Origin of the sequence: Arenibacter troitsensis, from assembly GCF_900177645.1 — a bacterium.
GTDB classification, from domain to species: Bacteria; Bacteroidota; Bacteroidia; order Flavobacteriales; family Flavobacteriaceae; genus Arenibacter; species Arenibacter troitsensis.
This window is the reverse complement of record NZ_FXAO01000001.1, coordinates 1,046,083-1,103,753: the sequence shown is the minus strand read 5'-3', so window position 1 is coordinate 1,103,753 and position 57,671 is coordinate 1,046,083. Positions and strand designations below refer to the sequence as shown.

The 57,671-nt window shown below is 40.1% G+C and carries 40 protein-coding genes (2 of these 40 only partly in view); 17 read left to right on the top strand and 23 right to left on the bottom strand.

What is annotated here, in order from left to right; genetic code table 11:
* On the top strand, positions 1–2,293 hold the 3' portion of the coding sequence (locus B9Y87_RS04420) for a VCBS repeat-containing protein (RefSeq protein ID WP_085496499.1). It extends 1,013 nt beyond the left edge of the window; only the last 2,293 of its 3,306 coding nucleotides appear in the window; its start codon lies off the left edge, out of view; its stop codon occupies positions 2,291–2,293.
* Between the two features lie 264 nt (positions 2,294–2,557).
* On the opposite strand, the gene B9Y87_RS04415 is transcribed toward B9Y87_RS04420, so the two are convergent.
* From B9Y87_RS04415 to B9Y87_RS04395, 6 genes are all read right to left on the bottom strand, one after another.
* The gene (locus tag B9Y87_RS04415; protein WP_085496497.1) at positions 2,558–3,580 is read right to left on the bottom strand and encodes a glycoside hydrolase family 43 protein; all 1,023 of its coding nucleotides are present in this window, start codon (positions 3,578–3,580) and stop codon (positions 2,558–2,560) included.
* Positions 3,581–3,592: 12 nt separating this feature from the next.
* Positions 3,593–5,053: an MFS transporter gene (locus B9Y87_RS04410; protein ID WP_085496495.1), complete on the bottom strand. Its 1,461-nt coding sequence runs from the start codon at positions 5,051–5,053 to the stop codon at positions 3,593–3,595.
* 31 nt (positions 5,054–5,084) lie between these two features.
* Entirely contained in the window at positions 5,085–6,218 is a 1,134-nt protein-coding gene (locus B9Y87_RS04405; RefSeq protein WP_085496493.1) for an endo-1,4-beta-xylanase, read from the bottom strand.
* A gap of 167 nt (positions 6,219–6,385) precedes the next feature.
* Complete coding sequence (locus tag B9Y87_RS04400) at positions 6,386–7,549, bottom strand: glycoside hydrolase family 88/105 protein (RefSeq protein ID WP_139827141.1); 1,164 nt, start codon at positions 7,547–7,549, stop codon at positions 6,386–6,388.
* Positions 7,550–7,652: 103 nt separating this feature from the next.
* Positions 7,653–7,784, bottom strand: coding sequence for a hypothetical protein (locus tag B9Y87_RS22290; RefSeq protein ID WP_262483171.1), 132 nt, complete (start codon positions 7,782–7,784; stop codon positions 7,653–7,655).
* A gap of 12 nt (positions 7,785–7,796) precedes the next feature.
* Positions 7,797–11,936, bottom strand: coding sequence for a two-component regulator propeller domain-containing protein (locus B9Y87_RS04395; protein ID WP_085496489.1), 4,140 nt, complete (start codon positions 11,934–11,936; stop codon positions 7,797–7,799).
* 448 nt (positions 11,937–12,384) lie between these two features.
* Here B9Y87_RS04395 and B9Y87_RS04390 point away from each other — a divergent pair, with 448 nt between their 5' ends.
* The 3 genes from B9Y87_RS04390 (at position 12,385) to B9Y87_RS04380 (ending at position 18,383) form a co-directional block, all read left to right on the top strand.
* Positions 12,385–14,559: an alpha-glucuronidase family glycosyl hydrolase gene (locus B9Y87_RS04390; RefSeq protein WP_085496487.1), complete on the top strand. Its 2,175-nt coding sequence runs from the start codon at positions 12,385–12,387 to the stop codon at positions 14,557–14,559.
* 48 nt (positions 14,560–14,607) lie between these two features.
* Complete coding sequence (locus B9Y87_RS04385; RefSeq protein ID WP_139827140.1) at positions 14,608–16,269, top strand: GH35 family beta-galactosidase; 1,662 nt, start codon at positions 14,608–14,610, stop codon at positions 16,267–16,269.
* 179 nt (positions 16,270–16,448) lie between these two features.
* Positions 16,449–18,383 (top strand): sialate O-acetylesterase, encoded by a 1,935-nt coding sequence (locus B9Y87_RS04380; protein WP_085496485.1) that lies wholly within the window; start codon positions 16,449–16,451, stop codon positions 18,381–18,383.
* Positions 18,384–18,478: 95 nt separating this feature from the next.
* Here the strand turns inward: B9Y87_RS04380 and B9Y87_RS04375 are convergent, their stop codons facing one another.
* Genes B9Y87_RS04375 through B9Y87_RS04365 form a run of 3 tightly spaced genes read right to left on the bottom strand, consistent with a single transcriptional unit; the run spans position 18,479 to position 22,453 of the window.
* On the bottom strand, positions 18,479–19,210 hold the full coding sequence (locus B9Y87_RS04375; protein ID WP_085496484.1) for an HAD family hydrolase: 732 nt from the start codon (positions 19,208–19,210) through the stop codon (positions 18,479–18,481).
* Positions 19,211–19,234: 24 nt separating this feature from the next.
* A complete protein-coding gene (locus tag B9Y87_RS04370) occupies positions 19,235–20,080 on the bottom strand; it encodes a DUF4249 domain-containing protein (protein WP_085496481.1) in 846 nt (281 codons plus the stop codon).
* A gap of 6 nt (positions 20,081–20,086) precedes the next feature.
* The gene (locus B9Y87_RS04365; RefSeq protein ID WP_085496479.1) at positions 20,087–22,453 is read right to left on the bottom strand and encodes a TonB-dependent receptor; all 2,367 of its coding nucleotides are present in this window, start codon (positions 22,451–22,453) and stop codon (positions 20,087–20,089) included.
* 870 nt (positions 22,454–23,323) lie between these two features.
* Between B9Y87_RS04365 and B9Y87_RS04360 the strand changes: the two genes are divergently transcribed.
* From B9Y87_RS04360 to B9Y87_RS04340, 5 genes are all read left to right on the top strand, one after another.
* Positions 23,324–23,863: an RNA polymerase sigma factor gene (locus B9Y87_RS04360; RefSeq protein ID WP_085496477.1), complete on the top strand. Its 540-nt coding sequence runs from the start codon at positions 23,324–23,326 to the stop codon at positions 23,861–23,863.
* Positions 23,863–24,408 carry a hypothetical protein gene (locus B9Y87_RS04355; RefSeq protein WP_085496475.1) on the top strand — a complete coding sequence of 182 codons (546 nt, stop codon included), beginning with the start codon at positions 23,863–23,865 and terminating at the stop codon, positions 24,406–24,408. Before B9Y87_RS04360 ends, B9Y87_RS04355 begins: the two co-directional genes overlap by 1 nt.
* Entirely contained in the window at positions 24,392–25,480 is a 1,089-nt protein-coding gene (locus tag B9Y87_RS04350) for a hypothetical protein (protein ID WP_139827139.1), read from the top strand. The genes B9Y87_RS04355 and B9Y87_RS04350 overlap by 17 nt, the downstream gene beginning before the upstream one ends.
* Before the next feature lie 75 nt (positions 25,481–25,555).
* A complete protein-coding gene (locus tag B9Y87_RS04345) occupies positions 25,556–26,224 on the top strand; it encodes a hypothetical protein (protein WP_085496472.1) in 669 nt (222 codons plus the stop codon).
* A gap of 1 nt (position 26,225) precedes the next feature.
* A complete protein-coding gene (locus tag B9Y87_RS04340; RefSeq protein WP_085496470.1) occupies positions 26,226–26,441 on the top strand; it encodes a hypothetical protein in 216 nt (71 codons plus the stop codon).
* Positions 26,442–26,489: 48 nt separating this feature from the next.
* Here B9Y87_RS04340 and B9Y87_RS04335 read toward each other — a convergent pair whose 3' ends face one another.
* A complete protein-coding gene (locus tag B9Y87_RS04335; RefSeq protein WP_085496468.1) occupies positions 26,490–27,386 on the bottom strand; it encodes a DUF808 domain-containing protein in 897 nt (298 codons plus the stop codon).
* Between the two features lie 324 nt (positions 27,387–27,710).
* Between B9Y87_RS04335 and B9Y87_RS04325 the strand changes: the two genes are divergently transcribed.
* From B9Y87_RS04325 to B9Y87_RS04315, 3 genes are all read left to right on the top strand, one after another.
* A complete protein-coding gene (locus B9Y87_RS04325; protein ID WP_176225587.1) occupies positions 27,711–32,699 on the top strand; it encodes a translocation/assembly module TamB domain-containing protein in 4,989 nt (1,662 codons plus the stop codon).
* The gene (gene tamL, locus B9Y87_RS04320; protein ID WP_085496462.1) at positions 32,692–35,019 is read left to right on the top strand and encodes a translocation and assembly module lipoprotein TamL; all 2,328 of its coding nucleotides are present in this window, start codon (positions 32,692–32,694) and stop codon (positions 35,017–35,019) included. Before B9Y87_RS04325 ends, tamL begins: the two co-directional genes overlap by 8 nt.
* Before the next feature lie 181 nt (positions 35,020–35,200).
* On the top strand, positions 35,201–35,386 hold the full coding sequence (locus B9Y87_RS04315; RefSeq protein WP_085496461.1) for a CsbD family protein: 186 nt from the start codon (positions 35,201–35,203) through the stop codon (positions 35,384–35,386).
* 123 nt (positions 35,387–35,509) lie between these two features.
* On the opposite strand, the gene B9Y87_RS04310 is transcribed toward B9Y87_RS04315, so the two are convergent.
* Together B9Y87_RS04310 and B9Y87_RS21780 are read right to left on the bottom strand one after the other, a co-directional pair.
* Complete coding sequence (locus B9Y87_RS04310) at positions 35,510–36,532, bottom strand: AI-2E family transporter (protein ID WP_085496459.1); 1,023 nt, start codon at positions 36,530–36,532, stop codon at positions 35,510–35,512.
* Between the two features lie 271 nt (positions 36,533–36,803).
* Positions 36,804–36,971, bottom strand: a complete 168-nt coding sequence (locus B9Y87_RS21780) for a lmo0937 family membrane protein (RefSeq protein WP_139827138.1) — start codon at positions 36,969–36,971, stop codon at positions 36,804–36,806.
* Between the two features lie 505 nt (positions 36,972–37,476).
* Here B9Y87_RS21780 and B9Y87_RS04305 point away from each other — a divergent pair.
* On the top strand, positions 37,477–38,388 hold the full coding sequence (locus B9Y87_RS04305) for a YihY/virulence factor BrkB family protein (protein ID WP_085496457.1): 912 nt from the start codon (positions 37,477–37,479) through the stop codon (positions 38,386–38,388).
* Between the two features lie 226 nt (positions 38,389–38,614).
* On the opposite strand, the gene B9Y87_RS04300 is transcribed toward B9Y87_RS04305, so the two are convergent.
* From B9Y87_RS04300 to B9Y87_RS04255, 11 genes are all read right to left on the bottom strand, one after another.
* On the bottom strand, positions 38,615–40,633 hold the full coding sequence (locus B9Y87_RS04300) for an aceric acid hydrolase (protein WP_085496454.1): 2,019 nt from the start codon (positions 40,631–40,633) through the stop codon (positions 38,615–38,617).
* Positions 40,634–40,867: 234 nt separating this feature from the next.
* Positions 40,868–42,367, bottom strand: a complete 1,500-nt coding sequence (locus B9Y87_RS04295) for an FGGY family carbohydrate kinase (RefSeq protein ID WP_085496453.1) — start codon at positions 42,365–42,367, stop codon at positions 40,868–40,870.
* Positions 42,368–42,409: 42 nt separating this feature from the next.
* Complete coding sequence (locus B9Y87_RS04290) at positions 42,410–43,378, bottom strand: ABC transporter permease (RefSeq protein ID WP_085496450.1); 969 nt, start codon at positions 43,376–43,378, stop codon at positions 42,410–42,412.
* A 6-nt stretch (positions 43,379–43,384) separates the two neighbouring features.
* Positions 43,385–44,902 (bottom strand): sugar ABC transporter ATP-binding protein, encoded by a 1,518-nt coding sequence (locus B9Y87_RS04285; protein WP_217807482.1) that lies wholly within the window; start codon positions 44,900–44,902, stop codon positions 43,385–43,387.
* 3 nt (positions 44,903–44,905) lie between these two features.
* Positions 44,906–45,526 carry a DUF2291 family protein gene (locus B9Y87_RS21775; protein ID WP_176225586.1) on the bottom strand — a complete coding sequence of 207 codons (621 nt, stop codon included), beginning with the start codon at positions 45,524–45,526 and terminating at the stop codon, positions 44,906–44,908.
* 1 nt (position 45,527) lies between these two features.
* Complete coding sequence (locus tag B9Y87_RS04280; RefSeq protein WP_085496448.1) at positions 45,528–46,487, bottom strand: D-ribose ABC transporter substrate-binding protein; 960 nt, start codon at positions 46,485–46,487, stop codon at positions 45,528–45,530.
* Entirely contained in the window at positions 46,480–47,469 is a 990-nt protein-coding gene (locus tag B9Y87_RS04275) for a transketolase family protein (RefSeq protein WP_085496445.1), read from the bottom strand. The genes B9Y87_RS04280 and B9Y87_RS04275 overlap by 8 nt, the downstream gene beginning before the upstream one ends.
* A 3-nt stretch (positions 47,470–47,472) precedes the next feature.
* A complete protein-coding gene (locus B9Y87_RS04270) occupies positions 47,473–48,357 on the bottom strand; it encodes a transketolase (protein ID WP_217807481.1) in 885 nt (294 codons plus the stop codon).
* A 14-nt stretch (positions 48,358–48,371) separates the two neighbouring features.
* Positions 48,372–49,793: an L-fucose/L-arabinose isomerase family protein gene (locus tag B9Y87_RS04265; RefSeq protein ID WP_085496440.1), complete on the bottom strand. Its 1,422-nt coding sequence runs from the start codon at positions 49,791–49,793 to the stop codon at positions 48,372–48,374.
* Between the two features lie 23 nt (positions 49,794–49,816).
* Positions 49,817–50,593 (bottom strand): DeoR/GlpR family DNA-binding transcription regulator, encoded by a 777-nt coding sequence (locus B9Y87_RS04260; RefSeq protein ID WP_085496437.1) that lies wholly within the window; start codon positions 50,591–50,593, stop codon positions 49,817–49,819.
* A 195-nt stretch (positions 50,594–50,788) separates the two neighbouring features.
* Entirely contained in the window at positions 50,789–52,204 is a 1,416-nt protein-coding gene (locus tag B9Y87_RS04255) for a nucleoside hydrolase-like domain-containing protein (RefSeq protein ID WP_085496673.1), read from the bottom strand.
* A gap of 323 nt (positions 52,205–52,527) precedes the next feature.
* Between B9Y87_RS04255 and B9Y87_RS04250 the strand changes: the two genes are divergently transcribed.
* The 4 genes from B9Y87_RS04250 to B9Y87_RS04230 all read left to right on the top strand — a co-directional run.
* Positions 52,528–53,826, top strand: a complete 1,299-nt coding sequence (locus tag B9Y87_RS04250; protein WP_245808636.1) for a nucleoside hydrolase-like domain-containing protein — start codon at positions 52,528–52,530, stop codon at positions 53,824–53,826.
* 5 nt (positions 53,827–53,831) lie between these two features.
* A complete protein-coding gene (locus tag B9Y87_RS04245; RefSeq protein ID WP_139827136.1) occupies positions 53,832–55,256 on the top strand; it encodes a DUF1593 domain-containing protein in 1,425 nt (474 codons plus the stop codon).
* A gap of 10 nt (positions 55,257–55,266) precedes the next feature.
* The gene (locus tag B9Y87_RS04240) at positions 55,267–56,721 is read left to right on the top strand and encodes a DUF1593 domain-containing protein (protein ID WP_085496435.1); all 1,455 of its coding nucleotides are present in this window, start codon (positions 55,267–55,269) and stop codon (positions 56,719–56,721) included.
* Positions 56,722–57,019: 298 nt separating this feature from the next.
* A protein-coding gene (locus B9Y87_RS04230; RefSeq protein WP_176225585.1) for a glycoside hydrolase family 140 protein crosses the window boundary here: on the top strand, positions 57,020–57,671 show its 5' portion. It continues 848 nt past the right edge of the window; only the first 652 of its 1,500 coding nucleotides appear in the window; it begins with the start codon at positions 57,020–57,022; the stop codon falls past the right edge of the window.

Below are 57,671 nucleotides of genomic sequence, written 5' to 3'. Positions count from 1 at the left end.
TTGGGATGTTGTCAGCTCAGGATTCGGATACCAATATATGCACAACTGCATGCAGTTGAATTCTGGAGTATTTGAAGACGGGGTACCACACTTTTCCAATGTTTCAAGACTTACCGGAACCTCTTCAACCGATTGGAGTTGGGGACCCTTGTTCGCCGATTTTGATAATGATGGCCTAAAGGATCTCTTTGTATCCAACGGCACAAGAAGGGAAATCAACAACAATGACTATTTTAATAAGTTAAAGGGCATAAAACTTAGTTCGGACAGCCTTTTGCAATTAAGTCAGGCCATCCCTTCCGAAAAAATAGACAACTTTATTTTTAAAAACAAAGGAAATCTGGAGTTCGAGAAAGCAAACGAAGATTGGGGAATTGAGTATAAAGGTTTTTCCAATGGTGTGGTCTACGCCGATCTTGACAATGACGGGGATCTTGAAATCATTACCAATAATATAGACGACCATGCTTCGGTTTTTGAGAATAAAAGTTCGGAATTCAATGGGTATCTAAAAATTAAATTTAACGGTCTACCAGGTAATAAATTTGGCTTAGGCAACAGGGTATATATAACTACTGAAGGACAAACACAGATGCAAGAACTTACCCTAACCAGAGGTTTTCAATCCTCTGTAGCACCAGAACTACACTTTGGGCTGGGCAAATCCAAAAAAATTGATCTTTTAAGAATAGTATGGACAGATGGAAAAATTGAAGAGCTAAACAACATAGACCCTAATCAGACCTTAATTATTGATTATTCCAACGCCCAAATCCATGAAATGCCTGCCACAGACAATACGTCCCTGTTTACAACGGATAACAGCGATATCTTTCCCAAACACTTTCATGAGGAAAATGACTTTGACGATTTTGCTGTACAAGTACTCTTGCCTCACAAAATGTCCGCCTTTGGGCCGGCCATCGCCGTTGGTGACATGAACAACGATGGGATGGATGATTATTATGTAGGGGGATCAGCTGGATTCCCGGGAAGTATTTTCATCCAAGAATCCAATGCCTTTATAAAGGTAACCTCCAGTTTTTTGGAAGAAGACAAAATTAGCGAGGACTCAGGAGCACTATTATTTGATGCCGACGGGGATGGAGACAATGATCTTTATGTTGTAAGCGGAGGATATGAATTTTCCCCAAATTCCGAAGCCTTACAAGACAGGTTATACTTAAATAATGGAACGGGGAAATTCTCGAAAGCCCATAAAAACTCCTTGCCATCAATAAAGCAAAGTGGTTCAAAAGTGTACCATGCCGATTTTAATAATGATGGCAAGGAGGATTTACTGGTCTTGGGCAGACAGGTCCCAGGCAACTATCCTTCACCTGCTACTAGTTTTATCCTACAAAATGTTAGTGATGATAACAATGTTAAATTTATCATTTCCCCAGAAATGCATGTTCCTGAGTTTGAAAACCTGGGAATGGCTACCAGTGCGGTGATTTCCGACATAGATAATGATAATAGGTTGGATATCATAGTAGTTGGTGAATGGATGCCCATAAGGGTTTTTAAAAATACGACGAGCGGATTCAAGGAAGTTTCCGAGGAAATGGGACTTACCAAGGACTCTACCGGATGGTGGTGGAGCATAGAAAAAGGAGATTTTGATGGTGATGGGGATATGGATTATATCGTTGGGAATAATGGTTTAAATTACAAATACAAAGCAACAAAGGAGGAGACTTTCGATATTTATGCCAATGACTTTGACAAGGATAACGCTGCGGATATTGTGCTGAGTTATTATAATGATGGAGAACAATACCCACTAAGGGGAAGGGAATGTTCCTCTCAACAAATACCGGGAATTAAACAAAAGTTTAAGGACTATGAGAGTTTTGCCCAGGCCACTTTGAAGGACGTTTATAGTGAAAAGGCGCTGGAATCTTCATTGCATTATCAAGTAAAATCGTTTGCCAGTATCTATTTGGAGAACAAAAATGGTCAATTGGTCCCACACCAGCTCCCAAGGGAAGCCCAAACCTCCAGCATCAACAAAATCCTAGTAAACGACTATGACAAAGATGGCCATTTGGATTGTATAATAGCGGGCAACCTATTTGTATCCGAAGTTGAAACTCCCCGTAATGACGCCGGCCATGGACTTTTCCTAAAAGGAAATGGAAAAGGAGGCTTTAGACCAGTACACCCCAACCAGAGTGGATTATTTGTACCTGGGGATGTTAAGGACATGTTACCCGTAAATACTAATAATAAATCCTTTATAATAGCGGCAAAAAACAATGACTATCTGCAGTTCATCCAAGTTAAATAAAAGGTAATCAACCTCAAGCCAAGCCCTGAACCCAATAATAGGAATCGACCCTAGGGTCGAGGTATTGAACTTAGATCCCGCCAAAAAAGGCGGGATTAGTTCTACTTGCAATTTTAAGTGCGTCTTACCGACTTCTCCATATTGAGTTTCACTAATAAAGACTATTGTAACTGGGCGGGCCTGTTTTAATGTAATGGCACGGATACCAATATGATGCCCGCATTCCGCCTCCTACTTGGTCATAAAAGGGAAGTTTTACGTTGGCTACAACTTGTTGTACGGATCAATAGTTTCTATGGTCCCATCCTGTCTGTGCACCAACTCCGTAAGCTTTACGGATCTTAAATGCGTGACTCCTTTGGACAGACTTGAATCATGATAAAAAAGATACCATTTCCCATTTACTTCACAGATGGAATGGTGAGATGTCCAACCTACTACAGGATTTAATATCCGCCCCCAATAAGTAAATGGGCCATAAGGACTCCTCCCTACCGCATAGCATATATAATGTGTATCCCCTGTAGAATATGAAAAATAGTATTTGCCACCATATTTATGAACCCATGAAGCTTCAAAAAAACGTCTATCGTTGTCCCCGGCCAGTAGCAATTCACCGTTTTCATCCAGTATTTCCACCTCCTTGGGATCCTCAGCAAATTGCAAAAGGTCGTCGGTCATTTTAGCTACCAAGGGCAAGAGGGCCGGTTCATGGTCCGCTGGCAATTCATGCGCCTCGTTGTAGATATTCTTCCTATACTTTTGAAGCTGCCCCCCCCAAATACCTCCAAAATACATATAGTAGCTTCCGTCATTATCTTCGTAAACCGCAGGGTCTATACTGTAACTTTTTAAAATAGGTTCGTTTTGGGCAATAAATGGTCCCTCTGGACGGCCCGCAATTGCCACCCCTATTTGAAAAATACCGTCTGCCCTTTTTGCAGGAAAAAAGAGATAATATTGCCCATTTTTATGAGCGGCATCAGGAGCCCATAGCTGTCTTTTTGCCCAAGGAACGTCCTTAACATGTAAGGCAACTCCGTGATCGACGGCCGGTCCTTGAATGGTATCCATAGAAATTACATGGTAGTCCTCCATAGCAAAATGATCACCGTTATCGTTAAATGGAATACCAGCATCAATATCATGGGAGGGATAAATATAAATCTTACCGTCAAACACATGTGCAGAGGGGTCCGCAGTATATAAGTGGCTTACAATAGGCTGTGAAATGGCCTTCAAATTCAATTCATCAAAATCTATATGGGATATGGGTTCTTCTGGCATGTTTAATAATTTTTATCCGTTATTTCTTCGTTCCTTGAGGTCTCGTTCGATTTCAACCTCCATTTTTTTATCAATATCATATAAAACAAGCAGCCCAATGGCTATCAAAAAGGGAATAGCAGGAAAAATACTTACCAACATTTTGGTACCTTGAACAGCAGTATCGGGTTGCACTATTACCTCCCCAGCTATGGCGGCTTCCTTGGTTATATACTTGTATAGGCCCAAAATCCAAGTTACCAATGCACTACCAATACTAAGGCCGCCCTTTAAGCCTACCATCATTGCCGAAAAGATTATGGCTGTGGCCCTACGGTTGTTTTTCCACTCGGAATAGTCGGCCACATCGGCGATCATAGCCCAAAGCAATGGAATTGTAAGTCCATAGAAAAAACCGTGAAGTATTTGCGAAAGGAAAATCAACTCTACCGACCCTGGCGAAAAAAAGTAAAATATAAAGATAAAGAATGTTGCCATAAACAGGGCTACACTAAAAACATCCCGTTTACCATACTTGTCCGCAAATCTTTTTGAAAGTGTAATGCCCAGAATCATGAATATAATTCCCCCAGCATTGAATAGGCCAAATCCGGCCGAGACGGGATTTTCACCAAAAAAGTTAATACCTATCCCAGCCAAAGTATCCAATATGGGCTGTATAAGTTGGGTCAGCTCTTCCTTGCCAACGTAATTCTCAAAATAATACACATAAGCACCTCCCTTAAGGGCAAGGGTAATAAAAACCAAGGTGGTAACCGAAAGAATTATGACCCATGGCCTATTTTTAAACAAGTCCTTAATGTCTTCTGCCAAACTTGAAGATTGTTCCGGTCTGGGAACAATACGTTCCTTGGTGGCAAAGAAAGTGATGAGTAGCATTATTGTCCCAATTATTGCCAACCAAGTCATCACTTTTTCAATTCCGATGGCCTTATCACCACCACCGGCAGTTTCTATTATGGGCAACATAAAGACCTGTACAAAAAACTGGGCAAACATGACGGCCACAAACCTATAGGACGATAAGCTATTCCTATCGGCCATGTTCCCTGTTATTACCCCGCTCAAGGCCGAATAAGGCAAATTATTGGCCGCATACAATAGGAGTAAAAGCGTATAGGTTACCACTGCGTAAATTACTTTGCCCTTGTACTCAAAATCCGGTGTACTAAAAGCCAATAGCGCCACAACCCCCAAGGGAACGGCGGTCCACAGAATCCAAGGTCTAAATTTCCCCCATTTGGATTTGGTCCTATCGGCCAATGCACCAATAATTGGATTAAAGCCAAAGGCCGCTACAAGCCCTACCGTTAACATAATTGCGGAGGCATGGTTGGCCTCAAGACCATAAATATCCGTATAAAAATAGGCCAAATAGGTCATTAAGGTCTGAAAAACCAAGTTGGCGGCCAAATCCCCCAGACTATATCCAATTTTTTCCTTTATGGATAGATTTTGTGAATTGTTAGTCATGTATACTTTAGATTAATTTGATGTAAGGCAATCATAATTTTAGGGCAACTATGCTATCATAGGCCATCTTGGGATTAAAATGTCTATCGAATAGTAAAGGATAGTTTACCCTTCCCTTAATAGGCCAGTTGTTAAGCCAGGAACCTTGGTCGCTAATACCCCAAAAAGTAACCCTATCTATCTTATCCCTATGCTTTAAAAAAAGCCTAAAAATATCTTGATAACGATTGGCCAATGCCATCTGGACCGAATCCGGTATACTTTTGGGATAGGGATTCATGTAGGAGTTTTCATCGAAATTCTGGCTAATATCTGCCCCAACCAGGTCCCAAGGATTGGGTAGTACGCTAATATCCAATTCGGAAAAATGTACTTTTAGCCCCAGTTCATTAAACGTGACAATACTTTGTTCTATATCGGCCAATGAAGGTTCGGATAAATTCCAGTGCCCCTGCAGCCCTACGGCATCTATTTTTATGCCATTATCCTGTAACTGCTTTACCAACCTAACAACACCCATCCTCTTTTCCGGTTTCCATAGATTATAGTCGTTGTAGATCAAATGAGCTCCTGGATCGGCCTTTTCCGCCAGTTCAAAAGCCATTTTTATATAATCCTCTCCCAAGTATTTTAAAAAAACACTTTGCCTTAAGGAACCATCTTCGTTTAAAGCCTCATTTACCACATCCCAAGCGGCAATCCTGCCCTTATACCTTGTTACCAATGTTGTGATATGATTTTCCAGATACCGGGCCAAGGCAGCACTATCGTTCACTTTATTTAGATAATCAGGGGCTTGGCTATGCCAAACAAGGGTGTGTCCCAAAGTGTAAAGGTTATTCTTCACACCTAAATCTATATAGCTATCGGCCTTTTCAAAATTGAATAAGGACGGCTCTGGGTGGATATACATCCACTTCATTACATTTTCCGGACTTATTGAATTGTATTCACTAGCTACCAGTTTTAAGGCCAATGAATCTTTTCCAGAAATCAACTGTTCATTAACGGCAGCTCCAACGAGAAAATCGTTAAAAAAGACATCCTTAAGACCAAATGTTTGTCTTTTTTGCAAGGTTTCCATTTCCATGATTTTATGACCACATCCAAATATGCCGATCAAAGTGGCAAGGAAAACAACAATAACTTTAATATTGGGAACCATAATTTAATTTTAATTTGGGATCGTAATTTCTAATGCATCGGTTAGTATATAAAAAGTAGGCGGTTCCGAAGTACTAAACTTTCGACTAAGCAAAAAGTTTGATACGAGCCAAAAGCCTTGAATTCATTACTGTTTCGCTTATTTTTTATATACATTGTTGTAGCATTTTATTTTGTTTTCATTACTGACGCCGCCATTAAAACTGCACAGTATCCATGTGGTTGTTGTTTCTCTTCTGTTGAAGGACTGCTAACTGGCCGGACGGCTAAATAGTCAATTGCACTTTTTTGAATGCCCATTCCTGGACAGAAAGAATTTACTATCATGCTTCCATCGGAAGAAAACTTAACAAAAGTCTTCAATGCCATCCATCCTTTATCAACTATTTCAATGTAGCCTTCATCTAAAAAACCCTTAGATATTCCTTTTTTTAAAGCATATATAATCATTCCGCTACCACTTGTTTCAGGATAATTATCAACCATGCTATTTCGCATCAATAGCTGGTACCACATGCCGTTACTATGTTGGTGTTCTTTAATCCCTTTTGATAAATGTTGATACAAATAAAGAATTTTTGCATAATCTTTATGAGAGCTAGGTAGATACTCTAATATATCGATCAATGCCATTGAAAACCATCCAATACTTCTGCTCCATATTTCAGTAGAAGTACCTGTTATGGGGTTTGCCCATTCTTTATTTTTATTAGAGTCCCAGCCATGATAAGGCAAATTAGTTTCAATATTAAAGGTCTTTGAGGCTATTAATAAGGTTTGATTAATAGCGGTTTCAATGCTTAAACTATCATGAAATAAAGTGCCATATTTTATAAGAAAAGGACTTAACATATATGCTCCATCTATCGTCATTACGCCGTTGTAATGGTCATTGTTTTTGTGCCAAAATCCACCTTCAGGTGTTGTCTTGAAAAGTGAAGAATTTAAAACGTAATTCTTTAATTGAGTTGCAGCATACTTGTACTTTAATTCCCCTGTTTCTTCATAGAGGAATAAGCATAATACTCCTGGTTGAATTCTATCCAATTCCGGCTTTAAATCGGTAATAACTCCATTTTCATCAACAAATTCGTCTACAAATTTTTTTATGTATTCAAGATATCTAGCGTCTTTGTCTTTTAAATATATCTTTTCAATACCATGAAGAATTATACTATTTGAATGGTCCCATCCTTTTCCTGTCATAGTATTAATGGTTGGCTGATAGCGTGTAATGATATCATCACTAAGTTCGGCACCAATGTTTATTGATTGGGCTTTTAATACATTATTAAAGGCTATCAATAAAAAGGCTAGTAGTATATTTTTCATTTTAATAATTTGCCACATCAAAAACCTACGTCAACCTGATTATGGTTTGATAGGTAAAAATCGCCAAAATCGCAGCCTTTGGATACTACATTTGATGCGGTTTTTAGAAATTTTGGGGCATATCGGAAATATCGGATTGAATAAAATCCAATTTGAAAATTTGCCATGACTTCACCAAATACCAGTTTAAGAATCCTATTCCTTCCCTAGCGTACTTAAATAGTACCTTACCCATAAACATTTGCCTTTATTTTATCTCCGTGGGCAATACCCCAAAATGGGCTTTAAAACATTTGGTGAAATAAGAAGGTGAGGAAAATCCAACCTTGAAGCATACCTCACTAATGGATTCATTACCGTTTACCAACATTTGCTTTGCCTTTTCCAATCTTATCTTGCGTAAAAACTCATTTGCAGAATAACCGGTCAGGGCTTTAATCTTTCTGTATAACTGACTTCTACTCAAGTTAAGTTCATCGGCCAAAAGTTCTACATTGAGGTTTTCATCAGACATATTTTCAGCAATATAGCCCAAAACTTTGGTGATAAATTTTTTGTCCAAATTGGTCGAATTACCTGGAATTTGAACGTTATTGGAATCATTGGAGTATTTCTTGAAAAGTACTTGTCTACTATGTATAATTTGTTTCAACTGTGCCTTTAAAACCTTCATCTCAAAAGGCTTGCTCAAATATACATCGGCACCCGAATCTATGCCCTTGACCCAATCATCGGTCATCGCTTTGGCAGTCAACATTAATAATGGGATGTGACTGGTCTTAAGATCTTCCCTGATAAGTTTACAAAACTCAAATCCGTCCATTTCCGGCATTACCACATCTGTCAGTATCATATCTGGAATTCTTCTAGTAGCCAATTCCAAACCCTGTACCCCGTTAACTGCTTCAATGATCATATAATCACTGCATAATTCGTTTTTAAGGTAATCCCTTAACTCTGTGTTATCCTCAACAATGAGCAAGGTCTTCTGTAAGTTGGTTCCTAGTATTTGATGTGTTATTTCCTCCTCAAATTCCTGCCTACCAAGGTGGTCAATATCATTCTTAGGAGGCAAAAACAATTCGTTGGGTTTAAAATGGGCATTTCCTAGAGGAAGAAATACCCTAAATTTGGTTCCCTTCTGTTCCTCACTTTCCACTTCTATTTTCCCTTTTAATAGATCTACAAAATTCTTGACTACCTCTAGGCCGATGCCAGTTCCTCCATAATACTGACTGTTCATATTTTCTACCTGATAGAAGCGTTCAAACACTTTGACGATTTCTTCTTTTTTAATACCGCTTCCAGTATCCTGCACATAAATTTCCAGGGCTTGAAAAGTCTCTTCACCATACAATAAAGGAAAGCTTACCTTATGGTTGCACCTAAATACCCCCACGGTAATCTCACCATTGTCCGGAGTAATCTTAAAGGCATTGGAAAGTATATTGAAAATTATTTTTTCCAGCATGGAGGGGTCGCTCCAAAGTGTTATTGGAAGGTCATCGGATTCTACCTGGAAAACAATATTCTTCAGTACAGCCTCCTCTTCAAAATGACCAGCAATTTCCTTGACAAAGGCAATGGCTTCCATTTCAGAAATCTTAATGGATAACTTATTGATTTCCAATTTTCTGAAATCCATCAACTCATCAATTAAACGCTTAAGTCTGGTTGTGTTCTTATGGATGATACGCAATTTTTCCTTCACCGTTCTACTTAATACAAGAGCAGGATCATCCATGATATCCTCCAAAGGATTGAGTATCAATGTGAGCGGCGTTCTAAACTCGTGGGAAATATTGGTAAAAAATTGTATTTTTCTGTCATTTAAGGTTTCCTCCTGTATTCTTCTGTCCCTTTCAAACTGTACAATTCGCTTTTCCCTTATTCTTTGTTTTGCCAAATTGGTCAGAAAATAAGTTATCAAACAAAAAAGAAGAACGTAGGATATCAAGGCATAATTTGTAGCCCACCACGGAGGCAGAATGCTTAATTTAAGTGTTTTTGGGGTTTCGTTCCAGATACCGTCATTGTTGGATGCCTTAACTTTAAAGATATAATCCCCTGGTGGCAGATTGGTATAGGTGGCGCTTCTATTCTCACCTACATAATTCCACTTATCCTCAAAGCCTTCCAAATAATAGGCATATTGATTCTTTTTTGGTCTAGTAAGGTTGATACCTGCGTATTCAATTGTAAAAACAGATTGGCGGTGATTTAAACTAAGACTTTCGGTCTGCCCAATTATTTTTTTCAAGGGAGAATCTCCCTGGTTTGGAACCACCGATTTATTAAAAATCTTAAAATCAGTGAAATACACCAACGGTTTATTGTTGTTGTATTTCATGTTCTTAGGATCTATATAATTGATACCGCCGTAGTTGCCAAAATACAAAATACCATTCTCATCTTTATATGAAGAATTGAAATTAAAGTCGTTTGAAAGCAGGCCATCATTTATATCGAAATTCTTGAAAGTACCATCAGCTATACTCATATGCGACAAACCATTGTTTCCCCCCATCCAAATATCTCCATTATCATCTTCCAAAATTGAGGCTATTGTTTCTTGACCAAGGCCATCATTATTACCGTACCAAGTAAAAGTGTCACCTTCTGGGTCGTACCTACATAGACCGGCACCATCGGTACCTATCCATAATTTCCCCTTACTGTCTTCATATAAGGACACTATAACATCCACTACAAGTTTGTTGGCTACCTCTTGATGCATACTTTCCCGCAGGGAAATGACCTTTTGGGGCTTGCTAAAATCAGAAGATAGTTTGTACAGCCCACTGGTAGTTCCCATCCAAATTGTATCATTTCTATCGGCCAAAACTATGCGCATAGCTCCTTGTCCGGGACTAGGGTCATCAAATATTGTATTGTTATGATGGCTAAATCTTTTGCTGCTTGGATCAAAGGAGTGCAACCCTTCTACATAGGATCCAATCCAAATAACTCCTTTGGAGTCCTCTGAAAAGCTCATTATACGATTCGATTTTAACCCTCCATTGGTATTGGACGTATTGTAATTTATAAAGGCCTTGGCATTATTGGGCAGGTAAAATATTCCAGAATTCCAGGTACCAACCCAAAGATTATCATTGCTATCCATAAAAAGGGCCACTATATCCCCCGCATTTAATTGGGAAATCAACCTATTGTTAGGGTCTTTTAGGTGAACAATATTCTTTTTAATGGGATCATATATGTCAATACCCCCTCCATCCATACCAATCCATATTTTGCCATTTTTATCATTTACAATACCCGTTACAGAGGGTAGCTGTAAGGAATTGTTTAAATTGGCAAGACTTTTTATATCCTTGAACTTGTCATAAAGTCTATCATAGACCCCTACCCCATTATTATAATAACCTATCCAAATGCGGTCTTGGGTATCTACATATAACGACCAAATGGAATTTGATTTTATGCTATTGGAGTTGAATTTGTTATACCTATAATTCTTTTGTACAACCCCATTTTTTTTCAACACGAAAAGACCGTCATTTTCCGTTCCGCACAAAATATTACCGTCCGGTGCCTGGACCAATGACAGAATCCGTTGATTACTAATATTATAATGATATACTTCATAGGAATTAAAAGGGCTTACTTCCACTTTTATAAGACCATTTGAAAAGGTACCTATCCATATAGACCCATCATCATCTTGAAGCATAGACTCTATATTGTACAAGAAATCCTTTTTATCGCCAGTAGCCTCAAAGGTGGATAAAATAGGATTGGCAATAGTGCCGTTATATTCAAAAAGACCTTTGTTGGATCCCATCAATACTTTTCCGGTACTACTCTGAATTAAGCTATTTATCTGTAATTCCGCCATGGGAACGGTAGTCTGGATGGGAATACTATACCCTTTGAGACTGTTTTGATCTACCTTGAAAAGCCCATTAAAGTGGGAACCTATTACCAGGCTTCCGTCTGCACTTTCTTGAATGGCCCTTACAGGAACGTTCTCTAGGGCTGTTGAATCTTTGTATAGAACTACATTTTTAAATTCATCAAAATCACGATCATATAAATTTAATCCTGCCTCCGAGCCAATCCACATTCTATTGGACCTGTCAACGTAAACCACATATATCAATGAACTATTTAAAGTGTTTTCATCATTGGATGCCTGTTTATAAGAACTGATCTCAATGCCATTATATTTTTTTAACCCAACACCATTGGTCCCCATCCAGATCAAACCCAAGCTATCCTGGACTATACTAGAGACAGCACGTAGTGAATTGTTTTGCTCTATATTAACAAAGGTATAATCCTCCCCATAACTCTGAGCCTTTATATTGCCTAGGGACAACAATATACTTACAATGCCTATTTTTAGAATTAGGGCAACTTTCATAATGTTCTTGAATAATATCAACAAAACCAACAAGGGTTCCTATAAAATATGGAAATATCCCAAATGGCAATAAAAGTAATCGGAAAAACCAAAGGTACTTCCCAGGCTTCGCGACAACTTCACCACTTAGGACGTATCAATATAATTAGAAAAAATAGCATCCTAATTCAAATGCGACAAAATTACTAGAATGGGCAACATACGTGCTATTCTATTCAAGAGGAATCCAACACCTTTGAAGGAATACATATGTATTGAATAGCTGATTTTGGCACACGTAATAGACGTATTTTTTTAACCCATTTGGTTATATTTTAACTTGCAATTTGTTCCGTGGTTGTTGTCCAGAAGTTATTCCGAATATTACTAACCAATTTAGTTGTTCCCATGTTTATTCCATTCGATTATTATTCTTGTGAACCTAAAATTAAAAATCAAAGTTTTTAAAATGTTCCATATAAAAACCACAATATTAGTTTTCCTGGTATTCACAGTCTATGCCTATCCACAAGCCCACTATGGATATGATCTTTGGTTGGGATATGAAAAGATTGGTAATCCAAACTTATTAAAGGAGTATAAAGATCTGACCAAGGCAATTTATTTTGAAGATGGGAGTGATGTACTTAATGCTGCCAAAAAGGAATTGATTACTGGAATGGAAAAAATGCTGGGAAGCACACTTAATTTTAAGGAAACCCCAAATACCAATTACACCTTATTGATAGCCAAGGCCGCTACCATAGATCCTGCGCTTACCAAAAAACTCTCTGCCAATTTTTATGAAGTAGGAAGTGAAGGGTTTGTGTTAAAATCCGTTATCCACCGGGGCAAAAAGCTAATTGTACTTGCAGCCAACGAAGATATTGGAATACTTTATGGGGTATTTCGACTTCTAAATTTAATGCAACAGCAAAAGGATTTAAGAAATATTACCCTGATTGAATATCCCAAGATAAACTTGCGAATGCTCAACCACTGGGACAATCTGGACAGAACGGTAGAAAGGGGCTATGCAGGTTATTCCTTATGGAATTGGCATAAGTTACCCGAATACATAGACCAACGCTATTTGGATTATGCCAGGGCTAATGCCTCCATTGGCATCAACGCGGTCTCCTTGACCAATGTCAATGCCAATTCGCACATCCTAACCCCCATGTATCTGGAAAAAGTTAGTGCTTTGGCCAATGTTTTTAGACCATATGGCATAAAGGTCTATCTTACAGCTAGGTTTTCCGCACCCATGGAAATTGGAGGTTTAAAAACCGCCGATCCTTTGGACGCCGATGTTCGTCAATGGTGGAATGATAAAGTCAACGAAATCTACGCCTTAATTCCTGATTTTGGCGGCTTCTTGGTGAAGGCTAATTCCGAAGGACAGCCTGGTCCACAAAATTATGGTAGAAACCACGTGGACGGGGCCAATATGTTGGCCCAGGCCCTACAACCACACAATGGTCTTGTAATTTGGAGGGCCTTTGTTTATTCCGAACACGATCCCGAAGATCGGGCCAAACAGGCCTATTCCGAATTTGTACCGTTCGATGGTCAGTTCAGTGACAATGTATTGATCCAAACAAAGAACGGGGCCATTGACTTTCAGCCGCGCGAACCCTTTCACCCCATGTTTGGCGCCATGCCCAACACGCAATTGATGATGGAGTTTCAGATAACACAGGAGTATCTAGGATTTAGTACCCATCTGGTCTTTTTGCCCCAATTGTACAAAGAAGTATTGGATTCCGACACCTACAGCAAAGGCAAGGGGTCTACTGTAGCCAAGGTTGTGGATGGTTCCTTGGATCGCAACAAGATATCTGGAATGGCCGGTGTTTCCAATATTGGAAATGATCTTAATTGGACCGGACATCCTTTTGCCCAAGCCAATTGGTATGGTTTTGGAAGGTTGGCCTGGGATCCTTATATCAGTGCAGAGACCATAGCGGACGAATGGCTTAAAGCTACCTATTCCAATGACCCCAATTTTGTTGATCCGGTAAAAAAAATGATGCTTATCTCAAGGGAGGCGGTGGTAAATTATATGAATCCACTTGGTTTGCACCATATTTTTGATACAGGCCACCATTACGGCCCAGGGCCTTGGGTACATGATTTAAGCAGGCCCGAATGGAATCCTACCTACTATCATAAGGCAGACGCAAAGGGCATCGGTTTTAATCGTAGCCATAGTGGTAGCAATGCTACCGGACAATATGCTACTGAAGTGGCAAAAACCTTTAACGACCCCAAAACATGTCCTGAGGAATATCTATTGTGGTTTCACCATTTACCATGGGATTATACCCTAAAAAATGGTCTTAATTTATGGGATGGAATGGCCTTAAAATATCAAGAAGGGGTTGATCAAGTAGAAGAAATGATTGAGACTTGGAACAAAGCGCGACCCTATATTACCCATGAAGAATACCAAGAAGTACAAATGCTTCTAAAAATCCAATTGAAAGAGGCCCAATGGTGGCGCAACGCCTGCTTGCTCTATTTTCAGACCTATTCACAAAAAGCTCTCCCTGCAGGGGTGGAGAAATCAACAAAGAGCTTGGAATACTACCAGTCATTGAAATTTCCATTCGCTCCCGGTATCCGACCCCAATGGGATTGAAAGACCAACGATTAAAACATATATGCATGCCAAATAAATATATAAGGAATGAATAATTTTAAAAAAATTCTATCCAGCCTATTACTGCTATCCGTCTTTTTTGTTTCATCCCAAAAAAACCAATCCAATAAGTTAGGGGATACTGTAAGCGACACCATCCCCTATTTAAAAAAACAAGGGACAGCCACCCAACTTATCGTAAAGAACAAACCATATTTAATTTTGGGGGGTGAATTGGGCAATTCTACCTTTACCAGCCTTGAGAACATGGTAACCGTTTGGCCCAAATTAAAGGCAATGAACCTTAATACTATTTTAGCGCCTGTTTTTTGGGAGCTTATAGAGTCCGAAGAGGGAAATTTCGACTTTCGGTTATTGGACGACCTACTGTTTGAGGCCAGGAATAACAATTTTAAAATAGTACTGTTATGGTTTGGTTCTTGGAAAAATAGTATGTCCAGCCATGCACCTGCCTGGGTAAAGATCAATCAAAAAAAATACCCGAGAGCCAGGGATAAAAATGGAACAAGCCAAGAAATTTTATCCCCATTCAGCGAAAATAACCTACAGGCAGATCGCCTAGCGTTCAAAACCTTAATGCAACACCTTAGAGATGTAGACGGAAAGGAACAGACCGTTATAATGGTACAGCCAGAAAATGAAATTGGTATGTTGCCCTCCGCTCGCGACTATAGTCTAATGGCCAACAAGAAGTACAATTCCAAAGTGCCTGTGGAATTCATAAATTATATAACCGAAAACAAAAAAATACTAGTACCCGAATTCTATGAGGTTTGGAGTAGAAATGGTTTTAGAACCAATGGTACTTGGGAAGAAATTTTTGGTGTAGGGGAACACACCTCCGAAATCTTTATGGCTTGGTATTTTGCCAAATACACCCAAGAGGTCATCGCTGCCGGAAAATCGGTCTATCCGCTTCCCATGTTTGTTAATGCTGCCTTGAATGCAAAGGGAAAACAACCGGGAGAATACCCCAGTGCAGGTCCGCTTCCCCATTTGATGGACGTATGGAAAGCGGCCGCACCTTCCATAGATTTTTTATCACCGGATTTTTACAACCCGGATTTCAAGTATTGGAATGACCTTTATGTACGTCAAGGAAATCCCCTTTTTATTCCAGAACATAAATTTGATAATACTGTGGCAGGAAAGGCTGCCTATGCCATTGGGCATTACCAGGCCATGGGCTTCTCCCCTTTTTCCATTGAATCTTCAGACGATCCGCTTAATGAGCCCTTGGGCAAAATATACAATCTTATCAACCAGCTTACCCCCCTTATTACAAAGTACCAAGGTTTGAACCGTATGGATGGAGTATTATTGGACAAGGAAAATGCAGGGAACATTGTAAGCTTGGGCAATTATGAATTTACCTTTAATCACAGCTATAAATTAGGTTGGGAGGCTGAAGCCGAAAATGAAACATGGGATATGGCCGGGGCCATAATCATACAATCTGGAAAAAAGGAATTCTATGTGGCTGGAAATGGCGTTTATGTGACCTTCAAAAACATTAAAGACCCCAATTTAAAAGTGGGTATTCTAAAGGTTGACGAAGGGATATTCGAAAACAAAAAATGGAAAGTAATACGACACTTGAACGGAGACCAGACCCATCAAGGTCGTCATCTCCGAATTTTTAAGGAAAACTATAAAATTCAGCGCTTGGAACTTTATGATTATGAATAAGCAACAATAAATGGTTAAACCTCAGGGCAAGTCATGAACCCATTAATAGGAATCGACCCAAGGGTCGAGATATCGAACCTAGATCCCGCCGAAAAAAGCGGGATTGGTTCACCTTACAATTGTTAGTGCGTCTTACTGCCTTCTCAAAATTGAGTTTCACTAATAAAGACCTAAATAAAATGAACATTAAAAAAACTCTTTTTCTACTGGTTTTGGTTTTGCACATCCCCATATTAAGATGTCAAATAAAACTGCCCAAGCTTATTAGTGATGGTGCCGTTTTACAACGCGATACCGAAATTAAAATTTGGGGCTGGGCCTCCCCCGAAGAAGAAATTAGCGTCCATTTTAAAAACAAAATATACCTGACCAAAACGGACAACCAAGGTAATTGGCATATAATCATGCCTGCCCAAAAGGCTGGCGGCCCCTATAAAATGGAGCTTAAAGGTGGCAAAAACACCATTACCCTTCACAATATTCTAATTGGGGAGGTTTGGCTCTGTTCTGGCCAATCCAACATGGAACTGACCATGACACGTCTTCAAGATTACTATGCCGAAGCTATAAAAAATTCCAAAAATCCCAAAATTCGGCAATTTTTGGTGCCAGATGCCTATAATTTTATACAAGAACAGTCAGACTTAAGCAATGGCACTTGGATGGAAGCATCACCAGAAAACCTAATGGAGTTTTCAGGAGTTGCCTACTTTTTTGCCAAGGAACTCTACGAAGAATTTGAGGTCCCCATTGGCCTGATCAATGCCGCTTTGGGCGGCTCCCCCGTTGAGGCCTGGTTGAGCGAGGACGCCTTAAAACCTTTTGATACAGCCTATAACACACTGCAACGCTTTAAAGATCCAGACCTGATTTCCAAAATAGAACAAAAAGACCAAAAGCGTCAGCAAGATTGGTTTGCCCTACTAAATGAAAAGGACAAAGGTTTTATAAAAGGATCGGAATGGTTTCTAAAGGATTATAACGATGCTACATGGAGTAATATGCAAGTTCCAGGTTATTGGGAAGATCACGGCCTCCCTAATGTTGACGGTGTAGTCTGGTTTAGGAAAACCATTGAAATTCCTCAAAATATGGTGAATAAGGAAGCAAAATTATGGCTGGGAAGAAGCGTAGATCAGGACCATGTTTATGTGAACGGTACTTTCATTGGTAGCACTGGATATCAATACCCTCCCAGAAAATATACAATTCCCAATGACTTACTGGTTACTGGAAAGAATACCATCACCATTCGTTTGATAAACCAACAAGGAAAAGGCGGTTTTATCATGGATAAACCCTATTTCCTTTCCGTTGGCAAAGACAGCATAGATTTAAAAGGCAGTTGGAAATATCAATTGGGAACCATTATGGAACCTTTACCAGAACCAACATTTATTAGGTGGCAACCGTCCGGTCTCTTCAACAGCATGATAGCCCCATTATTAAATTACAAAATTAAGGGAGCTATATGGTATCAGGGAGAATCCAATACCCAAAATCCAAAATTATATTATAACACTTTTCCTGCCTTGATAAACAACTGGAGAGCTAGATGGAATATAGGGAATTTCCCATTTATATATGTGCAATTGGCCAATTATATGGAGGAGGCCTTTATGCCTTCCGAAAGCAATTGGGCAGAATTGAGAAACGCTCAATTAAACACCCTTAAACTTGCCAATACGGGTATGGTGGTTGCGACCGATCTTGGGGAATGGAATGACATACACCCATTGGACAAAAAAAGTGTTGGGCATCGATTGGCATTGAACGCCCAAAAATTGGCCTACCATAAAAATGTGGTGAACTCTGGACCTATTTTTAAATCCTCAGAAATTAGGGATAATCAAATTGTAATCTATTTCGAGGAGGTGGGAAGTGGATTAATGGCCAAAGATGGCTTGGCACTTCGACAATTTCAAATATCAGGACCCGATAAAAATTTTGTTTGGGCAGATGCCAAAATAGTTGAAAATACAGTGGTTGTTAAAAATGATTCCATTACCAACCCAACTTATGTCCGATATGCCTGGTCAGACAACCCTGCTGGCGCCAATTTGTACAACAGGGACGGTCTTCCTGCCTCGCCGTTTAGAAATTATGACCCCTAACCTTAACGTCTATAACTCAACTGCAATAATAATCAAGGTAATTCTACTCAGCCATTTCGCTACTTCCAAAATTTACCATGAAATTGCCCTGGGTCCTACTTCTTCATTTCAATAAAATGGTACACCCTATTGATAAGTTCCTTGGGGTCGTCTATTACAAAAGCAGGGGCCAGTAATTTTGCGGCATGCACCTCACTTCTGGTAAGGGGGTTGGTTACCGCAAAGACGTTCATCCCTGCGGCAAGTCCCGCCTTAATTCCATTTAACGAATCTTCAATTACCAAACATTCTTCAGGTTCCATTTGCAGCATTTCCTGTACTTTATGATATATCTCCGGATGTGGCTTTCCCTGGACAATATCAGCGCTTGTTAGAATAATATCGAGTTTACCACGGATTCCCATTGCCTCTATCACCATGTCCGCCTCAAAGCGATGCGACATGGTAGCCAATACCGTTCTAAAATTATCCTTGCGAACTCTGCGCAGCAACTCCAAATTATACTTGCAAAAATGACTGGATAAAAGTGTTTTATCGTTCAACATTTGATGATATATGGCAAGTCTACTTGTAATTATCCTCTCTTGTACAGCTTCCGAATCCAAGCCATCCAAATGTTCGGTTAAAGGCTTCTTATATTCCTTAAAAAGTCCATCTACCACACCTGCCCTGGAAAGCCCAACATACTTCCCAAAACTGTCCAACACCATTTTTTGGGATACGGCCCCCTTCGTCATAATCTGAATGGCCTGTGCGTAAGACTCCGCTTTTAATACTTCGGTATGAACCAAGGTTCCATCAAGATCAAAAATTATTGCTTTTATCATCTTGTAACTAAATTGAACATAGCGTTATTGGAAGGTATAACTTTTTTTCACCATTTCCGTTAGTCTAAAGTATCCGTAGGCATAATTATCCGGATTGCTTTCATTGATGCAATTTCCTTTAAGGGGTACGGGCGTGGAACTAAAAAGACCAGTACCTCCCGACTGTTCTATAAGGATTCTTATAAAATTGTAATACTGTTCGGAGATACCATAAAATTCAATGTCGACGATATCACCAGGAACAAATGCCTCTATTTTATCTGTGCTTTCATCTTCCTCCTTCTCAAAATACCAACTAATTTCGTTCCCGTTAACGAATTCGTCATCAGCATCCTCCAAATAGGGCAAAAGATCGCCCTGCTTCTTAAACTTAAAGAGGTAAAAATTATCCTCTTCCTCGGGATCTGTAAATATAACGTTAACTTCTAGATCTTCATCATTAAAGCCTTTATTTCGCGATTGGGTTAGATCGGTAATATCCACTACGGGCATCAATCTCTCTGTGGCCGTATAAGTCTCATTATTATAAATTACCTCCAAGGTATATGTGCCGTTTAGTACAGGTTCAAATGAGGTAGTGGTATATTCCCCATTGTTTTGGTCCTCAAATACATATGTTGCCCCATTGGTATTGTTGGTGACAATAACGGATGCCCCTATTGCACTGGAATTGTCATTGTTGCCAAAATAGGGTGTGGAAGTACTCAGCTTAATAGTTTGCTCATTCCCTGAAGTACCTTTTTCCCAATCCAAGGAGGCTTCGATTGTTAATCTTGCAGGTGCCGTTTGTACGTCAACATCTATCACATCGGTACATGCACTAAAAGTGATTAGGATGGAACTAATTGCAAGTGTTATATATTTTTTCATTTTATATTAAAATTTAAAGTTATAGGTTATAGATGGCACAATGCCGAAAATAGCCGTTCTGGTGGCTTCATTGGCCCCAGTATCCACATTCTGTCCAAAAGAAATGGAAGCAGCATTTTTAAGATTATAAACGTTGTACAAACCAAAGACCCACTCCCCTTTCCATCTATTGTTGGGTTTTCTATTGGGTTTATAATTAGCGGAAATATCCAGTCTATGGTAGGCAGGCAGTCGATCGGAATTGCGATCCGAGTAACTGGCAATGGACAAATCCTCATAAGTATATTGACCATTGGGATAGGTGACCGGTCTTCCCGTTTGAAATACCAGATTGGTTCCAAACGACCATTTCTCATTTAATTCAAAGGCCCCAGTCAAAGAGAAATCATGGGTCCTGTCATAAGCGGTATTGTACCACTTACCATCGTTGATCCCCAGACCTCCGGCATTACCCCCGGGAGTTCGCTGTTCCGATTTTGACAAGGTATAGGCAAACCATCCGGTAAACTTACCTTCATTTTTTCTGGCCAAAAACTCAAGACCATAAGCCCTGGATTCCCCGTTCAGAATTTCTGTCTCAATATTATTGGTCCCTATTAGATCAGAACCGTCTATATAATCTATTCTGTTATCTGTGGTCTTGTAATAGGCTTCCACCTCCATGGAATAACGCTTATCATCAAAATTTCTAAAATAGCCCAAGGCAAATTGATCCGACAATTGTGGTTTTACAAATTTTCCGCTGGGTGTCCAAACATCTAGAGGCGTTACCGAAGTGGTATTGGACAATAAATGAATATACTGCGCAGCCCTTGAATAGCCCGCTTTTAAAGCCGTTTTATCATTCAACTGATATGCCAGGGAAACCCGTGGTTCCAAATTTCCAAAAGTTTTAATACTTTCACTTTTTTCATAATCGGTCTCACCAATAGCCCTGCCCCTTTCGTAGATTCCTAAAAGTTGGTTGTACACCACCGGTTTGTCATCCTCATATTCTGCCATAGCCTGCCCACCCATTCGGCTGAAGGCACTAAAACGCAGACCGTACTGTACCGTAAGCTTATTGGTCAGCATGTGTTCTGCATTAATGTACAATGCCCCTTCAAACGCCTTTTTCCTGTCCAACGACAAAGGGTTGACTTCAGATGTTTCCGATGTAGGCAGAATTTGTCCGGGATCAAAATCGTAATAAATACCACTTGCCCCAAAATCCAGTTTAAATTTTTCACTGGTATAATACTTCAGATCATATTTTATATTGTAGTTGTTTATGGAGGAAACCCAATTGAATTCTTCAATTACAATACCCAGATCATAGTCGTATTTACTATATATCAGCGATAGGTTGGAGAAAAGCCTGTCGTTAAAAATATGGTTCCAGCGCAAATTTCCGGACAGGTTTCCATAACTGCTATTAAAACTTTCTCCAAATTCGAAGGCATCCCTGCCAAAATATCCGGATAGAAAAAGCTGGTTACTTCCATTTAGGTTGTAATTGGTTTTTAGATTTAGATCGTAGAAATTGGCACTATTATCTTCTCCTGCTGCTTTCAAAAGCAAATGGGCATATGATCCCCGTCCTGCAATTAAAAAAGAACCCTTTTCCTTAAACATAGGGCCTTCCAAGGCCAATCTGCTGGAAATAAGTCCGATTCCACCGGTCATAGCAAAATTTTTACTGTTCCCATCCTTCTGACGCACGTCCAGAACCGACGAGGTTCTTCCTCCAAAACGCGCAGGAATACCGCCCTTGTAAAGTTTAATATCCTTAATGGCATCAGCATTAAAGACCGAAAAGAAACCTAACAAATGGGATGTATTGTAAATAATGGCCTCATCCAACAGCACCAAATTTTGGTCGGCCGCACCCCCTCTAACATGAAACCCACTGGAACCCTCCCCATTATTGGTAACACCCGGTAGCATTTGAAGGGATTTTATTATATCCAATTCCCCTAATACCACTGGCATCTGTTTCACTGTTTTAATATTTAATTTGGAAACGCTCATCTCTGGCTTTCTTAGGATGGCACGTTCCGGTTCCTCTGCCGTCAAAACTATTTCGTCCAATTGTGTGGAAAACTCCACTATTTCAAAATCTATTTTATGATCCTTATCCAATGTTATATCCTTTTTCAATTCTGTAAATCCGATATAGGATATAATCATATTGTAATTCCCTTTTGGAGCGGTAATGGAATAAAAACCATATTCATTGGTAGTGACACCTATGGTAGTCCCTTCCAAAAAGACCGAAGCTCCAAAGAGGGTTTCCCCATTACTAATATCCGTAATGGTACCACTTACGGTATACCTTTCCTGAGCGGACATTATGTTCGTAAATAATATAAATGCTAAAAAAATATTTTTCATTCTTTGATTGTTGAATTTTTCATTATTGATAATTCGTTTATTTCTATGATTTTGTACCCAAAACAGGCCTTTGCCGTTACCTTTAGTTTTGATTGATGAATAAACCCCCTAGGTGTTGGGTACCTCTGCCGATTACTTTTTAATTGATACTACATCCAATTCTCTCTATAATTAAAATGGTTAATATTTCTTTTTTAGTCCCGCTCAAGTCCATTTCACCATACTGTCCTATTAATTCTGCACCTATTACTGTTTACTGCCATTGGCGGTCCACTGTATAAAGGGTTCCCATGGGCATTGAATATTTCCATGGCAAAATTGTAAATTGAATTCCATCCAAACGTTCGGCAATGAAAATCCGAACCTTATTTTTAAGTAAGACCATCTTTTTAGTGTAATAAATTTGGCATACCGTTTACTATATTTTAAAGCTTTAGGACATGGTATTATTGGGGTATACCTTTGCGCGTATTAATATACCTTGGGTATTTACCAGTCCATCCCAACTCCTTAATTTTAGGATTTACCAAAATTGTATAGCCAATACATAACGAACCATATTCCTTTATAAGGAACATTGGTTTTTTTAACTTGATTTCTAGATTTCAATTTTCATCCGTACCTGACAATACATATCCTATTGACATTTCAAAAAAATAAAAGTTGCATATACCATGAAAAAAAATAAGATTCTTGCCTTCATAATGCCATCAGCTAAAAATAGTACTATAAGGGTATTGGACTATGTTGGACCCAGCGCGAAATAAAAGAGTGAAAAATATTTTTCCATATAGATGCAACTTTTGCCCCTATTATTTGTCTATTACTATGAAATTCCCCTCGTTTGGACTTTTAAAACCAATTTTTTAGTTGAAAACCAATATCCGCTTTACACACCAAGAACTTGTTGAAAAAAGCAAGTTGGGCGATCGAAACTCGCAGTTTCTGTTGTATGAACATTATGTAGATGCCATGTACAATGTTAGTATGCGCATGTTGTGCAGTAAGGAGGATGCCGAAGATACCGTTCAGGACAGTTTTGTTGAGGCATTTAAGAATTTGGGAAATTTTAGATACGAAAGCACCTTTGGCTCTTGGCTAAAAAGAATTGTCATTAATAAAAGTATTAACCATTTAAAACTAAAACGGATTCCTTTGGAGCCCATGGAGGACCATGAGTATCATCTCACTGAAGAACCTATTGAAAATGTAGAGGACCTAGATATTGAAAAAGTAAAGAGAGGTATTAAAAAGCTGCCACCAGGTTACCAACAGATCATACATCTATACTTAATAGAAGGCTACGATCATGAAGAAATAGGGGAAGTATTGGGAATATCACAATCAACCTCTAAATCACAGTACCATAGGGCAAAGAAAAAGTTACTTGAAATTATAAAAGAAATGTAATGGATTATTTTGAAAAACACATAAGGGACAACAAGGCACTGTTCGACGAACACAAGGCGGACAGAGCTAAAATGTGGTCCAAAATAGAATTGGAACTGTCCAATACCGAGCCTAAGGTAGTTCCGTTGTGGAAGTCTCCGATATTAAGAGTGGCAGCCAGTGTTGTATTGCTATTGCTACTTTCTTTCCTAATTGGTATAACGGTCTATGACAGTCAACAGCCAGGCGGGCAAAGCAATATGGTCTCCCAAGAGCTTATGGATATAGACATGCATTATAGCAACTTGGTACAGCATCAGGTGCAATTAGTGAAAGATCATCCGGACCTATCACGGGAGGATAAGGAGGAATTTCTATCGTTCATGGATGAATTGGATGAAGAATACGAAGTACTAAAATTGGAAATGCAAAAGAACCTCAGCAATGAAAGGGTCTTGGAAGCCATTATTGGTAATTATAAAAAAAGGATTGAACTCATAGAAAACTTATTGAGGCAAATAAACGATTCAAAAATGATAAATGACGATTATGGATACACCTTATAAAAACTCGCTATTATGCCTAGCTATGGTCCTTATGGCCAATATAATGCTAGCACAGGAAAAAGTATCGAAAACCATATCGGAGACTTTTGAAATGACCAATGCTGGAGAACTCCAAGTAGATAATAAATATGGCAACATAACCATTCATGGTTGGTCCAAGAACAATATTTCCATTACTGTAGATATCGTTACCTCCCATAAAAAAAGGGAAAATGCACAAAACCTATTGGATCGTATTGAATCCAACATTAAGGTAATGACCGATTTTATAACTATTAGATCGGAAATAGCCGAAAAAAATAAAGGCTTTTTAGCCGAGTATTTCAGTAAAGCAAATCCGTTCGACTTTGACCGAAGCAATGTACAGATTAATTATTCCATTTATTTACCGGTCAATGCGGTGGTGGATATTAACAATAAGTTTGGCGACGTAATTCTAGAGGATTGGACCGGCAAATTAAAAATAGACGTGCAGCATGGGGATATTTGGATCAACAAGAACCTTAAAAACGCAGATATTGTCCTAAAATACGGTAAGCTGAAGGCCAAGAATATACATTTTGGAAGCATCAATTTAAAAAATGGCAGTTTGTCCCTTGGCAAATCCAAGGACTTAAGACTCACCAGTAGCGGTTCGGTTATAGATGTAGAGGAAATTTCCTCCTTGGAACTCTATTCCAGCAAGGATGAAATTACCATTGATGCCGTGGAAGCCATACATGGGGCATTGGAATTCTCCAATGTGGCACTGGCAAATTTGGATGATGAAATTGATCTGGTCATGAAAATCGCAGAATTTAAAGTATCTAACATTCACAGTGCGGATGCCCAGATTAACATTCAGCAACAATCCTCAGAAATTGTTCTTAATGTTCAGGATTTCTCCTTCAGGTTTAATGCCACCTTGGAAGAAGGTCTGTTGCGCCTACCAAAAACCTTCGAAAACGTAGAAACCCAAATGGTGGATAAGGGAAAAAGAATACGCGATATAAAGGCTACCTACGGTAATTCCAAACAAGGTTCTATTTCCATTACGGGAGAAAAAGGAGTAATTCTTTTAAAGGAACATTAAAAAAAATATAAAAACGTGCAACTTTTTACAGCATTTGTTGTCTACTATAACATCATCAATCAAAAATAAAACAGTATGAAATTAAACAAAGCAATTTTACTTCCCCTTTTATTGGGTTTCCTAAACACTACTTATGCCCAGGACACTAATGGCGATTATGTAGAGTTTAACGATCGAAACAACGTAGTACACGGGGTCTATCTAGGTTTAACGACCCACTATGGGGAAATTAAGGATAAGGACACCTATTTTACCAGTTTAAAAGTGGCCTACGTGGCCAACCAACAATTCGAAATAGGTTTTGTAGGTACCTTCTTTTATTCGGATCAAAACGTTTACCGAGGCATATCCAGTTATGATGAAGATCTAATTGGGGCCTACGGAGGATTACATTTAGAACCCATCTTCTTTAGCAAGTCTTTGGTAAACCTATCCTTTCCAGTGCTGATTGGAGCTGGAGGCATGGGTTACATAGATGACAACTACAACGACCATGATTTTGACGAACAAGAATTTGAAGATAATGCACAGGCCCTATTTATAGTTGAACCGGGGATCAACGCCTTGTTCAATATTTCCAGGTATTTACAATTGGAAGCTGGAGTAAAGTACCGGTTTTCCAGTAGTGTAAACGACACCGATAACTTTGACCGCCTTAAGCGCATAAATGGTTTCTCGGCAGGGATAGGTGTTAAAGTAGGTATTTTTAACATGGGCAGGAACAGATATAAGAAAAATTTTTAACATGAAAAATAGAACCAATACGCTCTGCAGCATTTGCCATGATGTAATTGAGACCCAACATGTTTTCTCCGAGGACAATCAGGTTTATTTAAAAAGAAATAGGGTTGAGTCATCAAATGGGACCATCCTCAAAGACCAATGGTATCCCATAAATTTCCAATGGATATCGGACATGGAGCTAAGAAATAGCTTAGCGCTGCAATCAAACTTAGAATAGTTGCCAAAATGGCTTCTCCCTAGTTTTAAACGGCATATTTATCAATATTTATTGGTGGTGGTTATTTCGATTTGGCCATATCATAGGCAAAACCTTCTTAAATACAATGACCACCAACAAACAAATGAAACCTATAACCAGACCGGCCAAAAATTCCCCCACTATGGCTGGCAATGCCTCTAACCAATGATGAAGAAAATCCAGGTTATGCACAAAAATACCTCCGGACACCAGAACGAGGGCAATAGTTCCAATTACCGATAAACTTTTTATAACAACAGGCAGTGCTCCTACCAAAAACCTGCCAACAGAATCGGATAGACTGTTCTTCTTCCCATTAAGCTCTATAAGTTTTAATCCAAAATCGTCCATCCTTACGATCAGCGCTACTATTCCGTATACCCCTGCTGTTGCCACCAGAGCTATTATGGTAACTACCATTACCTGTGTCCAAATGGACTCCTGAACAACTGTTCCTAGAGCTATGATGACTATTTCTACAGAGAGAATAAAATCGGTTATAATTGCCGACTTAATTTTTTCCTGTTCCAAAAACAAGATTTCATTTTTAGTTAAATAAGTTTTTGCTTTCTCTTCCTTTGGGTGATTGTGGGGTACAAAAAATTCATAGATCTTCTCGGCCCCTTCATAGGATAGATAAAGTCCGCCCAACACCAAGATTACCGTAACCGCAATCGGCACAAATGCACTGAGCAAAAAGGCAATGGGAAGAATAATCAATTTGTTCAGTATGGACCCTTTTGTAATGGCCCACAGCACTGGAATTTCCCTAGAAGAAACAAAACCAGAAGCCTTTTCGGCATTTACCGCCAAGTCATCTCCCAAAATGCCGGCCGTTTTCTTACCTGCAATTTTTGTCATTGCCCCAACATCATCCATTAAACTGGCAATATCGTCCAGCAAAGCAAAAAATCCTGATGCCATTTAATTACACGCTAATTAATTAATGTTAATTTTTTCACTACTATTTTTTGTCGCCAATACTGCGACTCCATGCCGGCAAATATATTTTATAATTTCTATACCTACATTTTAATTACAAGAATAGGTCCTTTTCCCCAAAAATCCAGGCTCAATAAAATCCAATCTTGCCCCAATACCCCATTAGCCACCAACCAAACCTGCCAATTATTGCCTAATATATTTGAACTAATACCCTTTAACCGTATATTTTATTTAATAAGTTAGCATAAGTATCGTAAAAGCGCATTTTCTATTTCGCTAATGATGATCTTTGGGCTACGAACTATGACAACAACCAAGTCAAAATATCGATTTCTTAGAAGGGCCGCCAAAGTTGTTTTGGTAGTTGCTTTGCTTTTTATTGCATTGATACTTATCATTAGAAGCCCATGGGCCCAGAATTTCATCGTAAACAAGGCAACACATTACATATCCGACAGGACCAACACCAAAGTTGAAATAGACCAACTATTTATAACTTTTTCTGGGAACGCTTTTTTAAAAGGACTATACCTGGAGGATCAAAAAGGGGATACCCTACTGTATTCCAAAACCATGGAGGCAAATGTACCTCTTAGAGTCCTGTGGTTCCAAAATGAATTGAACATACAGTCACTTAAATGGGCTGGTTTACGCGCTCAGATTGAACGAAATTCCGATTCGGAGAAATTTAATTACCAATTTCTCATTGACGCCTTGGCATCGGAGGATACCATTACCCAAAAATCAGATGCCAGGCCAATGAAGGTAAAAGTAGGTACTCTTGATTTTTCCGACTTTAAACTATCCTATAATGATAGGGCTTCGGGTTTAGAGGCCAAACTGCACATGGGCTCCCTATATTTAAATGCCAATAAGACCGATCTTGAAACCATGCATTACGAGTTGGACGAGGTAACTCTATCGGATACCAAAATCCAATACAAACAAAGCAAACCTTTTGCCCCTCAGGACAATCCGGACACAAAACATCCTTACTTGGTGGTCAACGAACTAAATTTGAACAATATTCTAATAGATTACAATTCCTTAGCTGAAAATGTAGTGGCAAAGGTACGTTTGGGGGAATTTAAACTGGACCTACCCAAAGCTGAACTTGCTACGAACGAGGTGGAAATAGCATTGTTCTCCTTAAAAAACTCGGATATTTCCCTACAACTCCAAAAGGATAACCCAGTGGTTACGGATTCTACTGAGATTTCCACAAAAATGTCGGCCTTTTCTTGGCCCAATTTCGCTTTGGCGGCAAATAAAATTTCCCTCGAAAACAATTCTTTGCTTTACCAGATAAACAATACTCCATCGTCCATAGGGCAATTTAACCCCAACCATATCGCCTTATCCAATCTTACTTTGAACGCAACGGACGTCAAGTACCAACCTCAAAATGCCAGTCTAAACTTGGACCGATTTTCATTCTTGGAAAAAAGTGGCTTCACTCTAAACAATTTAGCCATGTACGCCAATCTAAACGATACCTCGGCCTCCATTTCGGGATTAAAAATGGAGACTGGCTCAAGTAACTTGGATGGAACACTGGAAGTGGCCTATCCTTCAATAGAAAAACTAATAGAGTCCCCAGGGAACACAAAGGTAGACCTGCAATTCAACCAGATAAAACTGGCACTTCAGGATGCCCTTTATTTTGAGCCTACCCTAGCAGAAAATGAATATTTTACCATTGGCCAACAGCATCCCATTAGTGGCAATTTAAATATACAGGGAACACTTAATGATCTGAACATTCCCAAATTAAACTTGAATTGGAGCAACACTGCCCTGACAGGGGAAGGCAAACTATTCCGGGTAACCGAACCCGATTCACTTTCCTTCGATATTCCAACCTTCAAAGCCACCTCCACCATTGCGGACCTAGAGTTATTTGTAACCGAAAAGGACCTGAATATTTCGCTGCCCCAGACTATTATGGTCGAAGCCCAGGCGAAGGGCAGTTTAAAAAACGTTTCCGGGAAAGCCCTTATAAAAATTCCCGAAGGCACTGCCCAAATCACGGGAAACTATTCCAATCTAAATACGATTAACTTTAACGGTAACCTTCAAGTGAGCGATCTACAATTGGGCAAGTTGTTGAAAAATGATCAACTGGGCACTGCAGCATTTACTATAAATGCATCCGGAAGCGGTAGCAGTGCCAATACTTTGAATGCTGAAATGGATTCCAAATTCACCCAGCTTTCCTTCAAAAATTACGACTTTTCAAATCTCGATCTCAATGGAAAAATCCGTAACGGAAAAGGCAACATCAACCTTAATTTCAAGGATGGGAATCTAAATTTCACTTCCCGGACAGTAGTAGATTTGGATTCCTCAAATTCAAAATATGGCCTACAACTAAATGTAATTGGTGCGGACCTTCAGGCCCTTGGAATTACTACCGAAAATATCAAGGCGGGGCTGGAAATGGAAGCCGATTTTACGGGCAACCCAAAAGACTTTATACTGGACGCTTCAATAAAAAATGGGGTAGCTGTTTACGATGGGCAACAATACCAAATGGGTGAAGTGGAAATTAAATCCAAAATCGATACCCTTAATACGGAAGTTGCCATTATCAGTGATTTTCTTCGCGGGAATTTATATTCCAATGGCTCTCCTCAAGGTATAAACATTTCCCTAAAACAATATTTTAAAAATTATTTTCAAGATTCAATAGTACATAGCTCCGCTGCCGACACTTTAAAACTAAAAATGGAATTGAAACTGATTCCAAATTCCATTCTAACCAAGGTATTTTTAAAAGATCTGGAACAATTGGACTCCATAAGCGCACACGCCAATTTTGATGCGGCCAAAAGAACCTTGGAATCCGGCTTGCAAATACCCTATGCCAGATATAAGGGAATGGCACTTGACAGTCTGAGCTTTTCTATAAATGGGGATGCTGGGAATCTTAATTTCAAGGCAGGTCTGGCCAACCTCCTGGCCGATCCGGTGGACCTCGGAAGAACCCTATTTGAGGGGAGATTGGACAATAGGCAATTATTGGTTGATTTCAGTTCTTACGATGGCCATGAAAAAATAATGCACATTGCTTCCGAAATAACCCTGGACAGAGACACCACCCTACTCCATATCAATCCCTTAGAATTAATAATCAATAAAAAAGAATGGACCATTCCTCAGGACAATCAAATATCCATATCAGATAACCTTTTGGAATTCCATAAAGTAACCTTAGAAAGAAATTTACAAAAGTTAAGCCTTGTAAGCACAGATTCCGAAACGGAGGAAAAACCTCTGAGGCTATCCTTTGAGCAATTTAAACTACAGACCTTTATGGGCATGCTAAACCCCTACAGACCTCTGGCAACAGGGATCGTGAACGGGGATTTCACACTTGAAAATCTATTCGGTGCCACCGGGATCGTGGCAGATTTTAATATAACCGATTTAGAGGTTTTAGAACATGCACTTGGCCACCTAAGTCTGAATGCCAATTCCAAAACCAATGGGACCTACGATTTTAATCTCGCTTTAAAGGGCGGTGGTGCAGATATTGACCTTAACGGGGATTATGCCGCATCCGAAACTGGCGCACAACTAAATTTGGATCTTGATCTAAATAGGATAGACCTCCAGTTTATAGAAAAATTCTCCCAGGGAAGTTTGAAAGATTCCCATGGTACGCTATCCGGAAATATTGTTGTTTCCGGGACAACTTCTTCCCCACTTTATTCCGGTTCCGTTAATTTTAAGGATACCGATTTTAATGTAGCAACATTAAATTCCGTATATAGGATTTCCGATGAAACACTTAAAATTGATAACAAAGGAATTTATTTGGACAATTTTCAGATTACGGACGTCAATGGCAGCAACTTTATAGTGAACGGTTCCATTGGCACTGAAGAATTAACAAATCCAAAATTCAATATCAGCTTAAATGCCCAACAATTCCAAGCCCTAAATTCCACAAAAGATGATAACGAATTGTTCTATGGCAAGTCCAGTTTTGATCTGGACCTAAGTGTTAAAGGCTATTTAAGGCTCCCGGTCATAGAAGGGAGAATCCGGGTCCGTAAAATAACCGATATTACCTATGTAGTCCCCAAAGAGCAGTTGGATGTGCAGGAACGTGAAGGAGTGGTCCTTTTTGTAAACCGTGAAAATCCCGATGCCATCCTTACCAGAAACGACCAGGAAGAAACCCCTGCATTTTTTTCCGGCATGGATATCAATGTTATTTTGGAAATTGCGGACGATTCGGATTTTAATATCATCATTGATGAACGTACCGGAGATAACCTTAAAGTTTCTGGCAATGGAACGCTAAATCTGAATATAAAACCCAACGGCTCAACAAATCTCACTGGCCGGTACGAACTAAATTCCGGGCATTATGAGACTTCTTTATATAATCTGGTAAGGCGAAGGTTTGAAATTAACCCGGGCAGTACCATTGTTTGGCAAGGCGTCCCAACGGATGCCAAACTGGACGTGACCGCCGTATACGAAGTAGCGACTTCTGCATCACCACTAATGTCGTCCGTAATTTCTGGGGAAGATATAAGTGTTGTCAACAAATACCGCCAAGTACTCCCCTTTTTGGTATACCTTAATGTTGAAGGGGAATTATTGGAACCAAAACTGTCCTTTAGACTGGATATGCCCGAAAACGAACAAGGCTCCCTTGGAGGGGCTGTTTACGGTAGGGTTCAACAGTTAAACCAACAAGAAGCAGAGTTGAACAAACAAGTGTTTTCCTTATTGGCACTTAATAGATTTTATCCCTATTCTGGCAGTGACGGAAGCCTGGGCGGTACGGCAGCCATTGCAAGGGATAATGTAAACAAGGTGCTATCTGGACAGATCAACGCCTTTTCTGATAAGGTTTTTGGGAAATCGGGATTTGAGATCGATTTTGACCTGGACAGTTTTACGGATTACCAGGGTGAAAGTCCACAGGACCGCACCCAATTGAATATCAATGCTAAGAAAAAGTTGTTCGATGATAGGTTGGTAGTAACGGCAGGCAGCGCTTTGGATGTTGAGGGAAGTGCGCAATCAGGCCAAGAAGAAACCCCGATTATTGGTAACGTAAGTCTAGAGTATTTACTTACCAAAGATGGCCGATTTAGACTAAGGGGCTTTAGAAAGAACGAGTACGAAAATATCATAGACGGTCAATTGATCGTCACAGGAATAGCTCTAATTTTCAATAGGGAATTCAATAAATTCAGTCAGTTATTCAATCCCCTGAAAGAAACAAACACATCTGAGGACAAAGATAAGGAAGATAAAAAAAATGAATAGGATTTTGAGGGCAACCCAAACATTTTACTATGCGCTGATATTGCTAATAATAGCTAGCCTATACTCCTGCGGTGTAAGTAAATTTATTCCAAATGGGGAATCCTTGTACACGGGCAGCAAGATCAACATAAAAGCCAATAAAGAAATAGGAAAGACCAAAAAGGTTTCCCAAGAATTGCATACCCTTCTGGAACCTGAACCCAATTCCAAAATTCTGGGGACAAGGCCAGGGCTTTACTTCCATTATAAAGCCCAGAAGAAAAATCCAGGTTTTCTAAACCGATGGCTAAATAAAAAGTTCGGGGAAGAACCAATATATCTATCCGATGTAAATCCACAACGTATAGAGCAACTAATGCTGAACCGCCTGGACAATCGTGGCTTTTTTTACAGCAAAGTAACTTCCAAGTTGGACAGTACCCAGAAACATGCTGCCCTGAGCTACCAAGTGGAACTCCAACAGCCCTATACACTGGAACAATTTAAGTTGGATAAAGATTCCTTGCCAATTTATAACGATATATCCAAAGCCCTTACCCAAACAGAAATAAAGATAGGAAAACGGTTCGACCTGGAACTGATGAAATATGAAAGGCAACGTATAGACCAAGAACTAAAGCAAAAGGGATATTACAATTTTAATCCCGATTTTTTAATTTTTGAAGTAGATACCAATCGATATGACAACAAGAAGTTCGACCTTTTTCTTAGACTTAAAAAAAACGTTCCAAAAAAATCCCTTTTTCCTTATACCATTGATTCCATTGCTGTATTCCCCAACTTTTCAATAGATACGGATACCATTTCGCCCTCCAGAGCCACTAAGATCAATGGTATAAGCTTTTTTCAGAAAGAAGAATTTTTTAACCCGGAAAAACTGGAGCCTTATATTTTGTTTGGGCTAGGTCAAAAATACAATTCACGAACGGCCGGTCTTACCAGTAATCGGCTGTCTTCCCTAGGTACCTATAAATTCGTAAATATTAGATTCAATGAAAAGGACACATCGGCTACGGATAGTGTAAGGTCCTTGTCCGCAGACATATACCTTTCGCCCCTCACTAAAAGATCGGTTCGTGCAGAATTTCAGGGAGTTACAAAATCCAACGGTTTTGCCGGTCCCGGAATTGCTGTATCCTACAACAACCGGAACCTGTTCAAAGGGGGCGAGACCTTTGGCATTACCGGAAACTTCGCCTATGAGACACAGCTTTCAGGAGGAAAAAATACCGGCCTAAGTAGTATTGCAGGAGGATTGAAAACAGATTTAATAATTCCTTCCCTCATTCCGTTTTCGCCAAAAAGATTTAAATATGCTGTTCCAAAAACTAAAATAAGTTTGGGAACAGATTTCTTGAAGCGCACTAAACTTTATACCTTAAATTCATTTAACGCCACCTTTGGATATACCTGGAACGCCAATAGATTTGTTTACCACGAACTCAACCCAATTAATGTCAACTATGTAAAGCTCTCCAATACCACCGAAGAATTTTTAGCAATTTTGGACAATAATCCATTTTTGAGTCAAAGTTTTCAACAGCAGTTTATTGCCGGATTAAATTACACCTTCACCTATAATGAATTGGTAGACGGCAACAACAATAATCCATTTTTCGTATCTACAAGTTTGGATATTGCAGGAAATACTTTGAATCTCCTTAGTGGTTCCAAGACCACCATCTTTGGACTTGAATATGCCCAGTATGCCAAGGCCGATGTTGATATTCGATATTATTTAAAATGGAAAAAGGAACAAGCATTGGTAGCCAGACTTTATGGCGGATGGGGCCTTCCTTTCGGTAACTCCACCACTCTACCCTTTGTAAAACAATTTTTTTCCGGAGGGCCCTATAGTGTAAGGGCGTTTAAAATCAGATCGCTGGGTCCAGGCACCTATAATTCTGAAGAAAATGGCACCTCTTCCTTTTTTGACCAGTCCGGTAATCTAAAGTTGGAAGCCAATCTGGAATACCGCTTTCCAATATGGTCCTATTTTAAAGGAGCCATTTTTGCCGATGCCGGAAACGTCTGGTTGACCAATAATTTCGAAATTTCAGAGGATGAACCGGCAGAGAGTCGCGCGTTCAACGAAGAATTGCTTGCCAAAGGAAAATTTGGGTCCAATTGGGCCAAGGAATTGGGTATAGGTGTGGGTTTGGGCCTTAGGATAGACATACAGAGCTTTGTGTTGCGTTTCGATTTTGCTTCTCCTTTACAGGTTCCCTACCTGCCCAAAGGGGAACGGGTCAGAATACCATTTTTTGATGGTGGCAGTAATAATCTCATCTTTAATTTCGCCATCGGGTATCCGTTTTAATGCTTTCTAGATTTTAGGTATCCATTCTATTAAAAAAATCATAAAATTTTCATTATCAAGCAAATGGATCAAAAATGGAATCTTTTGAACTAGTACCAATAGTCATTTAGGTCTAATTTTAATATAGATAAATTATTCACCTGTCTGCCTTTTAAAAGCAGACCTTAAATACAAAAATACTATGAACAGTGATCAATTGGAAGGAAAATGGAAACAGGTCAAAGGTAAGTTCAAACAGAAATATGGTGATCTTACAGATAATGACCTAACTTATTCAGAAGGTAAGTTTGAGGAATTCTTGGGCCGGTTGCAAGAAAAAACCGGAAAGAAAAAAGAACAATTAAAAGAAGAGATAGACAATCTGTAGCCTCGAAGGCAAGAGATTAAAACTCTTTGAACAACCCCTACATTCATGTGGGGGTTGTTGTTTTGTGGCAGTTGGAATAGAAAGAAGTTGACCATGGGAAAAATAAGAAACTACTATAATATTTTAAAGTCTATCCTTGTTGTCCTTTGCGTATTCCTTCTTATACATTCTTACAATAATCAGGAAAAGACTAATAAGAAGTGGACCAAATATCAGCCCTATAAAACCAAAAATGGGAACCCCTACTATTACTCCGATCAGCGTAATTAAAGGATGTACATTGTCCAGTTTTTTAAGGACAAATAGACGAAATAGATTATCCGTAGCCCCTACCACAATAATTCCGTACAAAAGAATCCCCCAAGCTTGAAATGTATTGCCGTTTGAGAGCGACAATATAAAGACCGGGACAATTCCCAAAAAAGAACCTACAAAAGGAATCATAGAACCTATGGTAACGATTACCGCCCAGAAAAAGGGGGCTTTAATCCCAAATACCAAAAACCCAACCAATGATACAACCCCTTGTGCCAAGGCCACCAAAGGAATCCCCAGGGCATTGGAACGTACCATGGCCCTAACCTCCTCTCCAATTATCTTTAAATTATCCTTACTTATAGGAATATATTCAAATAAAGATTCCCGCAATTCCCTGCGATTGGTCAACATATAAAAAAGCATGAAATACATGATAGAAACGGCAATAAAAATATTGAAGGTACCACCGGCAAAGCCCTGTAGGCTATTGGACAACCATGTAGATACAGCTCCTGCGTCTATTTGGGAGGTGAAATCATATCCAAACGTATTTTCCCATTTTCCCATTTGGTTTTCCACGGCAGAAATCACCTTTTCGGAATTCTGAACGGCATTCTCTACCTTATTGCCCAACATTAGAACAATTCCTGAAATAGGCAATAAAATACATACGAACGACCCAATGAGCAAGACGATAGCGGCTAGATTGGGGTGCCAACCCTTTTTAACAAGTTTTTCCATGGGCCTACGCAAAAGCACATATATGGTTATGGCTCCCAAAACTCCCGAAAAATATGGTAGTATCGCCTGAAATATAAGCCCTCCCAACATAATAATGAGAAGTAAAATAAATATCTGGCGAATTATTTTGGGTTCTATTTGTGTCATAGTTGTGTTGCCTAATTAAATATTGTCCATATCAATCAAAAAGTTATTTTACGGGCTAATTGAGTTCTTTAAGATCATTACAGTGAATACCCTAAATTACAATAGCCCTGGAATTTCGTAGTACAAAAATCCCAAGACCAAGATTCTGATTCATACATAATAAGCCCGTTTCCTTTAATGGTTTCCAATTTGGCCGTTGCAATATTGGAAATACAATTGGGAACTTAAAATAAAGGAAAAAAGAGCTCCGAGATAGGTAAATCGTAAAATATTAAAGCGGCTTTCGACCCGATATAATATTATATAAAACGGCAATAATGGCAATTACCAAAAGAATATGGATCAGATTACTGGTTCCCATTCCGGCAACTATGCCGAAGAAGCCCAAAAGCCAAATAATAATACAGATAACAGCTACCAACCAAAGTATACTTCTCATAGTTTAATGTTTTAGTTATTAAAATTTATGTCCAGAAAAATACTTTTAGCCGAGGCTGACTTAACATTTCCAAACAATTTAAAGTTATTCCAATCCCTTATCGAACTGTAATTCAATAGCTAAATTTATTAATGCAATCAACACTTAATGATAATCCAAAATGTACATGCACTTCTTGGAAAACATTATTCTTTAAGATTTTTGAAAAGCAGGCCCACCAATGATTTCTACATTTAAAATTAAGGCCCCCTTCAAATTGGATTAAAATTGAATGGATTAACGTTAAGACATTCAAAGATTTTGGATTAAGTTACCTTTCAGGTTGATACAATAAAAGGTATTAAACCTCAGGGCAAGCCCTGCACCCAATCATAGGAATCGACCCAAGGGTCGAGGTATTGAACCTAGATCCCGCCGAAAAAGGCGGGATTAGTTCAACTTGCAATTTTCAGTGCGTCTTTCTGACTTCTGAAAATTGAGTTTCACTAATAAAAAACAAAACTTTATGGATAACGATAATTCGGAACGATTCTCTTTCAAGGCCTTGCCCAGTTTGATCGTTGAAACCTATAAGTCATGGTTGTCCAAGGATCCCTTTAGGTCCAGTGCAGTAGTAGCCTATTACGCTATTCTCTCACTACCTGCCCTATTGGTAATCATCGTAAACCTCGTGGGTGCGGTTTGGGGAACGGAAATAGTTCAGGGAAAACTAACAGAGGAATTTTCCATGGCCCTGGGGAGTGACGCTGCAACATCAATCCAAGCTATGATTGAGGAAACACAAAGCGCAGAAAAAAGTACCCTATCCTCCATTATTGGTATCGGCATTCTTCTTTTTGCCGCCACGGGGGTTGTTTATCACTTAAAAATATCATTGAACGCCATTTGGAAAATTAAATCGGACCCAGAGGCGAAAATAAAAAAAGTGATTATAGACCGTGTATTGAGTTTTGCCTTTATTCTGGCGATCGGTTTTCTATTGCTTATCAGTTTCATAGTTACGGCAGCCATATCTATCCTCAACGACTTTATACGGGAGGTTTTGCCCGATGTGCTACTTTATGCAGCCTATACCATAGATTTTCTAATTTCCATTGCCATTATATCGGTTCTTTTTGGACTAATGTTCAAATATCTCCCCGATGCCAAGGTAAAATGGCCCCCGGTAAAGATTGGTGCAATTTTAACCGCGCTCCTTTTTGTATTGGGAAAATCGGCCTTGGGTTATTATTTCGGACTGGCAGAACCTGGATCTACTTACGGTGCGGCGGGTACTATAGTATTAATACTATTATGGGTATCCTACTCCTGCCTTATCCTATTCTTTGGGGCCGAGTTTACCTATAATTATGCGGAAAGGTTCGGACATGGTATAAAGCCGAATAGCAGGGCTGTTAAGGAAAATGAACCCTGTTAGCGGTTATATGTGGCCCATTGCACCATTGGAGTGGCAATTTTTAAATGAATGACATAACCGTTACATTCTTTTACGCTTTTCCTTAGCCCCAGTAACCCTATTTCTTTGTTGCCTTTGCTTTTCAATTCCAGAAGGAAAAAGGGTATGTTAACTGAAAAACCAATTCGGACATATCTTTATTATCCCCATTATTCCCAGTACTGGCTAATGGTAGTACTATCCAGTTTTAATGGGACAACCAAACGCTCATTTCTCCTTGGCCTCTATTGCCCCAGACATAGTAAGGAATCAATCGTAAATCAAAGCTATCTGTAGGTTCACTGATTCTGCGGTAAAGTTTCTTATTCCAGTCCATCTCCTTCCCAGAAGCAGTAGCTTTTAAAACCAAAACATTACGGCCTTCAATCTTCAACATCTCAGGCTCCATACTAGAAGCCTTATCCAAAACAATCTGGTTAACGCTAATGTTTTCGGGTAAATCCGCAGATTCGGTACAGTAGACCAATGGACCTCTTTTTACTGCTATTTGGTTCTTGGTCTCCTCTACCATAGGATTTGCCTCCATTAATTGTACAACCATTGGTAGATCTAAAGCTATCTTATCACCTGATTTCCATTTTCTCTTTATTTCAAAATAATTCCCTGGCGAAGGATCTCCTTCCCACTTTTTGCCGTTCACCAACACTGAGGCGGTAGTGGCCCATCCAGGAATCCTCAAGAACACTTTAAACTCCTCCCTTTTAATTTCTTTAAAAGTCATATCAATTACTCCATTCCAAGGGTAGTCCGTTTTCTGTTCAACATGCAGCTTGGAACCATTGGCTAAAGTGGTATTAAGAAAGTTGCTTCCATAAAGATTAACATATAATCCCTGATCTGACAAACTATATGCATAATTATTTACCTCGGCCAATGTACGGGTAATATTAGGGGGACAACAGTTGGATTTGGATATATAACCTTCCCTCGTATTGCCCCATCGTTGTTGAAATGGAAGGTCTTTGGTAACGTTAAGTGGGTTGGTATATAGGAATTCTTTCCCATTGAGGCTAATACCGGAAAGCACGCTATTGTATAGGGCCAACTCCATAATATCGGTATATTTGGATTCTCCAGTTATCTGCAGCATTCGCCAGTTCCATAAAACATTTCCTATGTTGGCACAGGTTTCGTTATGTGCCGTAGCATTTGGTAATTGATAAGGCCTGCCATAGGCCTGATGTATTTTTTGTACTTCTGAAGGATTGTAGGAAGTGCCGTCCGGAGAAACCCCATCATATAAAGCTCCACAAGCACCGGTAATATACATTCGGCTATATACCACATCTTCCCAAATGGAATTGAGATTTTTCAAAAGTTGTTCCTCCCCCGTTTCAGCATAAAGGTCAGCGACTCCGGCATATAGATAATTGGCCCTAACCGCATGCCCCATGGCGTTCATTTGATCCCTAAAAGGTATACGGTCCTGGTTGTCATCTGTACCGTCACTGGTAGTCCCCCGAATATTGATCAGATTGTTGGCCAGCTCCAAATACCTAGGATCTTTTAAGGTTCTGTACATTTCTACCACCCCCATATAATGGGACGGACATATGGCATTACGTGCGAGCTCCGGAGAAGCTTTTTTATAAAAGTCATATAAAAAGTCGGCCACGCCCTTCGCTACTTTTAGAAAATTATCTTTACCCGTAGCCCTGTAATGGACACAGGCGGCCGTCATCAAATGGCCCATATTATACTTCTCAAATCCCAATTGCTTTTGTAATTTCTCCGGCCCCAATGTGCCCCAGCGCTCCTCTATCAAAACAGGGGTATGCAGATAGCCATCTTTTCTTTGGGCTTTGGCTATCAGGGCAATTGCCTCATCCATTTGGGTGCTAAGTTTGGGATCTTTGGTAACCGCATAGACAGCGGCCATCCCTTCAAAAAGTTTATAAAAATCCCCATCATGGAAAGAAGGACCTTTATGTTTGCCCTTCATCAATCCAGCGGCTATCTCAAAGTTTTTATATGCATGCGTAGTATCGCTGTGATAAAGCTTCCACATGTAGGGCATGGTATGATTCCTCTCCACATCAAACTGTTCTTTCCAAAAGCCATTTGTCCATTGTACGGCATCAAGATCTACACTTTGCAATTTTGCATATGGACTATTTTCATTGTTGATCAAGCCCTTGCTTTGGGCGCACACCCCAATGGTCAATATAACCATCGCGTTGATCAAAACATATTTTTTTAGTATCATACCAGTTCGTTTATTGCCATTAACCAAAAACGGATATTACCCCACCACTTAGTTATAATTATTGTTGTTCAGGATATAATTAAGGTAACTATAATTTTGTTCAATTGGTTTATAGCCCTCTTTAGAGCCAAATACACATATGTTGTGAAGGTCTATTCTTGCCTCAAGAACCGTGAATCTTATCCCTACAACCCTGTATCTTCAATTTTTTTTTCAGCGCAATGAATTGCGATATCACCTTTTTTTTTCTGCGATCAACTCTTGCCAAGTTGTGTATGAGTCACGTAAATCATCCGACAACTTCCCCGGTAGATAGGTCACCAAACCTTTATATACCGGTTTTGGCAAATCTTCAATACTTTGCCAAAATCCCACGCCTAAACCAGAAATTAAAGCCGCTCCCCTTGCCGAAACATCGGAAATGCCAATGTTGGTAACCGGTGTTTGCAGTATATCGGCCAAAAACTGCATCAAAAAGTGATTGGAAGTGATTCCTCCGTCTACCTTCAATTCCTTAAGTTTCTTTTTGGTCTCACTTTCTATGGCACCGACCACATCCTTTATTTGGAAGGCTATTGATTCCAAAGCTGCACGAACTATATGGGCCTTTGAAGTACCAAAGCTAATTCCGTGGATCGAGGCCTTCCATTCCTTTTTCCAATGTGGCGCACCCAATCCGCTAAATGCAGGAATTAAATAAACCCCTTCATTTCCAGTAACAGATGTAGCCATTGGTTCTATCTCTTCATTATCCGAAAATAACCCGAGCTGATTTTTTAACCATTCCAAGGTTGCGCCACAACTAACAATAACACCCTCCAGAGCATAATTTATATTTTTTTGTGCACTCCATCCAATTGTAGTTAGAATACCATTTTTGTTCTGCTGTGCCACCTGTCCTGTGTTCCATAATATGGAAGACCCCGTACCTAGAGTGGCCTTGGCCATCCCCTCAGTAAAACACTCCTCCCCAAAGAAAGCGGCTTGAGAATCCCCTATCATTCCCGTGATGGGTATTTTGTTTGGTAAAATACCTCCAAAATCAGATTCACCAAAGAACGCTGAAGAGTGCATAACTTCAGGAAGTTTAAGCCCTGTGAGGCCAAATTCATCAAGAAGCTCTTCATCCCATTTTAAATCATAACTATTAAAAAATAAGGTTCTAGAGGCATTTGTATGATCCGTATAATATTTCTCCTTATTGGTCAGTAAGTACAATAGCCAAGTATCAATAGTTCCAAAATAGGCATTTCCCTGTCTTATAGCCTTGTCTATGACAGAATTGTTCTGCCTGAGCCACATCATTTTGGTTGCCGAAAAATAAGGATCTATTGTAAGTCCTGTTTTTACATTGACCAATTTCTCCAGACCATGTTGCTTTAATTCCTCACAAATAGCCACTGATCGCTTACATTGCCAAACCACCGCATTGTGCAAAGGTTCGCCATTGTTGTCCCAAACAACGAATGTTTCCCTTTGATTGGAAATTCCACAGGAAATTATGTTCTGTTCTTCACCTGAAAAGCTTTCCATAAAGACACTATAACATTTCCCAACCGCTGTAAGCACGTTCTGATAAAGTTCATGGGGATCTTGTTCCACAAAACCAGGTAAAGGATAATAGGATTTTAGTGGCTCCGATGCCTTGGACACCAAATTTCCCATGGTATCAAAAATTAGTGCTTTTGTGCCACTCGTACCCTGGTCGATGGATAAAATATAGGTTTTGGCCATTCTTTATGTAATCGATTAGTGTTTTTCTTGTCTTACCTCGGGTTAGTCTTCATTGGGATGGTTTACCCTATCCATAATTACCGCTATTAAAATAACCAAGCCCTTAATAATCTGTTGCCAGAAGGGGGATACGTTGAGCAATACCAATCCACTATTGAGCACTCCAATAATGAGCGCTCCCTGGACAGTGCCCATGATGGAGCCCCTACCACCGGATAGGGATGTGCCCCCAATAACAACGGCGGCAATGGAGTCCAGCTCATAACTAAATCCGGCATTGGGCTGTGCGGAATCCAATCTCGAGGTCAGTATAATTCCTCCAACGGCCGCTAAAATACCGGCAATGGCATACACCCAAATTTTAATTTTATTGATATTTAAACCTGATAGACGTGCAGCGCTCTCATTGCCTCCAACGGCATAAATATATCTCCCGAATTTGGTTTTTTTGGTTATGACCACAGCGATGGCAACAACAATTATTGTTATCCAAACCGGCATTGGAATCCCTAGAAACCAACCTGTTCCAATAAATGCGAAATTCTGCCCCAAACCGGTTATGGGAAAACCTCCTGTCCATAGCATTGTTGCTCCCCTAGCAATGGTCAACATGGCCAAGGTTGCCACAAAGGGAGGAACTTTAAATTGGGTAATCATCCATCCATTAAAAAGTCCCAGTCCCCCACCCACAACAAAGCCACCTAAAATAGCACCAAATACCGTAAAGCCTAGATAGAGGTTCAAGGAAGGAATATCTACACCAAATTTTAGCAATCCAGCAGCCACTGCACCGCTAAACGCTAATATGGAACCCACTGAAAGATCTATGCCCCTAGTCAATATCACTAAGGTCATCCCTACGGAAATACATACATTTACAGAAATTTGCCGCATAATGTTCCAACCATTTTCCATGGTAAGAAACTTATCCGACATGAAGGCCAATACCACGCACATCACCAATAGGGCAATGATGGACTGGAATTTAATTATAGTCGTTTTTATGTTCATTTTTAATTATAAAATTGCAGCATTCATTATTTTATCTTCGGTGGCCTCTTTTTGGCTAAACACGCCTGTAATACGCGATGCTCCCATCACTATTATTCTATCACAAATGGCCATAATCTCCGGTAGTTCGGAAGAAACCACCAAGACCCCTAGCCCCTCTTTAGCAAGGTTATTGATCAAATGATAAATCTCGTTTTTGGCATTTACGTCAATGCCACGGGTAGGTTCATCCAGAAAAAGTATTTTTGGGGTCGTTGCCAACCATTTAGCCAACACTACTTTTTGTTGGTTGCCGCCGCTTAAATTTTCTGATTTTTGCCCAGGAGAAGACGTTTTTATGTTAAGATTGGAGATATATTTTTTGGCCAAGTCCGTTTCCAAGCCTGAATTAAGCAATCCATTTTTTACGATTTGATCTATACTCGCCATACTAACATTCTTGAAAACGGGCATTTGTAATACCAAACCATCCGCCTTGCGATCTTCTGGCACCAACCCCATTCCGTTAGCAACGGCGTCCATTGCTGAGGTAATTTTTATCTCTTGTCCGTCAATATAGATATTTCCGACCATGGTTTTGGAATGAAGCCCAAAAATGGTCTCCAACAATTCGGTCCTGCCGGCCCCCATTAAACCAAAAATGCCCAGTACTTCTCCCCTTCTTAGGTTGAAACTCACATCTTTTACCAAATATTCCGATTTTATGGTGTGCTTAGGAAGTGATATGCCTTCCACCCTTAAAACCTCTTCGCCCAATGGTAAATCTTCCTTAACATAAAGATTCTTGATATCGCGTCCTACCATTAAACGAATAAGGTCCTCTTTTTTTGCTTGGTCAATATTTTCAATGGTACCCACCATTTTTCCATCACGCAATCCTATAAACCGATCGGCTATCCTAAACAACTCATCCAATTTATGGGATATGTAAAGAATGGAAACCTGTTGTTCCTTTAGGGTAGCTATAATTCTAAAAAGCACTTCCACTTCGGCGTCGGTAATGGCAGAGGTGGGTTCGTCCATAATAACCACTTTTGCTTCTTCCAAAAGAGCCTTGGCAATTTCTACTTGTTGCTGTTGGCCTACCTTCAATTTAGCCACTAGCGTATTGGGCGGTACATTACATTCCAACCGTGCTAATAGGGCCTTGGTTATTTGGTTCATTTTTTTGAAATCCAACATACCAAAGGAATCCACAATTTCACGGCCCAAGAAAATATTGGCAGTTATGCTTAGATAGGGAATTAAGTTAAGCTCCTGATGAATTATGGCAATTCCCCTTCCCATGGCATCTTTTGGGCTGGAAAAATTCACTTCCTCACCGTTCAAAAGTAAAGTGCCCTCATATTCGGGATATACGCCGGACAGAATTTTCATTAATGTAGATTTCCCCGCCCCGTTCTCTCCAACGATTACATTGACCTTAGCTCTATGAACATCAAGTGATACCTGATTAAGCGCAGTTACCCCCGCAAATTTTTTGGTGATATTTTCCGCCCTTAATATGATATTTTCCTCCCTCACAGCTTATTTTATATCTAAAATTAAAGGAATGATTCTTAAATTTTGAAGATCAGGATTTTTCGTATTCACCTCAACAGCCCCCTTAAAGTAAATATTATTGCCTTCTTTTACCTTCTTCATAAAAGGAGGAACAATGTCTGTTCGTACCCTATTGTTAACAGCTACTGAGATACTATTGAAATCCATCGTATTTTGATAATCGCCAATATTGGCCATTCCTGACCCTTCACGTATGGCATTCCCGAATATAAAATCCGTGGCAACAAGTAATTCCGGTCCAGCTCCCCCTTCAATTTTAACAATAACATTTTCAGGTCCTATATGGAGCACTTTGCCATTGCCTTCCACAATAAAGTAATAGTCATGGCTTATCCCCAATTTACGACCTTGTTCGGCAGTAAATTGCATCAGGTCGTCTTGCAGCGCTTTTATGAATTGCCCTGCCTCCACTGCCGGGAGTCCGGCTAATTTTGTTTCCAAAAACTTTTGGGCAAAAGCGTCGGGATCAAAAACACCTTTTTTTTGAGCTGTATTCCTCTCATTCAACGTTTCAAAATAAACCGAGTTGTACAAAGCCACACCAACTAGTAGTGTTATCAGAAGATATTTGATAGGCTTTTTCATGCTATTCCTCACTGCCATAGGCATCAAATTCACTTATATTATCCTGAGTTACTATTTCCACGGCAATGGGCATTTTTCTTTGAATATTGCGTTCGCCCTGCAAGTACTTATCAGCCAATTCAGCGGCTGTTTGTGCCATGAATTTGGGCGATTGCATGGCTGTGGCCATAATTTTTTTATCCCTAATGGCATCCATGACGTCTTGTGATCCATCAAACCCAAATACCATAACACTATCCGCTTTTCCAACCGAGACCAAAGCCTGATAGGCCCCCATGGCCATGGCATCGTTACCACAAAAAACTGCATCAATATCAGGATTGGACTGTAGTACAGATTCCAGGACCTCCATGGCCTTGCTTCGATCAAAATCTGCACTTTGTTGAGCCACCATCTTTAAGTCGGGGAAATAGTCCACTACACTGTGAAAGCCCTTGGAACGGTTCCAGGTATTATTATCTCCAACAAGCCCCAATAGCTCTACATATTTCCCTTTCTTATTCATTTGCCTTACAAAGTATTGCCCTAAATCCACACAGCCCGAAAAGCTATCGGAAATTATCTGGGTTACCGGACCTTCCAAGGAATTTACTTCCCTATCCATACAAAAGGTAGGAATGCCCGCTTGTTTAGCCCTATTAACATTACTGACCGACCCCTCGGCATCGGTAGGGTTAAATAAAATAGCACTATATCCTGCTGCAATTAAATTTTCAAAATGTTCGGCCTCTTTGGCCGTATTATTCTGTGAATCGAAGATAGTGGTCTCATAGCCCAACTCCCTTGCCCGCTCTGCAGCCGATTCGCCCAAAACCACAAACCAGGGGTTGTTCAATGTAGAAATAACCACGGCCATCTTCTTGGGTCCATTGTTATCCTTACGGCCACAGCCAAATAGCATGGCCCCGATAATTATAAGAACAATAGTCCTTACAATAGCAGAAAAAATTTGTTTATCCATGCATTGAGGGGTTTTGAGTAAGTATTTCCAAGCCAAGATTATACAAACCTTCTTCTGAAATTCCGTAATGCTGAAATATTTCCATTTGAGAACCGGTAACGGTGTATTCATCTGGAATTCCAACAATGCGAAATGGATTATTGTACCCTTTTTGGAAAAGGTGCGACGCACAGGCTTCTCCCAGACCACCATTGACCATGTGCTCTTCAACAGTGATAATTGGCTGGCCTCCGGCCGCCAAATTCTGTAAAAGATGGGTATCCAAGGGTTTAATGGTGTGCATGCTCACTACCGTAGCGTGTATCCCCTTATCGTCTTCAAGTTTCTTTGCCGCCAACCAAGCCGGATAAACCGTTTCACCTGAGGCAATAAAAGTGAGGTCCTTACCCTTGCGAACAACTCGACCTTTACCAAACTCAAAGGTTTCATTGTCCACATTTAAAAATGGCATTGCCTTTTTCCCCAGTCTCATGTAAATAGGCTTTACAGATTGTGCAGAAAGGCGAACGGCCTGTTCGGTCTCAAAGTTATCTGCCGGAGCCACAATAACAATATTGTTAATGGCCCTAAGGGCCGCGTAATCGTGTAAACTATGATGGGTGGTACCAAGGGCACCATAACTTACACCTGCACTTATGCCTACCAAGATTACTGGGTTATCGGAATAAGCAACATCGTTCTTGATCTGCTCCAGGGCACGGGCGCTTAGAAAACATGCAGGAGAAACTGCAAATGCCTTTTTACCTGCCGCGGCCAAGCCGGCTGCAACTCCCACAAGATTCTGTTCAGCAATGCCCACTTCAACAATTTGATTAGGATACTTTTCACCAAAGGGAACCAACTTACCTGAGCCCCTTGAATCACTGGTTACAGCAATAATTGAGCTATCGGCAGCTGCCAACTCTTGCAAAATTTCTGAAAAAACCACTTGGTTAGGTTCCCCCATTATCAAGTTTTCTTCTTTTATTTTATCCAATTCCATATACTACTGAATTAGTGCTTCTGCCTCATTTAATTCTGATTGGGCCAATAAATACTGCTCCTCTGATGGTACCCCGTGGTGCCATTTCAGTACCCCTTCCATATAGCTGACACCTTTGCCCTTGGTGGTATGTGCTATGATAAAGTTAGGTTTTCCCTCTTCTATGGGACCATTGTTCAATGCCTCCTCCAATTGATCAAGATCATGTCCGTCTACCTCCTTTACTGCCCAGCCAAAAGCCTCCAGTTTATCACGAATGGAATCGGTATTCATAACCTCCTTGTTGTTTCCGGTAATCTGTTGTTTATTATTGTCCAGAATGGCGTACAAATTATCCAATTTATAATGTGAAGCCGATAAAAACGCTTCCCAATTAGATCCTTCGGGCAATTCCCCATCCCCTAGCAGGGTAAATACACGATGACTTTTGTCATCCAATTTCGCTGCAATGGCCTCGCCAACACAAATGGACAAACCATGACCCAATGCCCCAGTGTTCTGTTCAACGCCATGAACCTTTTTTGTAGGATGCCCAATATAGTGCGATTGATAATGACAAAGCGTTTCCAAATCAGATTCCGGAAAAAAACCGCGGTCCGCCAAGGTTACAAAAAGCGCTTCTACACAATGCCCCTTACTTTGAATGTACCTATCGCGATTTGGATTCTTAAAATCTTTGGGATCAACATTCAGTACCTTATTGTACAGTACGTTCAAAATATCAATACACGATAGGCTCCCCCCTGTATGGCCAGCCTTTGCCTTATAAATATATTTTAGAATATTTTTTCTAAGAACTACCGATTTTAATTTTATTTCCCTGTTTGTCATGTTCGTAAATTCTTTCAAATTACTGCTCGTTAAACCATACCTGTTGCTACCGTTCATAACTGAACCAGAAATTAAACCTTATGGTGGTATATATCCCAGCCCATATAATTGCCCAAAGCTTCCTGCAAAATGCCCCCAGTCTTAGAGGCGTTCATAACTACGTGGTGTTCAAATCCGTTTCTGCACACATACTGCATCAAGCCCTGCAGATTAGGAATTTGGGCCACCGCCCTGTTCCCAAAGGTCTTCAATGGGTCATCTGTCAACTCCCCTTCACCGAAATAAGCTTTGATAATACCTTTGGGATCATCCGTACTTATTCTCCCATAGGTAAGTGGACTTGCCGGTGTTCTACCATCTAGTGCACCATAGGTATTCTCAACGCCAACGGTAGTTCCGAGGATTGGAGCGGTATCCATCTTAATATCGGGTAAAAAGGATTTCGCCCAATTGCCACAATGAAAAAGAACACATTTATTGGGATCATCGGCATAATTGTTATTCCAATCCACCAAAGCACTCGGGGAGCCGGAGGCCAATTGCATGGCATACATACTAAGGGTCCCGGTAACATCGACCTCACAGGCAGATGGCAACATATTTTCGGACATTATACTCATGCTGGTACATACGTTACATCCATAATTCTGCTGCAATGAAGTCCAACATTGAATAGCCGTGGCATCCAATGCATACTCTTCCATAAACCCTTTTAAAACAACATCCAATTTTGCAATCTGTAACATAGCTTCATTGGGAGTCTTGCCTTGGGCCACATAGGCATTGATGGACTCCAAATGTTGCTTTACCGAGGCATCGTCCTTTGTTAGTTTATTGGCCTTGCCCAATATTTCGGATAAATCAACCGTAGTAACCGTAATGCCATTGCGCTGCAATATTTTTTCGGAATAGCGCACTGTGTTAAAGGCACCAGGTCTAGCCCCAACAGCCCCGATCCTAACGTTTCTTACACCCCTTACTACCCTGCACACGGCAACAAAATCTTTCAAGTCCTGTTGAAAAAGGGCATCGGAAGGATAACATACATGCTGATTCGTGAGTGAATACTTTATTCCATACTGATAAAGGTTATTACAGACTGAGATTTTACCACACCAGGAATCCCTGCGATTTACAACATTCATCTTCGTCAATTCGTCGGGATAGGCCTGTACCAATACCGGTACGTTCAGATTGGCCATTTTTAGCGTATCGGCCACCCCCTTCTCATCGCCAAAATTTGGCAAAAGCACCAATACCCCGGCAATTTCCTCACTGTGTCTCTTAAAGAGTTCTGCACATTTTTGAGCTTCCCTAAAGGTTTCCACACCGCCTAGCTTGGTATCGGTACTTCCCAATAAAACCGGTGTCAAATTTAATTTTGCAAAGACATCGATAATCTCGGTCCTAGCCTTTTCCACCAAACTATCCGGAAAAAAATCACGATTCCCTATTATTATCCCAATGCTTAATGGCAATTTTGCGGTACTCATATTCTTATAATTTTTATTTCTTATTAATCAGCCTTGGCCAAAATCACTTCAATTTCATTATCCTTAAAAACCTTTAGATCCTTTTCTTCCATTCCTGAATCCGTAATGATATAATCTATCAATGAAAGTGCTCCTAGACTGGCTAGGGCACTTTTGCCAATTTTAGAGCTATCGGCCACCAAATACGTAATGTCCGCAGCATCGATCATTGCCTTTTTTACTACAAGATCACTTATACTTGGATAGGTAAGACCGGATTTCAAGGAGATGCCAGCCGTAGCCAAAAATAACTTTTGCACGTTAAGTCCTTTAAAAAAATCGGCCGCTTTTTGCCCTGTCAATGATAAGGTAGGCGGTTTAAATTCACCCCCCGTCATGATAACTTCAATACCAGGTTCAGTGCCCAACAATAATGCGATATTAAGGGCATTTGTAATAACAGTTAAATCTTTATATCCTACCAGTTTTTTTGCAATTTCGGTGGTTGTACTTCCAGAATCCAGAATAATGGTGTCCCCGCTCTCAATAAACTCAAGACATTTTTGTGCTATAGCCTCCTTCAATTCCAAATTATCCTGTTGAACCAGGGAAAAGTTGCGTACCTGATCCCCCATATTTTTAAGATAGGCACCTCCGTGCTCCCTCATTATCAATCCTTGATTTTCCAACTTTTCCAAATCTTGGCGAACAGTAACCTCGGTGACCTTAAAAAGTTTGGCCAGGTCCGCCACCTTTGCAGATCCGTCCTCCTTTAAAAATTCTACAATCTTTTCACGCCTCTTATTCGGTAAATATGCCATAGTTCATAAATAATAGTAAATATTCGCAAACAAATAAAAACTCTTTTAATTTAAATTCAAAATATATCGTTCCACTTATTATTGCCCCACTATTTTAACCAACTTCATTATAGCATCAAAAAGACCCGTACGCAAAACTTTAAAATAGGCGGCATTTTGCAAAAAATCCTCAATACCAAAATAATTGTGCCACATTTATTTTTTCGGTTCACATATTACACGGCGATAGCTGGACAAATTGTGCATGCCGCTATCGGTTACCTCGCAAATTATATGAAAACTTTCACCACCCGCATCTGGAGGCACCTGCAGTATAGCATTCTTAGCGTTACTATTTAATATGTTTATTTTCCCAGTAAACGTACCAGCCTCTGGTTGAACCCACCAATGATAACTTAATGAATCCCCATCCGGATCATAGGAAGCCGATGCATCCAATTCAACACTGGACCCCACCTGAGGCTTTATGGTGATGCTTCCCAATCTACCATCACCATCAATTACAACAATAGGATTACGATTACCTACACCATTCTGAACCCAATCCATTCTAGCCGCAAAATTGTTGAATGTAGCCGCATAAAAATGATCACCATATCTTCTGCAAATTTCACTTTCATCCCCAGTAAAATTTACATACGAGTAGCCATTATCATCCTCTCCCTTACCCCATTGGGAATAGCCTCCCCAACTTACTTGGGTTGGTTGGTCAGGATCATTGAGACCGTTAGGCATGATATGCAAAAAGGAAGGGGTATCCCCCTCAACCCCCCATACATATTTTGGATATTGACTACCCAGACTACCATGATTCTGGATATGCTCCTCATAATCCGCCCACTTATTTTTCCCAGTCCCATTCTGATATTTCCATGCACAATCATCCCAAATAAAAAGTAGGTCATCTGCAAACTCTCGGCGCATCCATGCATGGGAGCTAGTTTCAAAACTAGATTTTTGCGGTCTATCCTGGTCCGTGATTGCATATGCCCGGATTTTATTCAGAAATACTTTTAATCCCGATTCGCCCTGGTCCTGTTCTACTTGCCAAATAGCCTGTGCCAATGTATTACCACCTCCCCAAAAACAAACCCAAATAGGACGATCGTCATCCTCGCTCGCCAACTGCACAATAAGATTACTTCCGTCAGAAATATTTTCAGGACCAACCTTATCCATACCCATATACAAACTACCAAACATTGTACGTTCCTTTAAATAATCGGCACTTGGCCAGTAGCCAATTTGCTGCCTTTCCTTATCATGGGCAAAACCATTTTGATTGGAACGCTTGGCCAGATTAGGCAAATCCCGCCCATAAGCCTCTATAACACCTGTAGCAATGTCCTTAAATTGCTTAACTTCATTAACATTATCCATACTCCACCCTGTTGTAATTACAATCCCTTCAATTTCAAACATATCGGCATGAACCAATAACCTAATCAGAGATTCATGGTCATCCGGTTCCCAGGTCGATATATCGGTAAGTACCACCAAACGAGGCTTCAACGGCGCCGCTTCCACGGATGTCACTATGGCCTTTGTCCGCAATGAAGAGCATGAAACCGAAACGAAGTAAATCAACATTAAGAAAAAACTGGACTTCATAATTCCATTTAATTTATACACTGAATTTTTGATTGGACACTTTAACCCCTTAAATATATTATTCCCTTTACCAACATTATAATCAGACAATTCCTTTTGGGCACAACAACCACAACTCTTTTCCCATAAACCAAACACCTCTCCTAACGCCATCGAGCAAACCATAAAAACCCCAAAAAACAAGGATAGCACAAAGATATATTATTTTGTTTATTTTCTTTTATTTTCTTTTATTTTCTTTTTTATATATTTGTGGATAATTATACCAATTTCAAGATCATGGCTACGACTATCCCGACAATTTCCTGCAAAAAATTATTTATATGACCTCCTTAAAAATTTTAACCTTAATAGGAATTGTTGGAACCTTGATATTTGGCATGTTGCTTCCGTGTGATAGTCCAACTCAAAAAAAAGCCAAACCCCGAATATTGGTCAGCTCGGACATTGGAGGAACCGATCCCGATGATTTTCAATCCATGATACATTTATTAATGTATTCCGACCTTTTCCAAATCGAAGGCCTGGTATCTTCTCCATTTGGCAATGGTCGCATCAGGAATATTCTAGATATGCTAGACCTATATGAAAAGGATTTACCTGAATTAAAACCACAGTTCCCAAACTTGACCCATCCAGATTCCTTGAGAGCCGTTTGTAAACAAGGAACAAAACTGGAAGCTCCTTATAAAGGATACGATACAGCCACCGAAGGCTCGGAATGGATTATTAAATGTGCCAAAAACACAACAGACCAACCGCTATGGGTTTTGGTTTGGGGCGGTTTGGAAGATTTGGCACAGGCACTACATGATGCTCCCGAAATTGAGAAAAACATTAGAGTATATTGGATTGGTGGTCCAAATAAAAAATGGAGCATCAATGCCTACGCCTACATCGCCAAAAATCACCCTAACCTATGGATGATAGAGGCAAATGCCACCTATAGAGGTTGGTTTATGGATTCTGAATCACCTCCAAAATTTAAGGGTAAATCCTATTACAACAATTTCATCCAAGGAAGAGGGGCCTTAGGGAAAAATTTTAAAAATCACTATAACGGCGAAATTAAAATGGGCGACACACCATCCCTAGCATATTTGATGAATGGAGACCCAAATAATCCAATGGGCGAAAGTTGGGGCGGAAGCTTTACTCCGATCAAATATAGTGCAAGAACAATCTTCCAAGGAAACAGCAGCAAGAACGATTCGGTAGCCGCCTATGCGGAATTGGAATGGAGATTTAAAGGGCCCGACCTAAACTTTCCACAGGACTCCACATGTTTTACCTTGGAAATTTCAAATCAATCATGGCCAGGATATCACCTTGGCAATGGCATTTATGGCGTTCGTTACTCCTCCAAAAAACCGGAAACAGGCAGCTATGTCACCAAAAGTTCGATACCCGAATTGGATGGTCAAAAAGGTCAGTTTGTAAGTACAACTCCATGGCCAGGAAAAGCGACTCCAGATGATTATCCATTGGGTTCCAATTGGTATAGTGACAGGTCATCCCCTGACCTATTTATCCAAGAACAGCAAGGTGCAAAAACAATTTCAAAACATCGGGAAGCCTTTTTATCGGACTGGGCTAAAAGGTGGCAATCAATAAACAAATAAAAAAGATGAAAACAAACAACTTCATTGCAATCGTTGGCATGGCCTTATTGACCATTTCCGCCATTGCCCAAGAAAAACCAAGAGTATTTGTCCTTACCGATATAGAAAATGAACCGGATGATGCCATGTCAATGGTGCGTTTTTTGGTATATGCCAATCACTATGACATTGAAGGATTGGCCGCTACAACATCTGTTCACCAACAAAACAAGGTTGCTACATACCGTATTCAGGAAATCGTAAATGCTTACGCTAAGGTACGGGATAACCTTGAAAAACATGAATCAGGATTTCCTACGGGAGATTATTTAAAGTCCAGGATAACCGAAGGATTACCAGAGTACGGAGTACAAGCCGTTGGGCCTGGAAAAGATTCCCCGGCCTCCGAATTATTGATCAAAGCCGTAGACAAAAAAGACTCAAGACCGGTTTGGGTAACGGTTTGGGGCGGACCAAATGTACTGGCTCAGGCACTTTGGAAGGTACGGGAAACACGTTCAAAAAAAGACCTGGAACAATTTGTCAAAAAATTAAGGGTTTACACTATTTCCGATCAGGACGACAGTGGGCCATGGATCCGTAAGGAATTTCCAGAACTATTCTTTATTGTAAGTCCAGGTTTTAATGCTGGTGGCGGTTATCATCATGCTACATGGAGCGGAATAAGCGGTGATTTTTTTCATGCCCGTTGTGACGGAGCCGATTTTAGCACCGTCACAAACGAATGGCTAGATCAAAATATTCGAAAGAAAGGCCCTTTAGGTGCCGAGTACCCAATGTGGGATTATTTAATGGAAGGAGACACACCCTCATTCCTTGCCTTGATCAATAATGGCTTAAGTTATCCCGAACACCCGGAATGGGGTGGCTGGGGAGGTAGGTACGAATATTACACCCCAAGGATGAAAAAGTGGTTTTTATCTCCAGAGACCAGACCCATCTTTTCCAATGCTGAAGATGAAGTCTTAGGTATGGATGGCCGATGGCACTCGGGCAACCACGAAACCATATGGCGTTGGAGGGAAGATTTTCAAAACGATTTTGCCGCCAGAATGGATTGGACTATCCTGCCATATGAAAAGGCAAACCACCCTCCTGTAGCCAAACTTGGACATGCACAAACACTTCTCGCTAAAAAAGGCGACAAAGTACTATTAAGTGCAAAAGGATCTAGCGATCCCGATAACGATGCCCTTTCGTACCAATGGTTTACGTACGAAGAAGCTGGGACATTTTCTGTTTCTAGTGCACGCAGTGGACAGCCCGTGGAAATTCAAAACTTTGATCAGCCAGAAGCTTGGTTCACTGTTCCAACAAAACGCGTAGGGGGTTCCGGAACAGGAACATTGCATGTCATCCTCAAGGTCACAGACCATGGCACACCTCGATTAACCCGATATCAACGTGTGATAGTCAATATTGAAGAGTAACAAATACAAAATGAAAAATATTCTTTATTCAAGTTTCATAGTATGGTTTTTGGCCTTTCATATTACAGTAAATGGTCAGAGCCAAAAACAACGTATAATCATAACCTCAGATGGTGAAATAGACGATGAGTGTTCCATGGTTAGATTTTTACTTTACGCCAATGAGTGGGATGTTGAGGGCATTGTAACCTCAAGTTCCCAATACCATTGGCATGGCCACAAATGGGCGGGAGATGACTGGATAGACCCCTATTTGGAAGCCTATGCGAAGGTATACCCAAACCTGATCGAGCACAGCAAGGATTACCCTACACCCCAATATTTAAAATCGATTAATTTCCTTGGAAATGTTGAAAGTGAAGGGGAAATGGACTCCATTACCCCAGGATCTACACATATTGCGAATGTTCTTTTGGATGAATCCGATGACAGACCCATCTGGATACAGGCTTGGGGAGGCACCAACACCATTGCCAGGGCCTTAAAAACCATTGAAGAAAAACATTTTGACAAGATGGCATATGTTGCCAAAAAATTGCGTTTTTTCTTTATATGGGAACAGGATGACACCTATCAATCTTACATTCGTCCACATTGGGGCAAATACAATATCCCCACTATTATAAGTGATCAGTTTTGGGCCGTCGCCTATCAATGGGACAAAATAATGCCCTCGGATAAACAGAAATATTTTAAAAGCGAGTGGATGAAAGCGAATATCCTGGAAGATCATGGCCCTCTGTGTTCCCTATACGAAGCGTATAAAGGTGGTAATGATAAGGAAGGGTTTATTGCTGGCGATGCCAAATCCAAAGGGGATTTTAGATCTGAAGGGGATTCGCCTGCGTTTATTTACACTATCCCAACAGGTCTCCGCTCTATGGAATCGCCAGACTTTGGAGGCTGGGGCGGTCGCTATATCCATGTTAGGGAAAATACTTGGCTGGATCCTGTTCCGCAAGCAGATTACCACTACCCCGAAGGACGATGGTACACCAAAACAGCATGGGGCAGAAACTATATGCGAGAAGAATATCCCAAAAATATAGATTTAATGAATGCCTATTTCAAACCTTTAACTCGTTGGGCAGATGCATTACAGAACGATTTTGCCGCGAGGGCCGATTGGTGCGTCAAACCTTATGGTGAGGCTAACCATCCTCCCATTGTTAAACTCACTAGCCCCTTGGATATTGAGGCAAAACCTGGAAGTAAGATTAAATTAAGCGCTAAAGGAACAATGGATCCGGACGGTGATCAACTAAACTATTCCTGGTGGCAATATCAAGAAGCCGACACTTTTGATGGGAAAATTGAAATAACAAATGCCCATAAACGGAATATTTCCTTAATAGTCCCAAAAAATGTAAAAAAAGGTGAAAATATACATATTGTATGCGAAGTAACGGACAATGGCACCCCAAAGCTTACCAGGTATCAGCGAATAATTGTCACAATTAAATAATTTTTCTATGGAAATTCAGGGAACTTATATTGGACAATTTCAAAATCATAGACTATATAATTTATTAATAAAATCTCTGAATTGGCACTTATATTCTTTTTAATCTCGTTGATGAACATTTTAAAGGCAGGTGTACACACCAATTCTCCTGGCACATTTGCCATGGGCACGAAAAAGTTACCGTACATAAACTCATACTATATATTCTGGAGCTTAAAGAAAAAGTAGCCAGATCATAGCTTGGCGCGAAACAACTCTTAAAACCTCACCCAACTAATACAAAAACAAAATGAACGCAATGAAAACCACTACCAAAGTCTCCAATAACTACCTAAAAAGGATACTGTTCGCAGCATTAGCTAGTATGTGCCTTGTTGCAACCTCCCAAACACCTTGGGAAAAAGGGGCCTTAGAAGTCTCTTCCAATGGACATTATATACAACACACCAATGGCAGCCCATTTCTATGGATAGCGGATACCGGATGGGGCATGGTCCAGCAATTGACGCGGGAAGAAATTGACCTTTACCTGGATAATCGACAAAAACTTGGTTTTACGGTCATTCAAACCGTAGCATTCTGGTATCCACATGGCGGAGGAATGGAAATGGGACCGCATAATGCTGCCAACACCTATGGTTTTCGACCTTTTAGTGGTAGTGAAGATATGCCAAATACCTCTGAACCTCTTGTGGTTTCTGGTGGAGGCCCGTCCGCTCCCAACGATTATTGGGACCATATGGACTATGTGGTCCAGGCAGTAAAAAAAAGAGGCCTATACCTAGCCTTACTTCCCTGTTGGGGCCGCGCCTATATAACCCCCCAAATGGGAGGGGCCCAACAAGAATTCACAGAGGAGGAAGCTCGTACTTATGGTGGTTTTTTAGGCAAACGATACAAAGACGAACCTAATATTATCTGGGTTCTAGGAGGCGATGCAAAAGCTCAAA

Bases quoted from the DNA above. Each gene is read 5' to 3' on its own strand.
- B9Y87_RS04415 (WP_085496497.1), bottom strand. From the start codon at position 3,580: ATGCCAGAAGAACCCATATCCCATATAGATTTTGATGAATTGAATTTG.
- B9Y87_RS04410 (WP_085496495.1), bottom strand. From the start codon at position 5,053: ATGACTAACAATTCACAAAATCTATCCATAAAGGAAAAAATTGGATAT.
- B9Y87_RS04405 (WP_085496493.1), bottom strand. From the start codon at position 6,218: ATGGTTCCCAATATTAAAGTTATTGTTGTTTTCCTTGCCACTTTGATC.
- B9Y87_RS04400 (WP_139827141.1), bottom strand. From the start codon at position 7,549: ATGAAAAATATACTACTAGCCTTTTTATTGATAGCCTTTAATAATGTA.
- B9Y87_RS22290 (WP_262483171.1), bottom strand. From the start codon at position 7,784: ATGGGTAAGGTACTATTTAAGTACGCTAGGGAAGGAATAGGATTCTTA.
- B9Y87_RS04395 (WP_085496489.1), bottom strand. From the start codon at position 11,936: ATGAAAGTTGCCCTAATTCTAAAAATAGGCATTGTAAGTATATTGTTG.
- B9Y87_RS04390 (WP_085496487.1), top strand. From the start codon at position 12,385: ATGTTCCATATAAAAACCACAATATTAGTTTTCCTGGTATTCACAGTC.
- B9Y87_RS04385 (WP_139827140.1), top strand. From the start codon at position 14,608: ATGAATAATTTTAAAAAAATTCTATCCAGCCTATTACTGCTATCCGTC.
- B9Y87_RS04380 (WP_085496485.1), top strand. From the start codon at position 16,449: ATGAACATTAAAAAAACTCTTTTTCTACTGGTTTTGGTTTTGCACATC.
- B9Y87_RS04375 (WP_085496484.1), bottom strand. From the start codon at position 19,210: ATGATAAAAGCAATAATTTTTGATCTTGATGGAACCTTGGTTCATACC.
- B9Y87_RS04370 (WP_085496481.1), bottom strand. From the start codon at position 20,080: ATGAAAAAATATATAACACTTGCAATTAGTTCCATCCTAATCACTTTT.
- B9Y87_RS04365 (WP_085496479.1), bottom strand. From the start codon at position 22,453: ATGAAAAATATTTTTTTAGCATTTATATTATTTACGAACATAATGTCC.
- B9Y87_RS04355 (WP_085496475.1), top strand. From the start codon at position 23,863: ATGGATTATTTTGAAAAACACATAAGGGACAACAAGGCACTGTTCGAC.
- B9Y87_RS04350 (WP_139827139.1), top strand. From the start codon at position 24,392: ATGGATACACCTTATAAAAACTCGCTATTATGCCTAGCTATGGTCCTT.
- B9Y87_RS04345 (WP_085496472.1), top strand. From the start codon at position 25,556: ATGAAATTAAACAAAGCAATTTTACTTCCCCTTTTATTGGGTTTCCTA.
- B9Y87_RS04340 (WP_085496470.1), top strand. From the start codon at position 26,226: ATGAAAAATAGAACCAATACGCTCTGCAGCATTTGCCATGATGTAATT.
- B9Y87_RS04335 (WP_085496468.1), bottom strand. From the start codon at position 27,386: ATGGCATCAGGATTTTTTGCTTTGCTGGACGATATTGCCAGTTTAATG.
- B9Y87_RS04325 (WP_176225587.1), top strand. From the start codon at position 27,711: ATGACAACAACCAAGTCAAAATATCGATTTCTTAGAAGGGCCGCCAAA.
- tamL (WP_085496462.1), top strand. From the start codon at position 32,692: ATGAATAGGATTTTGAGGGCAACCCAAACATTTTACTATGCGCTGATA.
- B9Y87_RS04315 (WP_085496461.1), top strand. From the start codon at position 35,201: ATGAACAGTGATCAATTGGAAGGAAAATGGAAACAGGTCAAAGGTAAG.
- B9Y87_RS04310 (WP_085496459.1), bottom strand. From the start codon at position 36,532: ATGACACAAATAGAACCCAAAATAATTCGCCAGATATTTATTTTACTT.
- B9Y87_RS21780 (WP_139827138.1), bottom strand. From the start codon at position 36,971: ATGAGAAGTATACTTTGGTTGGTAGCTGTTATCTGTATTATTATTTGG.
- B9Y87_RS04305 (WP_085496457.1), top strand. From the start codon at position 37,477: ATGGATAACGATAATTCGGAACGATTCTCTTTCAAGGCCTTGCCCAGT.
- B9Y87_RS04300 (WP_085496454.1), bottom strand. From the start codon at position 40,633: ATGATACTAAAAAAATATGTTTTGATCAACGCGATGGTTATATTGACC.
- B9Y87_RS04295 (WP_085496453.1), bottom strand. From the start codon at position 42,367: ATGGCCAAAACCTATATTTTATCCATCGACCAGGGTACGAGTGGCACA.
- B9Y87_RS04290 (WP_085496450.1), bottom strand. From the start codon at position 43,378: ATGAACATAAAAACGACTATAATTAAATTCCAGTCCATCATTGCCCTA.
- B9Y87_RS21775 (WP_176225586.1), bottom strand. From the start codon at position 45,526: ATGAAAAAGCCTATCAAATATCTTCTGATAACACTACTAGTTGGTGTG.
- B9Y87_RS04280 (WP_085496448.1), bottom strand. From the start codon at position 46,487: ATGGATAAACAAATTTTTTCTGCTATTGTAAGGACTATTGTTCTTATA.
- B9Y87_RS04275 (WP_085496445.1), bottom strand. From the start codon at position 47,469: ATGGAATTGGATAAAATAAAAGAAGAAAACTTGATAATGGGGGAACCT.
- B9Y87_RS04270 (WP_217807481.1), bottom strand. From the start codon at position 48,357: ATGAACGGTAGCAACAGGTATGGTTTAACGAGCAGTAATTTGAAAGAA.
- B9Y87_RS04265 (WP_085496440.1), bottom strand. From the start codon at position 49,793: ATGAGTACCGCAAAATTGCCATTAAGCATTGGGATAATAATAGGGAAT.
- B9Y87_RS04260 (WP_085496437.1), bottom strand. From the start codon at position 50,593: ATGGCATATTTACCGAATAAGAGGCGTGAAAAGATTGTAGAATTTTTA.
- B9Y87_RS04255 (WP_085496673.1), bottom strand. From the start codon at position 52,204: ATGAAGTCCAGTTTTTTCTTAATGTTGATTTACTTCGTTTCGGTTTCA.
- B9Y87_RS04250 (WP_245808636.1), top strand. From the start codon at position 52,528: ATGACCTCCTTAAAAATTTTAACCTTAATAGGAATTGTTGGAACCTTG.
- B9Y87_RS04245 (WP_139827136.1), top strand. From the start codon at position 53,832: ATGAAAACAAACAACTTCATTGCAATCGTTGGCATGGCCTTATTGACC.
- B9Y87_RS04240 (WP_085496435.1), top strand. From the start codon at position 55,267: ATGAAAAATATTCTTTATTCAAGTTTCATAGTATGGTTTTTGGCCTTT.